Below are 56979 nucleotides of genomic sequence, written 5' to 3' on the forward strand. Positions count from 1 at the left end.
CACTTTGCCTCGACGAACGCTCCGATCGCGAATTAAAGTCCCAAGGCGATGGGAAGGGAGCCTCAAGCGACTGGGCCGAACGCGTTTTGACTTGGTCGTCCGTCACACTGTCCAGGGGTTTGTCCATCCCAAGGTCGGCCGTCTCCTTGCCAGTGGCAGTGCTGGCGCAGATCCGTCCTGCCCGAAGACAGACGTCACCCATGAACCGCGTGACGCCGCATCTCCGGCGTCCACCGCATCCTGCCCCGCGAACGTGACGATCGCGATCGCCCCTCTCGGTGGGGCAGGACATAGGGGAATATAAACCTGGTAGGGATATTGTCAACGGAGGATAGGAAAAAATGTTTGGATGGCCAAAACTGTCATTCCGGGGCGTGGCCGGCCCTTGCCGGACGCGAACCCGGAATCCCGGCGTGTTTTGCGCTGAACATATCTAGATTCCGGGTTCGCGCTCTGCCGGCTCCGCCGGCGACGCACGCCCCGGAATGACGAGCCCAGGCGTGCGCCCCGGAATGACGAGTATGGGGTGGAATGACGAGCGAGCCCTGCCCTACAGCAGCCCCAGTTCCCGCAGCTCGCGCCGCATCGGCTCTGGCATCGCTTCGATACTCGCTGCAGCCTTGCCGAGATCCGGCGGGGCGTCCTTGTCGGCGAGGTAGCGCCAGCCCTGGAACGGACGCAGCGGACGCGGCGCGACGGTGACGGGCTTGGGCTGCATCACCAGCCGGCAGCGGTTGATGCCGTCGCTATCGCGGAACGGTTCGATCGCAAGAATCTTTTCGCGCAAGGCGATCTCGCCCTTGATCACCCAGTAGAGCGAACCGCCATCGAGCAGTTCGACATCGCGTTTCGGCACCATGCGGGTGATGTGGATGTGATGCTGGGGCGCGCCGCGCGCTTTTGCTGCGCGCATCCGTTCAGCGAGATAGCTCTTGAAATCCGCGATGGATTCGCAGCCGACGGCGAGCTTGATGAGATGCAGGGGCATGGGTCAGAAATCAGCAGTGCGACGCGGTTTTACAAGGCGTTATCCACCGCTCAGTTATCGGCCGGCGGAGCCTCCGGTGCAAGCTGCACGGGCGCTGGGGCGGCAGGCGCCTGTGGACGAGCGGCGGTCTTCGGTGCGGGCTGCTTCTTCGCGGCCGCAGGTGGCGGCGTTGTCGACGCCGCGCGCGGCGGAGGCGCCTGCGCATTGGCGGCGGCCGGCGGCTTCACGGGCGTTTCCGTCATGATCGAGATGGGCGGAATCGAGGACGAGGACGGAAAATCGGCCGTGGTCGGCTTGCCGGTCGGAACCGACGCCGGCAATCCGGCCAGCGCGCCCGTCGCAGCGGCTGCAGCCGCAGGCGGCGCATTCCAGCCGGGCGCATAGCGCGTCACGAGACCCTCATAGGTGCGCTCTTCCATATTCGCGGCAATCCGCTTGTGATCGGTCAACGCGGCATAGGCAGCGCAGCTCTCCGGCATGCAGCGATCGCGCGATTGCAGCACATAGGCAATCAGGCCGTAGCGATCGCGCTCGACCGCGCGGCGCAGCCCCGCCAGTTCGGGCGTCATGGATTTATTCGCTGCGGCGACATCGCCATACGACGTCAAACGACTGATCTGCGCAGCCGAGGCCGATACGGCAGCCGCCACCGAATCCGCCGAGCCGAACAGCACCTTCTCGCAGCCCGCGAGCACCATATCGCCGGCGAGATCGTCGAGGCAGGACAGCGCCGGCAGCGAGGCATTCACCTGAGGCACTGCAACGGCGGCGTGCGATGCATCCTGCCCGGCGGTTTCGGATTTGCGCAGCGTCGCCGCAGCAGCAACACCGATCGCCAGCAGCGTGATCACGGTCAGCGCACCATTGGCGACGGACTTCTCGGCGCGCAGCAGCGTTGCCAGCACGATCAGGGCGAAGAAGATGGAGGCAGCCAGCGCGAGCCACATCGGAAGCGTCGGCGCGCGCCAGATTTGATCGAGCGAATTCGCCCATACCCCGTTCATCGAGTCGTCCCCGCATATGTGGAAGCCATATTTCCGAAGAAAATGCTTCCAAAGAAAGTCCGGCTGCCATGAACCCGCAATATGCGGTTGTTATGGCACGGCCCCGGTCATGACGAAATCGTGGCGGCGCGGGCCTGGATTCTGATGAAATCAGAACCTTGGCCCTATCCTTTTATTTTGACGCGTTTTCTGGACGCGAACCGCTGCCCACTTCGCTCGAAAACGCTTTAGTCATCCTCGAAGCGCGGAATGACGATGGTCTCGGCGAGGCCCTCGTCGGTCCATTGCCGAAACGCCGGCAGCGCCTGCATCGTATCCATATACGCACGGGCTTCCGGCGTGACATCGATGTCGTAGGTCAGAAAACGGTGCACCACCGGCGCATACATGGCATCCGCGCCGCTGAAGGCGCCGAACAGATACGGTCCATATTTGCCGTAGCGTGCGCGGCAATCGGCCCAGATCTGCTGGATACGCCGGATATTGGCCTTGGCATCGTCGGACAGCGCCTTCGCGCGGACCGGCCGGTGCAGGTTCATACCGCATTCGTTGCGCAGCGGCATGAAACCGGAATGCATCTCGGCGGATACCGAACGCGCATGAGCGCGCGCGGCCCGGTCCTCCGGCCACAGCTTTGCATCCGGAAAACGCTCGGCGGCATATTCGATGATAGCCAGCGAATCCCACACCGTGATCTCGCCATCGACGAGCGCTGGCACCTTGCCGGACGGGGTCACATCGAGAATGCGCTGCTTGTCGGCGGCATCCGTGTACAGCGGGACAAACACCTCCGCGAAGGGGATGCCGCAGGCCTTCAGCGCAACCCATGGCCGCATCGACCACGACGAATAATTCTTGTTACCGATCACCAGCGACAGCGACATCAACCACTCCTTGCGACACCGGTAAATTGCCACGCATACGCCTCTGCAAGCAAGCCGCGTGCACAGGCTTGTTGCTGCATCACGGCATGCGTGGCAGAAGTGCCAACTGATACAATAGGTGCTTCATGATCAACTATTCCTGGGTCGACGTCTTCGCGCTCGGCTTCTTCATCCTGGAGTGGACGACCTATGCGATCACGCTGGAGCACACCAAATACGGCCGCGACAGCCTGTCGGCGCGCATGCACGCCTATCGTGAGGTCTGGATGCGCCGCCTGCTGGAGCGCGAGGCGCGCATCGTCGATACCCATATCATGACATCGCTGCAGAACGGCACGGCCTGGTTCGCATCGACCACGCTGATCGCCATCGGCGGCTCGCTGGCGCTGCTGCGCGCCACCAATGAAGTGATGCCGATGATGCAGAACCTGCCGCTCGGCTTCAACACGACGCCCGGCATGTGGGAAATCAAGTGCTTCGGGCTGATTTTGATTTTCGTCTATGCGTTCTTCAAATTCGCCTGGTCGTACCGGCTGTTCAACTACGTCGCGATCCTGATCGGTGCGATGCCGCTGGCCTCGAAGCGCGACACACCGGAGGCCGAAGCGCATGTGGTGCGCACCACGCGGATGTTTGGCGCGGCGGCCCGGCACTTCAACCGCGGGCAGCGCGCCTTCTTCTTCGCGCTCGGCTATCTCGGCTGGTTCGTCAGCCCCTGGGTGTTTCTGGTCTCGACGGCTGCCGTGGTGATCGTGACCTGGCGCCGGCAGTTCGCCTCCAATGCCTGGCAGGCCATGGCGCCTGACGCCGAAATAAGGGTTACCCCGCGAAATCCTGCGGCGTAAAATCGAGATCGAGCACTTTCCACTCGTCGTATTTGTCGGCGGGCAGCATCGCATAAGGCTGGCAGGCTTCCAGCGCCTGCTTGGCCGCCTGCATCAAGAGCGCGGCCTTCGCCGGCCGCCGGACCTCGATCACCGTGGGCTCGGCAACCAGCCGGCCATCCGGCGAGAACACGGCGCGCAGCTTGACCTTGGCGTCATCGCCGCGCGCGACGGTGGCAGGCAATTTCGAACAGCTCCGCAGATGACGCCGAAAAGCGGCGATGTCGAGCTTGGACAGGTCCGCCTGCTCCGATGCGCCGCCGCCGAAGCCTTCAGGCAAGCCCAGCATGACGCCGTATTTCACGGTGATATCGGCCTCGGGCTGCGGCGGCACCTGCTGTGGGCCCGGTTGCGGCGCCGGCGGCTGAGCCTGCAGCGCAGCCTGCTGCTGCGTAGCGGGAGGCGCTGACGGAGGCGGCGTTGCGGGAGTGGCCTGCGGCTGTTGCTGGGCTTGCTGCTGAGGTGGCGGCGGTTGCTGGGCGGCCTGCTGCTGCGGTGACGGCGCGGGTTGCTGCGGCGATGTCTTGTGCGGCTGCGGCGGGGTGTTCTGCGCCGATGACTGCGGTTTGGCCGCGACGGCCTGGGTCTTCTGCTCTTCGAGGGTGGGCTTGTTGGTCAAATCAGGCAGCCGAAATTCCGGCTCCGGCTTCTTCTCTGGCTTTTTCTCGGGCTCCGGCGGCGTCTCCTCAGCCTTCTTCTCCGCCTCTGCGAGCTGCTGCGGCGTTACCAGATCGACGGCAACGCTCTCCTCATGCTGCTCCATCGGACGTGCATCGGCGAAATAGACCCCGGCCGCCAAAGCGAGGTGGCCGACCACCGAGACGGCGATCGCTGCGCGGATGAGGTGCCTTGGTTCCATGGGGCTATTGAGACTTCTATACGCCGACTGGCCCGATCATAGCGTCGTGCCCTCGCCCGCGCCATGTCCGCCATGCCACAGCTTGCGTCGTGCTGCCTGATCGGTCATGGCAGTGCATGGCCAAATCCCCTCCGAAGACCCCGAAGCCGTCAGCCGCCAAGCTGGCCCCGAAACCCAAGCCCCTGCCGCTCGACGAGGCGATCCTTGACGCGCTCACCCGCAACGGCGCGGGCACGCTGAGCCCGCCTGAGATTGCGCATGTGATCGAGCCGGAGGGCGACTGGCACGCGCTCTTGATGCCGATCCGCCGCGCCGCCGTGACGCTAGCGCTCGCCGACCGCCTCGTGATCTATCGCAAAGGCAAGCCGGTCGAAGATCCCAACGACTTCCGCGGCGTGTATCGGCTGGGGTTGCCGAAGGCGGAGTGACGCATCACCGCTTCTTCGGCCCCGGCAGCAACTCGCTGCTGCGGCCGGCGAGCCAGTAGGTGATCAGCCCGACCCATTCGTGAACCGCGATATCGCTCCGGCCGAGGCCGGCGCTGGCGGAATCGAAGGTCTCGGTGGCATCGATCCAGCCGCGCGTGCGCCAGTCCACCGGATAGGCTTCGACATCGAAGCCGACCCTGCGGAACGCGCCGATCGCGCGCGGCATATGCCAGGCGGACGTCACCAGCAGCCAGCGCTCGCCGGGCTTCGGCGACACCAGGCCTGCGGTGAAGGCGGCATTTTCGTCGGTGGTGCGGGAAGCGGTTTCGAGCGTGACGCGTTCGGGGGCCACGCCGAAACGCTGCAGCAGCTCGCCGGCAACGGGCGCTTCGGACAGCGACTTTTCAATCAGGCTGCCGGCGCCGCCGGTGAAGACGATACGCGCCTGCGGATAGCGGCGCGCCAGCTCCAGCATCACCGTTATCCGCTCGCCGGCCGAATTGATCTCCAGCGAGCCGCGTGCCGCGGACGAATCCGAATCGATAGCGCCACCGAGCACGATGATGCCATCGGGTGCACGGCCATCGTCCTGCCATTTCGGAAAACGCTCGGTCAGCGACAGCATCAGCACATTGCCAACAGGCGAATAGCCGAACAGCAGCAGCAACAGGATGCCAAAGGTCACCAGCAATGTTCCGACACGCTGGCGCTGCAACAGCACCAGCACAATGCCGATCACGCAGATGATGGCGATCGCATTGGACGGCTCCGTGAAGAAGCCGAGCATCTTGGAGAACGTGAAGAACATGAGGCCCTTGGCTTGCCGGACGGTGTCACTGCATGAGCCATCCTGCCCACAAGATCAATGCGGCAAATGCCGGCCGGCTTGATGGATCAATCCCATTTCGGCGCGAAGCCGTAGTCGGTCAGCCGCCCCTTCGGATGCGCCAGATGCGAAATCCGGGACATCTCGTTTTCGGACAGCATGAAATCGAACACATCGATATTCTCCGACAGACGCTCGACCTTGGAGGTGCGCGGGATCGCCACCGCGCCCTGCTGGACCAGCCAGCGCAGGCAAACCTGTGCTGCACTCTTGCCATGTGCCCTGCCGATCTCGGCAAGCGTTTCATCGCCGCGGACATTGCCTTGGGCGATCGGGCTATAGGCGACCATGGCCAGACCATTCTGCCGGCAGGCGCCCTGCACCTTCGCCTGGTCGAGATAGGGATGGTATTCGACCTGATCGCAGACCAGAGGCGCGGGGCATGCGGCCACAGCCTGTTCGATCAGCGCAACGGTGAAATTCGACAGGCCGATATGTCTGGTCAGGCCCATCTGCCTGGCATGCGCCAGTGCGCCAAGCGTTTCCTCCAGCGGCACCTGCGGGTTCGGCCAGTGCAGCAACAGCAGATCGACCTCGGTCATGCGCAGCCGCGTCAGGCTCTCCTTCACGGAGCGTTCGAGATTGTGAGGCGCGAAATGTGTGGTCCAGACCTTGGTCGTCACGAACATCTCGTCACGGCGAATATGCGACGCGTGGATGCCCTCGCCGACATCGCGCTCATTCTCATAGACCTGTGCGGTGTCGATGTGGCGATAGCCGAGCCGGATCGCCTGCTCGACGACGCGTGCACAAATGCGGCCACGCAACTCCCATGTCCCGAGGCCAATGGCCGGGATGCGGGCGCCGTTTGCTTCCACGAACTGCATCATCTTCTCCTCGGACGGAGCAACGATACGAACGCCGACAAGCTTTTCCAGGACATGGCCGGCGCGTCAGCGCAGGCGATGATCCACAGTGATCGTTCAGGCGTCCGCGGCAACCGGCGCGAGCGCCGCGAACACCGTGTCCGGTGCATGTGCGATCACCGCCAGCAAGGCACGGGCCGGACCGCGCGGCATGCGCTTGCCCTGCTCCCAATTGCGGATCGTCTCGACGGGAACGCCAAGACGCGCGGCAAATTCCATCTGGGTCAGCTGCGCACGGCGGCGCAGATCGCGCACTTCGGCTTCGCCGGGTCGCACCGCGACCGGCTCCGGCACGACAGGCATATCGGGAACCAGCGGCACCTCGTGCCCGTCCCGCAATTCGACGATCCGTCCGTCAGCCTTCAACCGCAAGCGCATGTTCGACCTCATTGCGCGTGATGGTCGTCGATTACCGTTAAGGAGCCGTGAAGACAAGTGAGCCGGCGACCCCGGTGTTGGCGATCGTCGGCCCCAAGAGATGCGGGATGGCCGGGCCCCCTTGTTGCTGAAACCGCGTGAAACATGCTTCGGCGAGCGAGGCCGCTTTGAACCATGAGCCGCCATCCGGGCATCGATAGGCATTCGGCTCGGATATGTGATGCAGGTCGTGCGGGAGCGGGCATGGCTCGCTCCCATCCGTCGCAAAGCGCGAACGCTGCTCGCAGCCACTTCAATTCGTTGTGGTCTTGCCGCCGCGCATGGACACAAGCTTGTTTTCACGAAATCGGAGAATGAGCCAAGCGGTCTCATCGAAACCGTCTGCGAGCTTTCCCTCGTGCGAATACACGATCTGAGCAGCTTCCGACTTCGACGGCGGTCCCAACGCCGTGATTACCTCCTGACGCGACATACCTAAATGCAGCTTGCCGTCGAAGATGACGGGCGAGAATTTTTCCGGGATAATGCCGCAATCGGTCGAAGCCCCGGCGTCTTTCTCGGTGAGCTCTTCAACGATTTCCGTGACGAGATGATCCGGGCCGCCTATCTCCCCGCCGGACACGACCCACAATCGATGCTGCGCGCGCCGATAACACAGCCAATAGATACTATCTCCAGCGTCGCCTCGGTGTTGGATGGTCCCTTCGCCCAGGGCTTCGCGAACCGCGTCGAGCCGCGTCTCCTCGAAGCGGCCCGCAAATGAGCCTAGCGAAAAGCGGGTCGCCAACCTCGTTACGACTGTCGGCGGCACGCGCTCGAACGCACGTTCGTTGATTGGGGGCGGCGGTGTCTGCGCGGAGCAGTCATCCGAGGGGATCGCAAATAAAAGCAGGAGCAAGAAGAGCGACTTTCGACCATCAACTCCGTATTGGCTTACATTAAAAATTGAGCGCATCTGCAATAGCTTCTCTCGTTTAACAACGATGGTCGAACCAAATAAAATCGTGACGAAAGAGGGATACTTCAGGTTTTGTTCGAAGGGCTGGCACGTCGTTTGCAAAAACAGCGGAAAGCTCTCGCGCTCTGCCCCCACATCGACGATACGCCGATGCGAGAGACAATCGAGAGTGGGACTAAGAGGTCTCAGTGCTCGTTGACCGCAGCGCCGAGCTTGATCAAGCTCAGCGCGCGGTTCGCGGTCTCGCGCAGGCGGCAGTAGTTCGCGTCGCCCCGGTACATGCCGGGCTCGACTTTGTCGAAGACCGCGCAGAAGCGATCACGCGACGCGGCGAAGGTTGTCTGCGAGTCCTTGACCGCCTTGATCTTGTCGGCGAACCCGCCGGCCTCAACCTTCTTTAGCGCCTCATTGGTTTTCTGCGTCCAAATGGCGAGTTCGCGCGCCGCGCAGGCTTTCCATTTGGCGACATCGTCATTCACGCCCTCCGCCTTTTTGATGCAGGGGTCGGCGACGAGCCCGACACACGCGCCGCCGAAACCGCCGGTTTCCTCCGCGGTCTTCAGGCAAGCATTGATCACTGCAACGTCGGCGGGCGCGGTGCCCTGGGCGAAAGCTATCGATGAGAGCGGGAGGCTTGCGGCGAGCAGCGCGGCGGAAAATTTGAGCTTCATTTGAGATCTCCGTTCGGCGCATCGAAAATGTGGAACGCAATACCACTGTGAGCAAATGAAGCCCCGCGAGCCGGTACACCGGCGGGTGTGGCGGAAGGGCCGGACGTCGAGTGGGAAAGCGAAACGAGCGGGTACGCGGCTTTCGCTACGCTCTCTTCAATCAATGCCTTTGAATATGCCTTGACCTGGCTCACGAGATTTTCAGACAATAAGTGACGCATGCAACTTTGGTCATCGAAGGCCCAGCATTGGTTCATCTGAATGTGGAATAGGAGCGCCGACGTGGCGACTCTGAAGATCGCAATTCAAGTTGCATGGACGATATCCGTAGTTGGAGCGGCCACATTTTCAGTGCTCCTTATGGCTGGCAGCAACACGGATTTGTTGGCGCTCTCACCCTAGGCTCTGTCGGCTTCGCTTTGAGTTCCGTTGTCGCCGCAAGCCCGGCCTTGGTGCTGCAATTGTTGCGTTGAGCACGCTGCTACGTTGACGGATAACGACGGCAGGACCGGTTTGGGGCACCCACCGGCTACGCCGCTGGCAACACTATGAGACTTCAAAATTGAACAAGATCGCCACGAAGACTGACGAAGGTGGCATGAAACGCTTTCTGATTTTCCCGGCTCTCTTTCCGCCTCTTGCGTTGGTCGTATTCACGGCGCCTGATGGGTTTAAGAATCTTCTCGATTGGATGGTTGAGCCCTACGCAATCGCGGTTATCCCGGCCTTGCTGCTGGCTTGGGTCGATTGGATGCTTTCTGCAAAGCCACTCCGAGTTATGGGAACGGCGGTGACGGCAGCCCTCCCTGCAGTCTTGATCATGCTTTTCATGTGGGGAGGATCAAACGACTTATGGCCAATCTTGATGGTTGGGCTCGTCGGAGGACTACCAGCCGCGGTGTGTTCGTGGCTATCCGATGGCCGAACGTTAAGCATGAATGCGCGAGCGAACAGCTAAAGTTTAATTGGCTCTCCGACCGACTTGCGGTCGGTCGGAGATGAGAGCGAATACAGGTGTGACGCCATCGATCGCCTGCCCCGACCGGCCTAGACGATGCCCTTCGTCCTCAGCGCGGCGATCCGTTCGCCGTCGTAGCCGATGGTGGACAGGATTTCGTCCGTGTTGGAGCCGAGAAGTGGCGGCGCGTGATATTCGGTGATCGGCGTGCCCGAAAACATCAGCGGATTTCGTACGAGCGAAAGCGCCGGCTCGAAGGGATGGTTCGAGCTCACGCGCATACCGCGGGACTTCACATGAGGGTCCGCGAAAACCTGATCGAAGTCGTTGATCGGGCCGGACGGTACGCCGACCGCCTCCAGACGCTCCAGCCAGTAGGCGACGGGCTGCTTCAGGAAAAGACCGGCGAAGATGGCCATGATCTCCTTCCCATGAACGACACGGTCGTTGTTCTTCAAGAAGCGCAGATCCTTGGCCAGGTCCGGCTCTCCGAGCACTTCGCATGTCCGCTGGAACTGGCCGTCGTTGCCATTCACGAGCATCAACTCGCCATCGGTGCAACGGAAGACACCGGCAGGCATGCCGCCATTGCCCCAGGTTCCGCGCCGCGGCGGGACTTTTCCGCTGATGAGATAGGGTTGGAGCCAATGTGAAAGGGAGGCGATCACCGTATCGAACAGACAGGCATCGATTTGCTGTCCCTCGCCGCCGCCGGCATCGCGATGATAGAGCGCCGACATCACGCCGATGGTGGCATTCAAGCCGGTCATATAGTCCACGATCGAGGGACCGACCTTCATGGGGCCCTCGCCCGGCTCGCCATCGAGATGGCCCGTCACGCTCATGAGACCACCCATCGCCTGCAGGATCGCATCATAGCCGGCGCGTGTGGCGTAGGGACCGGTTTGTCCGAAGCCCGTCACCGAGCAGTAAACGATGCGCGGGTTGATGGCTTTGATCGCGTCGTAGTCGAGACCATAACGCTTGAGGTCGCCGACCTTGTAGTTTTCCAGCAACACGTCGGCCGTCTTGACGAGTTCGCGAATGATCTCCTGGCCTTCAGGCTTGGCCACATTGACGGTGACCGATTTCTTGTTGCGATTGGCGCAAAGATAGAAGGAGTTGTCTCGCCTGCTGCCGTCCGGGTCGTTCAGATAAGGAGGGCCGAACGCGCGGGAATCGTCGCCGGTTCCAGGGCGTTCGATCTTGATGACTTCGGCGCCGAAATCGCCAAGCATCTGACCCGCGATCGGGCCGGCAAGTACCCGCGTCATATCGATAACCTTGATGCCCGAGAGCGGCAGAGCCGGCATGTATTCCTCCTGTTATGTTCATTCGTCACGTCGGCCACGGAGAACGTGTGAAGCGAGCGCTTACAGGAAAATCACCCCGAGTGCACCGCTTTGTGAGCATGAGGGCTATCCCATTCAAGAGGGTACAGCTCGTGAAGCAGATAGAGGCTTATCTGGACATCGGGCTTGCGCAGCCCGATGTCACGGCAGTCGCAAAGGGCAATTGAGCATAAGATGGATCAAGACGGCTGAAACGTCGCGAATGATCCCTACTTCAGCCCGAACCACAGCGTCGCGATCCCCAGGAAAGCGAAGAAGCCGACCACGTCGGTCACCGTGGTCACGAATGTACCGGAGGCCACGGCCGGGTCGGCCTTGACGCGTTCGAGCACCATCGGGATCAGGATGCCACCGAGTGCGCCGGCGATCAGATTGCAGATCATTGCAAGGCCGATGACGATGCCGAGACCGGGCGTCCTGAACCAGGCATAGGCGGCGATGCCGGTGATCACGGCAAAGGCCAGACCATTGATCAGGCCGACAAGGCCTTCGCGGATCACGATGCGCATGGCGTTGTTGGGGTTGAGCTGCCGCGTCGCCAATGCGCGCACCGCAACCGTCATGGTCTGGGTTGCGGCATTGCCGCCCTGACTGGCGACAATGGGCGCCAGCACAGCCAGCGCCACCATCTGCTGCAGCTGGTCCTCGAACAGGCCCAGCACCGACGACGCGATGAAGGCGGTGGCGAGATTGATCAGCAGCCAGGTAAAGCGGCCCTTGGCGATGGTCCAGAAATTGTCCGACAGTTCTTCGTCTGACGTGACGCCGCCGAGCGCCTTGAGGTCCTCGTCGGCCTCCTCCTCGATGACGTCGACGACGTCGTCGATGGTGATGACGCCGACCAGCCGGTCATCAGTATCGACCACAGGCGCGGCGACAAGATTGTACTTGCCGAACATCCGCGCCACTTCCTCCTGATCGTCCAACACCGAGACGCGGCGGCGGTCCTCATCGATCAGATCAGCCAGCAGCACCGGACGGCGCGCGCGCAGCAGCGCGTCCAGCGACACTGCGCCCTGCCAGCGCTGATCGGCGCCGACGGAATAGATCTCGTAGAACCGATCCGGCAGGTCCGGCGTTTCGCGCATATAGTCGATGACCTGACCGACATTCCAGTCCGGCGGGACTGCAATGAACTCGGTCTGCATCCGCCGGCCGGCGGAGTTTTCCGGGTAAGTGAGGCTGCGCTCCAGCGCCACGCGCTCGGACAGCGGCAACTTCTCGAGGATCTCGTCCTGGACCTCTTCGTCGACGCCTTCGAGCAGTTCGACGGCATCGTCGGAATCGAGTTCGCGAACGCCCTCGGCCACGGTCTCGGGCTCGAGTTCCTCGAGCAGTTCCTCGCGGACGGCGTCGTCGACTTCGTTGAGCGCCGAGAAGTCGAAATCGGCGCCGGTCAGTTCGATCAGGGGCGCGCGCTCGTCGGCATCGAGGGCTTCGATCAGGTCGCCGAGATCGGCCTCGTGGAGTTCGCCGACGATCTCCTTGAGAAATGCGGTATCGGCGACCTGAACCGCGTGCGAGATCGCCTCGACAAATTCGGGGCGGATGTCGCCTTCGGCATCGCGCATCGGCATCTTGTCGAGCGCCGACAATTCCTCGGGAGCGACCGATTGGGCGAGATCGACGTCATCGGCCATGCCGCACCTCGCCTGCTTGTTTGGGGGGTGACGGAGCTAGCGCTATCCTGTCGGAAATGCGCTAATCCATCTGTGAACGGAAGCTCGCCTCAGGCATTACCCAATGCGCAATGCCTGATGCAATCGGAAAAATGCGGTGCGCGAAATCAGCGGCCGGGAAAGTGTCGTGATCGTGTTGAAGGCCGCCATCTTTGCCTTGATTGCATCGACCGTTGTCGCACATGCCGAAGACTGCCCGCGCAAAGATACGCTCGGTACCGCACGCATTCTCACGGTGGATCCCAAGACCACTCCGCGGGTCGGAACGCAGAGTTTTCCGGACACGCTGCCGCTGGAAGACCGCGAGGTCGTGCTGACCTTCGACGATGGCCCGAATGCGCCGACCACGACGAAAATTCTCACGGCGCTGTCGCGCGAATGTGTTCGCGCGACCTTTTTCCTGATCGGCAACAGCGCGACGGCCAATGCGTCACTGGTGAAGCGCATGGCCGCCGAGGGCCACACCATCGGCCATCACACCCTCGCCCATGCCGACCTCAAGAAGATCAGCAATGCGGCTGCCGTCGAACAGATCGACCGCGGCATCAGCGCCGACGAAATGGCGCTGAATGGCAAGGCCACCACCGTGCCGACCACGCCCTTCTTCCGGTTTCCCTATTTCGAGTCGACGCCAGCCCTGCTGGACATGCTGCAATCCCGCCGGATCGCAGTGTTCGGCGCGGATTTCTGGGCCAGCGACTGGAATCCCATGACCCCGCAGCAGCAACTGGAGCTGATTACCGGCCGGCTCAAGGCCGCCGGGCGGGGAATCATCCTGTTTCACGACACCAAGGCGCAGACTGCCGCGATGCTGCCCGATTTCCTGCGCTATCTCCGGGAGAACCGCTACCGGGTCGTGCATATCGTGCCGCCGGCCGCAGGGTCCGCCCGCTCCAGTTCCCAGTAGAACGCGCGATCATCAGGATGCGGAAAATACCGTCGGCGGGCCGACATGATTAACATTGCGTTCACAGCCGCCCCGGTAACTTCACAGCCGACATCAAAGCGAGTGACGGATCGACCAATGAACAAGGCGACGACTGACCGGGCACGACGCCTTCTGTGCCTGAGCCTGCTCACCGGCCTGACCCTGTTCACCGCCGCCGCAGCCTCCGCCACCAGCGCTCTGTCGGCCGAGGCGTGCCCGGGCAATCCCGGCGCACTCGGCACCTCGCGCACCATCGTGGTCGATCCCCGTGAACATCCCAAGATCGGCACCATGCAATATGCCGAGACGCTGCCGCTCCAGGACAAGGAGGTCGTGCTGACCTTCGACGACGGTCCGATCCCGAAACACTCGAACGCGATCCTCGATATCCTGGCCTCCGAATGCGTGAAGGCGACGTTCTTCATCATCGGCCGGATGGCGAAGGAGCATCCCGAAGGCGTACGCAAGTTGATCGCGCTCGGCCACACCGTCGGCACCCACAGCCAGAACCATCCGCTCAGCATGAACCGCATGCCGATCGAGAAGGCGCAGCAGGAGATCGAGGACGGCATCGCCAACACCACGGCGGCGCTCGGCGATCCCGCGCTGCTGTCGCCGTTCTTCCGGATTCCCGGCCTGCTGCGCGCCAGCGTCGTCGAGGATTATCTCGCGTCACGCGGCATCCAGACCTGGAGCGCGGATTTCCCGGCCGACGACTGGCGCCATGTATCGTCGCAGAAGGTCCATGACCTCGCGATCTCGCGCATCGCCGCCAAGGGCAAAGGCATCCTGTTGCTGCACGATATCCAGCCGCGCACCGTGGCCGCGCTGCCCGGCATCCTGCGCGACCTCAAGGCCGGCGGCTATCGCATCGTCCATGTCGAGGCGGCAACGCCGGACAAGCCGAAGACGCCCACCGAGCCGCAGCAGTGGCAGTTGCATCCGGTGTCGGAGACCGTAGCCGTCACGCGCTGGCACAAGGTGCCGACATTCGCCTTCGCCCATGATGACATGCTGCCCGCGCCGGCAATCTCGGCCTCCGACCAGATGCTGTCGCTAACCGAGAATTTCGATCGCATGCGCCGACCACGCAATGCCGTGCCATTGCCGGAACAGGCTCCGTGGCCGCGCGCCGCGACGCTGCATGCGATGACCAGCAGTGCCTCGCTGCCGGTGCCGGCACAGGACCTATTCGAGCTCGCCGAACGTCACGGCAAGCCGATCAAGGCACTCGTGCAGCTACCACATCACGCACAACAGAGCGCGCCTGCCCGCGGCAGCGATTCAGATGCGATTGCGAAACTGATCTCGCTCGATGCCAGTGCTGCCAAACGCACCATCCCCGGCGCCATTCCGCCGGGCCTGCATCCGACGGCAGTTGCCGCCCCGCACTGAGCGCGACGATATGGTCTCACGTTCCGATTACGATGCGCTGATCGGCCAATCGATATATCCCTTCGCACCGCCACCATAATATGCGTCTCGCGGCGCTTGAGCGAGCGCCACATCATATTGCAGCCGCGCAACCAGATCGGGATTGGCGATGAAGGGACGGCCGAAGGCGACTGCGTCGACCTTGCCCGCCCTGCGGCGATCGATCGCGAGATCGAGATCGTAGCCGTTGTTACCGATATACGGCCCTTCGAACTGAGCCCGCAACGCATCGAGATCGATGCCCGCCGGAATTTCGCGCGTACCGCCGGTCGCGCCTTCGACGAAGTGAAGATAAGCGAGATTGAAGCGATTGAGCGAGCGGATCAAATGGCCGTAGGTCGCCATCACATCGCTATCCATCGGCGTGTTGCCGGCGTCTGGTGTGGTCGGTGACAGGCGTATCCCGACGCGGCCCGCGCCCCATGCGGGCAGCACGGCCTCCACCACCTCCTGTGTCAGGCGTGTCCGGTTCTCGATCGAGCCGCCATAGCGATCGGTCCGCTTGTTGGTGCTGTCGCGGATAAACTGATCCATTAGATAACTGTTGGCCGAATGGACTTCGATCCCGTCGAATCCGGCGCGCTTGGCGTTATCTGCAGCACGAACATAGTCGGCGATCAGGCCGGGGATCTCGTCAGTCTCCAGCGCGCGCGGCATCGACACATCGACCATGCCGTCATTCGTGTAGGTCTGCCCCTCCGCCTTCACCGCGGAAGGCGCGACAGGCGCCTGTCCGTCCGGCTGGAGATCGACATGGCTGAAGCGGCCGACATGCCAGAGCTGCGAGACGATCTTGCCGCCGGCAGCATGGACGGCATCGGTCACCTTCTTCCAGCCCGCGACCTGTTCGTCGCTCCAGATGCCGGGCATCATTGCATAGCCGCGCCCCTGCGGCGAGATGTTCGTCGCCTCGGCAATGATGAGGCCAGCGGTGGCGCGTTGCGCATAATAGGTGGCGTGCAGTTCGGTCGGTACGCCATCGTCACCCGCGCGGCTGCGGGTCAGCGGCGCCATGACGATGCGATTGGCAAGGTTGATGTCGCCCAGACTGACGGGCGAAAAAAGGTCGGTGCAGGTCGAATTGTCGGTCATCGGTTTCATTTTCAAAATCTGGTTCAAGCTGTTCGGCGGGTCAGGACATCAGTCAGCGTATGCGGCCACCGGCCGCGAATGATCTCAAGCTGTTCAGATCAATCGTGGCCAAGCCGGACGTCGAACGTGCAGTTCAGCGGATCAAGCTTCGCGGTGCGCCGGTGATCGGCACGAGGCTCACGGTGGGGTGACAATCGTCGATCGGCAGCGACGCCGCATCGATGATCAGCCCTCGTACTGGTGATAGACCTTCGCGACGATCTTCCAGCCGCCTGCATCCTTCAGCAGTGTATGGAAGTCGGTATAGTCGGCGCCGATCGCGTCCTTCTCCATGTCGACCCGGACGACCGCCGTAGTGGGCGTGATCGCCAGCACGTCGATCCGCGTCTTGATGTCTGGTGCTTTGCCGCTCTTGTCCACGAACTCGTAGAGATTGCGGATCGTGCCGGCCATCGGCGAACCATTGGTGAAGCCGTACATCACGGCATCCTCGTGAAACGCGCCACCGACATCCTTGGCGCTGCCGACGCGAAGACCGTCCACATAACTTTGCGCGACCGCAACAACGGCGTCGAAGTCGGCGGTTGGGACGGTCTTGATATTCCTGGTCATGACTGATCTCCTTTGAAAGCATTGATCTGCCGCGTAAAAATCACGTGACACTCACGGTAGATATATTGTAGTGATCGATACAAAAACATATATGTAGCGATCGCTACGGAAAGTCAACCCGGATTCCGAAAAGATGCCTGCTTCCGATCCAGCTCCGAAAATCTCGCCGCACCGTACCAAGGGACGGCCGCGCAGCTTCGATCGCGAAGCCGCCCTGGAACAAGCGTTGAAAGTGTTCTGGGAAAAGGGTTTCGCACCAGCGTCGATCGCTGAGCTTTGTACGGCAATGGGGATCAACCCTCCCAGTCTGTACGCCGCTTTCGGTAACAAGGCCCAGCTCTTCCTGGAAGCTGTCGGCCATTACGAGCGGGTGTTCTGGGACGAGACGTGGGACGCGATGGACGGCGAACCCGACGTACGCCGGGCGATTACCACCTTCTTCGCAGAGGCCACCGCCATTCTAACCAAACCCGAGGCGCCGTGTGGCTGCATCGTGGTGCTGGGTGCAATCAACGTGCCGGCCGAGGCGCGTGACGTGGCCGACGCACTGAAGGCATTGCGGGATGAAGGGCGCCGGCTGTTCCTCGAGCGCCTGCGCCGCGGCGTCGTTGATGGTCAGTTGCCGGCAGACACCAACGTCGAAGCGGTTGCCAACACGCTCAACACGCTGTTGCAGGGCATGTCGATCGAGGCCAGCGACGGTGCTTCACGCGCGCAGCTCGATCAGGTAGCGGACTGCGCTACGGCCCTGCTGGCGAAGCGTTAGGTCGCCGTCACGGAAAAAGATCGCGTTAGTTCGCCACGATCTTGGCGATGCACAGCACCACGATGATGCCGAGGAACAGCAGGTCGATATAGGACTTCATCTCGCCGGCCTGGCGCTGCTCGACCACGTCCTTCACGACAGCCTTGCGCGACGACACGGCAGAAGGGCCTTCACCGGCCAATCCACCAAGCCGGCGTGCTTCGAGTTCGAGCTTCTCGATCGCCTTGAAGAAGACGAAGGAGCGCAGCGCCGAGATCGCCCGCATGCCGGCATAGGCCAGCACCAGCGCCGCCACGATGGCGCGCTGCTGATAGGCGCCGACGAAGTTCAGGCTGAAATAGACCAGCGCCAGAAAGGCAAAGTTGGAGATGAAACGATAGGCATAGCTCAGATATTTCATGTCCGCTCCGGAAGATCGACGCTACCGGCCATGTCTAGCTGCCGGACGGCGGCGTTGCTACTGGCAAGTCGTTACCCGAGCGCTAAAGGATGATGACAACTGCAATGCATCTGGAGATTTATCCGCAACGCGCCAACGGACTTTTGTCAAACGACGGCGCGTGTCAGTCAGCGCGCTACGGCCGGCCGAGGAGCGACTGGCATGCTCGGCCCGGCGCGATGATGTCTGCGGCGGCTCCGGTAGCAAGATCACGACGTCATGTTCGGGCACCGTGCCATAAGCGCGACCGTGCGGCAGCGCTTCCCGCCCTATACAACCTTGACAGAGGAACCTGCTTCGCCGTAACCAGCCGTCATTGCAGGGTGCCTCCCCGCCGTAAGCGTTAACGTCACTCAACGTGCTCAGCTCCGGACAGCCCCAATGTGGCTGGCCGCCTCGAAAGCACGTCGACATGAATCAGAACGCTCCTCCAAAATTCAAAGCTGCGTCCAAGCCTGCACCGCTCAGCCGTGACGACCGCAAGAGCCTGATCAAGCAGGTGCTGATCGTCTTTTTCGGCTTCCTCTCGGTCGGCCTGCCGCTGCCGCCGATCTCGCTCTACATACACGACCAGCTCGGCTTCTCGGCCGGCGTGATCGGCTTCGCCATCGGCATCCAATCGGTGGTGACCGTGCTCACCCGCCACCGCGCCGGCACGCTGAGCGACCATCACGGCGCGCGCTACGCGATCCGGCTCGGCCTGCCGCTCTCGGCGCTGGCCGGCCTGTTCTATCTGCTGGCTGCCACCCTGCCGCTGCCGGCCGAAGGCAAGCTCACGCTGCTGCTGATCGGCCGCGTCGCGCTCGGCTTCGGCGAAAGCCTGTTCATCACCGGCGCCATGAGCTGGTGCATCGGACGGCTCGGCCCGCACCGCACCGGTCTCGTGATGTCGTGGCAGGGCATCGCCATGTATTCGGCGATTGGATTGGGCGCACCGATCGGCCTCGCGGTCTATGCATCGATCGGCTTTGCCGGCGTCGGCGTGCTTGCGGCCATCTCGCCACTGATCGCGCTTGGAATCGCCTACGCCATCCCCGACGTGCCTGTGTCAGGCAGCACCGAACGCACGCCGTTCTACAAGGTCATCGGACTGATCTGGCGTTCCGGCACGGTCTTGTTTCTGGCCACCATCCCCTTCGCGGGCATCACCGGCTTTCTCGCGCTGACCTATGTCGAACGCGGCTGGTCCGGCGCAGGCATCGCGCTCGCCGCCTTCTCGACCGGATTCATCTTCGTGCGCCTGGTCGGCAGTCATTTGCCCGACCAGTTCGGCGGCGCGCGCGTGGCCATGGTGTCGCTGGCGATCGAGGCGCTCGGCCAGGCGCTGATCTGGCTGTCCACGAGTCCGATGCTCGCACTGCTCGGCGCGCTGGTCACCGGCATCGGATTCTCGCTGATCTTCCCGTCGATGGGTGTCGAGGCCACGCGCCGCGTGCCCATCGAACAGCGCGGCCGCGCGGTGGCGAATTTTATCGCCTTCTTCGATCTGGCGATCGGTCTGACGGCACCGGTGGTGGGATATGTGGCTGGCGTGTTCGGTTATGGCGCGACATTCGTGATCGGCGCTGTCGCAGCGATCTGCGCGCTGATGCTGGCGGCGAGCGGGTGAAACCAGACGCATCTCCGGCTCGCTTCAACTGCGACTGCGCCGCTGCAGGTTCAGGCGCCATCAACTTCATCAAATTGAAGCTAATTTTCTCGCTCATTTGAAACCCTGAGGGGCAAAAGGCGAACTGCGCCGCGCAAAATAATACCACCTATGGGCGAGCGGCTGTTACTTCGAATGTTCAGTTGTTGCTGACTGTTTCGGAGAAAGATGCGGTGAACGCACGCGTTGCCCATAGCCTTAACTCGTCGCTTCGCTTCCTGGTGACCATCACCGCTCACGTCGCGCTCCTGGCGCGAGGCGGAGCAACGGCCAGACGCCTCATGAAGCTGGCGTGGTCCGTCATCATCGGTCTGGCGATCGTCGACCTGGTGTGGCTGGCCATGACAGACCTTCAGTTGGCGCCGTCCAGTTGGATAGCAATCGTGCGGGTGATCTCGTTCAGCCTGTTTGCTGTACTCTTATGCGAACTGATTTCCCAAAGGCTCCAAGGCAAAAGCGATCCGATCGGGCGACTGCTCAAGCTTGTCGCAGATTACCTGGGGACGGTCACCGTCGCGATGGTCGCCTTCGCATTGTTGGCTGCCGTCGTCATTATCTTTTGCTGCCTCGCAGCCAACGCTTCGTTACCACTACAAGATCTGCGGCTCGCCGCTCTGGATGCCAGCCTCGGCTTTGATTGGAAGTCATTCGTCGCTTCGGCCAACAGCAACAACTTGATCAGTCGCGCGCTCCTCCGCGCCTATCAAAACACTGGACATGTGTTGCTCTTCACGATGCTCTGGCTGTGTCTTTCAAATCGTCTGGAACGATTAGCGGAGTTCATGGCTCTGCTGTGCCTGACTTCCATCGGCATCGCTGCGGGGATGCTGATCCTGCCGGGTGCCGGTGCTTATGCTCTACATCAACCGGCTCTGAACACATTCAGCAATTTCGGCGCCGATGCCGGCACTTGGTGGTACCAACTGCTCATGCAATTCCGATCCGCGCAGCCACCTCTGATCGATTTCGACACCCCTAACATCAACTGCCTGGTGACCTTCCCTTCCGGTCACACGATTCTCGGTCTGATCACGACTTACGCCTTGCGAGATCGACTCTATACTTTTCTGCCCGCCCTGCTGCTCAACGGCGTCATGATCATTTCGACATTGCCAGTCGGAGGACACTATCTGGCAGATCTGATCGGAAGCGGTGCCGTGAGCGCCGTGTCGATAGCATTCATCCATTCGATGAAGAGGGTTCATTCCAGGACGTCTCGATCTGGCGACAATGCGCTAGCTGGTGCGATCTAGCGTCTAGCCAGCCAACACTCCACCTCGCGGCGCGATCAGGACGGTCCGAAAATGACCCACAACACGAGTGTCACGAATCCAGAAAGCGCCACTGCGACAATGGCCGCCAGCAACTCATTGTCGAACGCGTTCTGATTCCATTTTGGCATGCACATGCGCGCGGCGTTTTCTGTTTATGCGGATCAAACGCGAGTCCGGTGCCTCGGGCCGTCGGAAAGGTTTGCTCACGATCCCCTCGACAGCATCCACGCGCGATACCGTTAAGAGAGGCTGGATGTTCCCGGGTCACGCCGATCAACGGGACTACCGAGTCGAACCGGCTTGACGAATGCGGGCGTAATGCCGGCGATCATCGTCTGTTCCTCACAGCACCAGCGTGAGGAAAACCGCGAATAATCCAACAATTTCAAGGATGAGGTGTGGTGCGCTCGGAGGGACTCGAACCCCCACCCTGTTACGGACTGCCACCTCAAGGCAGCGCGTCTACCAATTCCGCCACGAGCGCTAAAGAAATCCGGCGAGGGCAAATCGCCCGGCCGGATCAACCGGCGCCGATGTAACAAACCAATGATGGGGAGACAAGGCCTCTTGGCCTCTCCGGGCTACCTATCTGTGGTCAGGCGACCGTGGCAGCATCTGCTTGACCTCGACCGCAATCCGGTTGCGATCGACCATCACCACGCCTGACGCAACGGGCAGGTTATTGGCAAGAATTTTGACCTCGTCCTGCTCTGTGGCATCCAGTTCGATGATGGCGCCGCGGCTCAGCCGCATCACCTGATGAACGGGCATCGACGTGGTGCCGAGGACCACCATGATATCGACGGTAATTTTATCGAGGGTTGGCACGTCGGCCTCAAATTCCCAGATGCAGGATCGCACAGATGCAAGATTGCGGTGCCTGCGAGATCAACATGTTATGGTTAGCCAATGGTTAATGATCGCCAAACCCTCGATTTAACAGTGTTTTCTCGCGGCCTCCCCGGCCGGCCGGTGGAATGGCGGGTATCCGATGGTCCGATTCCCTATCCGGACGCCGTGGCCGAGATGGAAGCCCGGGCGGCGGCCATTGCCGACGGCACCGCGCCGGAACTGGTCTGGCTGCTGGAACACCCCCCGCTCTATACGTCCGGCACGTCAGGCAAGTCTGACGACCTGCTGGATGCCCGGTATCCGGTGTTCGAGACCGGCCGCGGCGGCCAGGTGACCTATCACGGCCCCGGCCAGCGGGTGGCCTATGTGCTGCTCGACCTGAAGGCGCGCCGGCCGGACGTTCGGGCCTATGTGGCGGCGCTGGAAGACCTGATCATCCGGACGCTGGACGCCTTCAACGTGAAGGGCGAACGGCGCGAGGACCGGGTCGGCGTCTGGGTCGCCCGGCCCGACAAGGGCGCAGGATATGAGGACAAGATCGCCGCCATCGGCGTGCGGCTGCGGCGCTGGGTCTCGTTCCATGGCATCGCCATCAATGTGGAACCGGACCTCGCGCATTTCGACGCCATCGTGCCCTGCGGCGTGGTCGATCCGCGCTACGGCGTCACCAGCCTAGTCGATCTCGGCCTGCCGGTAGCCATGACGGATGTGGACGTGGCACTGCGGCATGCGTTTGGGGAAGTGTTCGGCGAGAGCGAGCAGTTCGCGGCAGAAGCGGCGGTCTGAGCGACGCAATCCGAATTACAGCGTCGGCAATTGCGAGAACACCTCGCCGTTGACGCGTAGGGCAAGCATGTCTGGCGTGGCATCGCTCGTCACGACGCTATCGACGCGGGCGGCCGTTGGACCACGGCGACACGCCTCGATCATGTCAGTGACAATATCGGCGGGTCCCGCAAACACCGCTTCCACGCTGCCATCACGGCGGTTGCGCACCCAGCCTTCGAGGCCGAGCAACGAGGCTTGTTGGCCGGCCCAGTAGCGATAGCCAACGCCCTGCACGCGGCCGAGGATCATCACGTGACGGATCACGCCACACATCTATTTCTTGAGTCCCAGGAAATCGATGCCGCGCTGTTTCACGACGGCACCGCGGGTGACGCTCTCCATCAACTCGCTTGAGGCAAGATTCTTCAGCTCCTTCGGCCCCGCACCTTCGCGTACTGCTTTAAGAGTCGCATGGACGGCAGCGGTCGCCGCGGAGATCGGCGCATGGCCCTGAATGGCGATGCGGACGCGCTGGGCGCTGAGGAAATCCCAATCCATGTCGTCAGTGGGACTGCCGAGCACGATCGGCAGCGTGGTCGCAGCGCTTGCCGCTTGCAGTTCGGCGCGGCTCTTGAGGCCGGTGAACATCACTGCATCGACGCCGGCGGCTTCATAGGATTTGGCACGCGCAATCGCGTCATCCACGGATGTGATGGAGGCGGCGCCGGTGCGGCCCACAATCACCAGCGCCGGATCCTGTCGCGCATTCAGTGCAGCCTTGACCTTGCCGAGCCCCTCTTCCGGAGAGATCAGCTGCGCCTTCGCTTCGCCAAAGGCGGCGGGCAGCAGCGTGTCCTCGATGGTCAGGCCGGCGGCGCCGGCGGCTTCCAGCTCTTCCACCGTGCGGCGGACATTAAGCGCGTTGCCATAACCGTGATCGGCATCGACCAGCACCGGCAGCGAGCCGGCGCGCGACATCCGCCGCATCTGCTCGGTGAGTTCGGACAGCGTGATCAGCGCGATGTCGGGATCGCCGAGAATGGCGAGCGACGCCGCCGAGCCCCCGAACATGCCGACCTCGAAACCGAGGTCTTCGGCGATGCGCACCGATATCGCGTCGTAGACCGATCCCGGACGCATGCAGCGATCGCCGGACAGGATCGCCCGCAATCCGTAACGGCGTTGCCGGAAGGTCGTCACGCGAATTCAAGAATGAGCGCATCCACCGCCAGCGTTGCGCCAGCAGCGGCATGGATTTTCTTGACGGTGCCGTCGCGTTCGGCGCGGAGCACGTTCTGCATCTTCATCGCCTCCACAACGGCGAGGGTCTCGCCGGCCTTGACGTCCTGACCTTCGGTCACGGCAATCGAGACGACGAGGCCCGGCATCGGGCACAGCAGCTTCTTGCCGGTGTCGGCCTTGACGCCTACCGGCATCAGGCGCGCAGCGGTAGCCTCCGCCTCGGTGAAGACATTGACCGCGACTTCATAACCCTGATGCGCGATGCGGATGCCCGACGTCTGAGGGCGCACCTGCATGGCGACGTTATGGCCATCGATGGTGCCTTCCCAGACCGGCACGCCCGGCTTCCAGGACGACGAGAGCTTATGCGGCGCACCCGTCTTGCCGTCAGCACCGACGAAGGCCACCGTCACGACATCGCCGTCACGGGCCACGTCGAGCGCGATCTCCTCGCGCTCCAGCCACACGGCGCGGCGACCCGCACGGGTCACCGGACGGCCGATCAACTGGCCGGAAATCTGCCGCTTGCGTTCGCCGTAGATGGAGTCGACGGCCGCGGCCACCGCGGCGATACGGCGGGCGACTTCGCCCTCCGGCGCCCTGGCGGCGAAGCCCTTGGGGAACTCCTCGGCGATGAAGCCGGTGGAGAGATTGCCCTCCCGCCAGCGCGGATGGCTCATCAGCGCCGACAGGAACGGAATATTGTGTCTGATACCGTCGATATAAAACGCGTCGAGCGCATGAGATTGCGCCTCGATGGCGGCGGCGCGCGACGGGGCGTGGGTGACAAGCTTGGCGATCATCGGATCGTAATAGATCGAGATCTCGCCGCCCTCCTGCACACCGGTGTCGTTGCGCACGGTGATGTTGTCGGACTTGCTCTCGGCCGGCGGACGATACTTCACGAGGCGGCCGATGGACGGCAGAAAGTTGCGGAACGGATCTTCCGCATAGACGCGGGACTCCACAGCCCAGCCGGTCAGGGTGACGTCCTTCTGCGCAAGCTGCAGCTTCTCGCCGGCAGCGACACGGATCATCTGCTCGACGAGGTCGACGCCGGTAACGAGTTCAGTCACGGGATGTTCGACCTGCAGGCGGGTGTTCATTTCGAGGAAGTAGAAGCTCTTGTCCTGGCCGGCGACGAATTCCACCGTGCCGGCGCTGTCGTAATTCACGGCCTTGGCGAGAGCCACGGCCTGCTCGCCCATCTTGCGGCGGGTGGTCTCGTCGAGCAGCGGCGACGGCGCCTCCTCGATGACCTTCTGGTTGCGGCGCTGGATCGAGCATTCGCGCTCGCCGAGATAGATCACGTTGCCGTGCTTGTCGCCGAGCACCTGGATTTCGATGTGGCGGGGATCGACGATGAACTTCTCGATGAAGACACGGTCGTCGCCGAACGACGACTTCGCCTCGGCCTTGGCGAGGTTGAAACCCTCGACCACTTCCGAAGTCGAATGCGCGATGCGCATGCCCTTGCCGCCGCCGCCAGCGGACGCCTTGATCATCACGGGATAGCCGATCTCGTCGGCGATCTTCACGGCATGCTTGTCATCCTCGATAACACCGAGATAGCCCGGCACGGTGGAGACGTTGGCCTTTGCGGCAGCTTTCTTGGACTCGATCTTGTCGCCCATGGCGGCGATGGCGCCGGGATTGGGGCCGATGAACACGATACCGGCGGCCTCCAGCGCGCGTGGGAAAGCCTCGCGCTCGGACAGGAAGCCGTAGCCGGGATGCACCGCTTCGGCGCCGGTCTTCTTGCAGGCCTCGACGATTTTCTCGATCAGGAGATAGCTCTCGGCCGCGGCCGGAGGTCCGATGAACACGGCCTCGTCGGCCATCTCGACATGCAGCGCATCGCGATCGGCTTCGGAATAGACGGCGACGGTCTTGATACCCATCTTGCGGGCGGACTTGATGACCCGGCAGGCGATCTCGCCGCGATTGGCGATCAGAATTTTTTTGAACATGAGCTGTCTTACTTGCAACCTTGAGGCGGGATCGGAAAGATGGGGTCGACGGTACAATGTGGCATGGCGCCGCAGTCGTAACAATTCTGTCGCGGACAAAAACTAGAGAAGACGTCTGGACCGGATCGGCCGAGTTCTTTCGAAGCGAGGTTTTTCATGCGCTGCGCCACCATCCTCTCCCTCAGTCTTACTCTTATATCCGCAACAACGGCTTTCGCCCAAAACAGCCCTCCCCGCAACCTCATTTTGTTCGTACCTGATGGGCTTCGGGCGCTGAAAGTGACGCCGGAAACGGCCCCCGCGATGTCCGCAGTGCGGGATAAGGGCGTCAATTTCCGGAACTCGCATTCGCTGTTTCCGACCTTCACCATGGCCAATGCGTCGGGCATGGCGTCCGGCCATTATCTCGGCGATACCGGCGTATTCTCGAACTCGATCTATACCGGCCACCCCACCCCGGTGCAGAACAACAGCCCGATCCCCTTCATCGAACATGATCAGGTGCTCGGCGATCTCGACGAGCAATTCAACGGCGATTACCTCAATGAGGAAACGCTGCTGAAGGCCGCGCGCAAGGCCGGCTATTCCACCGCAGCGATCGGCAAGGTCGGCCCGACCCTGATGTTCGATCACACCGAACGCACCGGCAAGGAGACGATCACCATCGACGACCAGACCGGCGGCATCGACAAAGCAGGCAAGCTGCTCGGCATCCCCCTGTCGGATGAGATGAAGGACGCTCTCGCGAAGGCTGGCCTCGCGGTGGAAACACCCGGCCGCGGTGACAATGGCAAGGCGGGCGACGCCAAGACGCCCGGCACCACGGAAGCCAATATCAAGCAGCAAGCCTATATGGCCGATGTCGCCAGCAAAGTGGTGCTGCCGATGTTCAAGGCACGCAACAAGCCGTTCGTGCTGATCTTCTGGTCGCGCGATCCCGACGGCACGCAGCACAATCAGGGCGACAGCCTCAACAAGGTGACGCCCGGCATCAACGGCCCGTCTTCGCTGGCCTCGATCAAGAATGCCGACGACAATCTTGCGCAGCTGCGCAAGACGCTCGACGATCTCGGCCTCGCCGCCAATACCAACATCATGATCTCGGCGGATCACGGCTTCTCGACGATCTCCAAGGAGAGCAAGACCTCGGCGACCATCAAGGGCACCTATGCGGATACGCCGGAAGGCTTCCTGCCGCTGGGCTTCCTGGCCATCGATCTCGCCAAGTCGCTCGACCTGCCGCTGTTCGACCCCAACGACAAATTCGCCGCCGTTGCCGACAATGCGTATCCGAAGGCCGGCAACGCCTATATTGGCAAGGATAAGGATAAGCCCGAGCTGATCATCGCCACCAATGGCGGCTCCGACCTGATCTATCTGCCGACCGGCGACAAGGACCTCGCCGACCGCACCGTAAAGGCGCTGCTGAAACAGGATTACATCAGCGGCATCTTCGTTGAGGACTCGCTGGGCTCCTTCCCCGGCGCGCTGCCACTGTCGTCGATCAACCTGTCCGGCAAGGCTGTCACGCCGCATCCCGCGATCGTCGTCTCATTCCGCTCCTATTCGGAGGGCTGCGAAGAGCCGGCGGCGTGCCAGGTCGAGATCGCAGACACCGTGCTGCGTCAGGGTCAGGGCATGCATGGTTCGTTCGGGCGCGGCGATACCCACAACTTCATGGCGGCGATCGGTCCGGACTTCAAAGCCGGCTTCGTCGATCCCCTGCCGGTCAGCAATGCCGATACCGGCATGACTGCCGCGCATCTGCTCGGCCTCAAGCGCGAGTCCAAAGGCAGCCTGATCGGCCGCGTGATGAGTGAAGCGACGGTGACTGGCGAAACGCCGACGGCAACGACCGACGTGATGCGTTCGGCGCCTGACGATCAGGGTCTGGTCACGGTGCTGCAATTGCAGAAGGTCGGCGAGCACAAATATTTCGATGTCGCCGGTTTCCCGGGCCGGACTGTCGGCCTCGACGCGAAGTAAGCGACAGCCCAAACAAAAAACGGCGGAGCCACGCTCCGCCGTTTTCGTATTCTGACGATCTTCGACCGGCTTACATGCCGATGTCGAACACATTCGGCAGTTGCAGCGTCGCGGCGCCGACCACAGTCGTGACCAGCGTCATGATGGCGGCATTGCTGACGCGCTTGGCGCGCATCTGCGACGCGATCCATTCGAGCACTTCGATATTCACGCCAACGGCCTTGGTCGGCGCCCAGGTCTCGATGGCCACATCGGGCGACAGCGCCACCGCACGCGGCGGCACCGGCAGGCCCGACGCGGACGCAGCGTGATGGACGACAGCCTTGGCGAACAGGTCGTCGAAACGTCCGTCATCGCTGCGCTCGGCCGCCGCTTCGTTGATCGCAAACAGTGCCTCGGCCTCGTCGCGGCTGACCGGCTGACTGGCCAGTGCCGACGCACCCAGGATGCGCTCACACCAGGCGGCGTCATCGGCATCAAGCGCACGGGAGAAATGGATACGGCCACGGGTGGTCGGGCCTTCGCCGGTGATAACGCCGTCGCGCACGATGGCGAGGGCGTGCGCCGCAGCGCGATGATCGTTGATGGAGGACGTTTCGATGGCGCCGAATACGTCGGCAGCGGCAGCGGATGACATTTCAAGCTCTTCTGTTTGCAGCATATTTCTCAACATAACCCAGCAATTCCATGGGCGACTTAACGCTCGGTTAAGAGATGGACAGGAGTTCTTCTTATCCCTAACCGTTGCAATTCAGTCGCGCCGGGGCACCGTCTGGTTCGATCAGGTGTGGCGACCCGGTCAGGCGGGATTGCGCCGGGCGGGAGGCAACATCACGGCACCCGATAACATCATGTTGCGTGGGTGTTTTGCCGCAGCCCCCTTGCGTGAAACTGGATGCCAGCGCGCACCTAATTTGAAGAAAGTTCTTGTCCTTTTTGCCGGACAGTTCCATTTACTATTGCGCGCCTCTATAGTCTGCTTACAAAATTCATCTGTAACTAGAATGACATGAGGTCCAGCCATGACACTCCAGATCAACGCAGTCGCGCCCGATTTCGAGGCCGAGACCACTGCCGGCCGCATCAAATTCCATGACTGGATCGGCGATAGCTGGGCTCTTTTGTTCTCGCATCCGAAGGACTTCACCCCGGTCTGCACCACCGAGCTCGGCGCCCTCGCCAAGCTGCAGCCGGAGTTCGACAAGCGCGGCGTCAAGCTGATCGGCCTCAGTGTCGATCCCGTGCACAAGCACGCGCTGTGGGTCGACGATATTAACGAAACCCAGGGCGCCCGCCCGACCTTCCCGATGATCGGCGACACCGACCTCAAGGTCTCGAAGCTCTACAACATGCTTCCCGCCGACGTGGCGGGCGATGCCGACAGCCGCACCGCCGCGGACAACGCCACCGTGCGCAACGTCTTCATCATCGGGCCGGACAAGAAGATCAAACTGGTGCTGGTCTATCCGATGACCACCGGCCGCAACTTCCAGGAAATCCTGCGCGTGATCGATTCACTGCAGATGACCGCCAAGCATCGCGTCGCCACACCGGCAGACTGGAAGCATGGCGAGGACGTCATCATCGCCGGCTCCGTCACCAACGACGAGGCCAAGACGATCTATCCGAATGGCTGGAAAGAACCGAAGCCCTATATCCGCATCGTGCCGCAGCCGAAGTAACGCTGCGACTGATTTGCAAGAACGAAAGAGGCGCCGCGAGAGATCGCGGCGCCTCTTTTCTTTGCCCCGTCGAATCGATTCTGCAGTCATGGGGTCGCCTTCTCCACGTCCTTGCGGAGAGCTCTCGCGACGAAGCCGAGGAAGAGCAGATCCAGCGGCGGCATGACGGATCGACCTCGTCACCCAGAGAACGGCGTATCGGTTCGAAATAACTTCGAGTACCAATTCGGTAATAAATATCCTGATACTAGGCGCCCATGAGCGCAGGGTTGCAAAGACTCTCGCGGTATTCGCGGCCGGATCAATCACCCGACATCCGCGTTGGATGAGTGATGACCGATCAATCTTCGACCTCAACACCGACGCAAGCACCTATCGTCGTCTGGTTTCGCGACGACCTTCGTCTGTCCGATCACCCTGCCCTTCATGCCGCAGCCAGGCGCAATGCGCCGGTGATCTGTCTGTACATTCTCGATGAACAGAGCAAAGCATTGAAGCCACCGCAGGCGCGGCCGATGGGCGGCGCGACGAGGTGGTGGCTAGCGCAGTCGCTGCGCGCGCTCAGCGCAAGCCTTGACGCCATCGGCGGCACGCTGGTGCTGCGCAAGGGCGCTGCGGCCGACGTCATTGTCGATGTGGCGCGCGCAGTCGATGCCAGCCACGTCTTCTGGAACGAGATCGCGCAGGCGCCGCATCTCGCGGTCGCCGATGGCGTTACCGAAGCGCTTGCCGACCTCGATGTCGGCACGCAGAGCTTTCCGGGTGACCTGCTGGCGCATCCTGCGACAATCCGCGCCAAGGAGACCGGCACGAAGGAGAGCCGCGGCCTGCGCGTGTTCACACCGTTCTGGCGGCGCGTTCAGACGATGGGCGAACCGGCGAAGCCGCTTCCGGCGCCGAAGAAACTAATGCCCGCGCCGAAGGTGAAGAGCGACAGGCTCGCCGACTGGGCGCTAGAGCCATCGAAGCCCGACTGGGCCGGCGGTCTGCGCGAGATGTGGACGCCAGGCGAAGCGGCTGCGCAGAAACATCTGAAGCGCTTCCTGAAGGAGATCGCGGGGTATAGCAGCGACCGCGATCGACCTGACCGCGAGATCACGTCGCGCCTGTCGCCGCATCTTCGCTTCGGCGAGATCAGTCCGCGTCAGATCTGGACCGCTGCGCATTTCGCAGCTGCAGAACATCCGAAGCACAGCAGCGACATCGCAAAGTTCATGAGCGAAGTCGGCTGGCGCGAGTTCTGCCGCCATCTGCTGTTCGATGTTCCTGATTTGGCCACGCGCAATCTGCAATCATCCTTCGATGAGTTCCCATGGAAGACCGATCGCAAGGCGCTGCGCGCGTGGCAACGCGGTCTGACCGGCTATCCGATCGTCGATGCGGGCATGCGCGAGCTCTGGCACACCGGTGTGATGCACAATCGCGTACGCATGGTGGTCGCATCTTTCCTCGTCAAACATCTGCTCATCGACTGGCGCGAGGGCGAGAAGTGGTTCTGGGATACGCTTGTCGACGCGGATGCGGGCAGCAATCCCGCCAACTGGCAGTGGGTCGCAGGCTCCGGCGCGGATGCAGCACCCTACTTCCGCGTCTTCAATCCGATCCTGCAGGGTGAGAAGTTCGATCCCGGTGGTGTCTATGTCAGGCGCTGGATACCCGAACTGACAGAACTATCCACAAAACATATTCATCAGCCTTGGACAGCTTCACCGCTCGAACTCAAAAACGCGGGAATCACTTTAGGCAAAGACTATCCGTCGCCGATCGTCGATCACACAGTCGGTCGCGAGCGCGCATTAAAGGCGTACACAACGATACGAAATAGTTGACTGTCGATAACACACTCTTCAACACGCGCCCGAATCGGACTAACGTGAAAAAGTCGACAATGTTGGGGGATGCTATGAACGACGACACTCCAGTCCTGGAGCAAGTGACGGACGCGCTTAGCAGCGCAGCCGACGCGACTAAGGAAGTCGCCACCTCGGTGGCGAAGAAGGTCAAGAAGGCCGCAAAGAAAGTCGCAAAGAAAGTGACCCCGGCTAAGAAGACGAAGAAGTCCACCAAGAAAACTTCTGCGAAGAAATCTTCAAAGAAGAAAACCCAGAAAGCGAGACCAATGGCTAAGAAAGCAGTGAAGAAGACCGTCAAGAAGGCCGCCAAGAAGACCGTGAAGAAGGCTGCCAAGAAGACCGTGAAGAAGGCCGCCAAGAAGGCCGCTCCGAAGAAGGCCAAGAAGGCCAAGAAGGCTGCCAAGAAGAAGTAAGCTTCTTCGCAGATGTGAAAGCCTCCGGGTCCAAGCCCGGAGGCTTTTTCATGTCCGGGGTCTGGATTGACGCAGGATGGCGTCAGGCCCTGGCGCGGTTGACCAGCAATACCGCAGCGCCGCAGGCAATCATGCCGATGATGGCAACGGCATCGAGCTTTTCACCAAACAGAACGAACGCCATCAGCGCGGTCACGGCCGGCACCAGATAGAACAGGCTCGCCACTTGGCTCGAGGCCTGGCGCCGCAGCAGCCAGTAGAGCAGCCCGACGGTGCCGATCGACAGCACCACCGCGAGCCACACCACCGACAGCACGAACTCCGCCGACCAGTGGATCACATTGGTCTCAAGGGCCAGCGCGCCGATGCCGAGCATGACCATTGCTGCGAGTTGCTGAATGAAGCTGCCGGTGCGCCAGTCGATGCCGCCGCAATAGCGCTTCTGATAGAGCGTGCCGACGGTGATCGTGATCAGCGAAATGCCGGACGCAAACCATCCCCAGCCCGCCTCGCCCGTCATCGGCCGACCATGCAGGATCAGCAACACACCGGCGAGACCGAGCGCCACCCCGCCCCATTGCAGCGGCGTGACGCGCTCGCCGAGAAACCGACTGGCGAGGATCGAGGTGAGGATCGGCTGCAGACCCGGGATCAGCGCCGACAGACCGACCGGGACCTTGTGCGCGACCGCAAACACGGTGCCGGCGAGATAAAGCCCCTGCACCAGCAGCCCGGCGACGATGCTGTGGCCGATGACCGCGCGATCCGGCCACGCCGGACGCACCCATGCGACGATCACCGCCATGATCGCGACCACCAGCATCATGCGCACGGAGAGATAGGTCAGCGGTTCAGCGCCGTTCAGCACATACTTGGTGCCGATGAAGCCGGTGCTCCACAGCAGCACGAAGACGATGGGTGCGGCGCGTCCGATCAGGATTTCAAGATCGCTTTTCTGAACCTGTTTCATGGGCTGCTCACTGCCCCATCATGTGCTAAGCGGCAATGGCTGTTTGCGCGGACCTGCCGCCTGACATCACGACACCGAGACCATTATCGAAGGAATTTGCCATGGACGTTCGCGCCGCCGTCGCCATCAGTGCCGGAAAGCCGCTGGAGATCACCACCGTTCAGCTCGAAGGCCCGCGCGACGGCGAAGTGCTGATCGAGATCAAGGCCACCGGCATCTGCCACACCGACGAGTTCACGCTGTCCGGCGCCGATCCCGAAGGTCTGTTTCCGGCGATCCTCGGCCATGAAGGCGCCGGCGTCGTCGTCGATGTCGGCCGCGGCGTCACATCCGTGAAGAAGGGTGACCATGTCATCCCGCTCTACACGCCGGAATGCCGCCAGTGCCCGTCATGCCTGTCGCGCAAGACCAATCTCTGCACGTCCATTCGCGCGACGCAGGGTCAAGGCCTGATGCCAGACGGCACCTCGCGCTTCTCGCTCGAGGGCAAGCCTGTTCACCACTATATGGGTACCTCGACCTTCGCCAATTACACCGTGCTGCCTGAGATCGCGGTGGCGAAAATCCGCGAGGACGCTCCGTTCGACAAGGTCTGCTATATCGGCTGCGGCGTCACCACCGGCATCGGCGCGGTGTTCAACACCGCCAAGGTCGAGCAAGGCGCCAAGGCGATCGTGTTCGGTCTCGGCGGCATCGGCCTCAACGTGCTGCAGGGTCTTCGTCTCGCCGGCGCTGACATGATCATCGGCGTCGACATCAACAACGACCGCAAGGCGTGGGGCGAGCGCTTCGGCATGACCCACTTCGTCAACCCCAAAGAGCTGGGCAAGGATCTGGTCCCGCATCTCATCGACATGACCAAACGCGGCGCCGACCAGATCGGCGGTGCCGATTACACCTTCGACTGCACCGGCAATGTCACTGTCATGCGTCAGGCGCTGGAAGCCTGCCACCGCGGCTGGGGCGAATCCATCGTGATCGGCGTGGCGCCCGCCGGCGCGGAAATCTCGACACGCCCGTTCCAGCTGGTGACCGGCCGCGTCTGGCGCGGCTCGGCCTTCGGCGGCGCCCGCGGCCGCACCGATGTGCCGAAGATCGTCGACTGGTACATGCAGGGCAAGATCCAGATCGACCCGATGATCACCCACGTGATGCCGCTCAGTGACATCAACAAGGGGTTTGATCTGATGAAGCGCGGGGAGAGTATCCGCGGTGTGGTGACGTTTTAAGCGCATCTGCCGCTCTGAATAAGGATGGCGCACGCAGCCAACGAGCTTCGCGCGCCATCATCAACCCAGCGAGCGACGCCTCACGTCGGCAGCATCGCGGCTTCGCCTTCGATACCCTGCTCAGCCCGGCGCCTCGCATAGCGCCGTGCAAGGATCGCACAGACGAACAATTGAGCCTGATGAAACAGCATGATCGGCAGCACGATCAGGCCGAGGGCGTGACCCGGAAACAGGATCGCAGCCATCGGAATGCCACTGGCCATGCTCTTCTTTGATCCGCAGAAGACAATGGCGATCTCGTCCTCAGTCGAGAAGCCCATCCAGCGGCTAGCAAGCATGGTCGAGACGATGACGACTGCCAGCACCGCCAGATCGATGGCGAGAACCGCTGCGAGAGTGCCGACCGAGAGCTGGCTCCAGATTCCCTCGACCATGCCGGCGCTGAAGGCGGCATAGACGATGAGCAGCACGGAGCCGCGATCGACCGTCGAGGTGAGACGCGAATGGGAGAGCAACCACGCACCGACCCAGGGGCGGATCAACTGCCCGACCACGAAGGGCGCGACGATCTGCGCGGCAATCTCTTCGAAGGCAACGATGGAGAATCCGCTGCCTGCCGAGGACAGCAACAGCGCAACCAGGATCGGCGTGAGCACGACGCCAAGCAGATTGGACACCGATGCGCTGCACAGCGCCGCCGGGACATTCCCGCGCGCGATCGCGGTGAAGGCGATAGATGATTGTACGGTGGACGGCAGCAGACACATGAAGAGAAGACCGGTGGCGAGGTCGGCTGGCAAATACGGACGCAGCGCGAGACTCGCCGCGACGCCGACGAGTGGAAACAGAAGATAGGTACTGGAGAACACCATCGACTGCAGCCGCCAATGCAGCAGGCCCTCCTTCACGGCGGTCGGCGACAGGCGCGCGCCATAGAGCAGGAAGAGGAGCGCGACCGCAGCGGTGACGGTGTGATCGACATAGACAGCGGCATCGCCGCGCGCGGGCAGGACAGCAGCCAGCGCGACTGTTGCTGTCAGCCACAACAGGAATTGATCGATCGGTAATTTGATATGGCGGCGTGCTGGAATGATCATAGCCATGAGCCTCTGTTTGATGGCCCAGATCTAATTTCTTCCGCCTTGATGCAAAATCCCCATAACAACGATATCAGTCATCATGTATTGTGATGACCATGGATTACGTGCCCGTCGATCTGCTGCAAACCTTCGTGGCGGTTACCGATGCCGGAAGCTTCACCGGTGCGGCCCGTTTGCTGGGCCTGCAGCAATCGACCGTCAGCCAGCACATTCGCCGTCTTGAAGAGCAGACCGGCCGCCGCCTGTTCGACCGCAGCACCCACCGGGTGGGCCTCACTCCGGATGGCGATGTTCTGCTCGATCATGCGCGCTCGATCCTGGAACGCTATGCCCATCTGCAGCAGTACCTGTCGGCTGCGCCGCTGCGCGGCCGGTTGCGGTTCGGCGCATCGGAAGATTTCGTGTTGTCGGCGTTGCCGAACGTGCTAGCCGCTTTCGCGCGCCGGCATCCGGAGCTTGATATCGAACTGCATTCGGGACTGAGCGAGGATCTGCGCACGTCATTCGATGCGGGTCGACTGGATCTCGCACTGGTGAAGCGGCGAGACGGCGACAGCCGGGGCAGGATTGCCTGGAAAGAGCCGATCGAATGGATGGCACATCCCGAATTCCGGCTCGATCCCGACAGTCCCTTGCCGCTCATCCTCTACCCGCCGCCCAGCATCACGCGCGTCGGCGTGCTGGAAACTCTCGAAGCGGCGGGGCGACGATGGCGCATCGCATTCACGAGCGCCAACGTCTCCGGCCTGAGCGCTGCGGCGCGTGCCGGCATCGGCCTGTTGCCGCATTCAGTCCGGTTAATGCCGCCCGGTTTGACGATCCTGCCGTCTCGCGAAGGCCTTCCGAAACTGCCCGACATTCAGTTCGCGGTGATCTTACCGGACCACCCGCCACCTGCCGTCGAAGCGCTCGCTGCGACCATCATGAACTGGGCCGGTCCGCGCGATCGGCAGAGCTAACGGGACGGCCAAGACGTGGATGGCCGGGACAAGCCCGGCCATGACGGCGCTCTTGTTACTCCCCCTTGAACACCACCGCGTCCACCACGACACAGCCATCAGTAATCTACATCCATCGGCGGCTCACCGCGGACGCCTTCGAACAGCGGCGCGATGCGCAGCTTCGCCAGCGCACGCTTGGCATCGTCCCTGGTGAATGGCGGCAGCAACAGTGTGGTGTCCTTGAACACTTCGACATATTTGCCGCCGTCGCCCACCATCACCACCGGGCCGAAGACGGGATCGCGATGCGCGCCGATCACGATCTCGCGGCGACCGCCGGTCATGGCGGCGACGATGACGCCGTCGAAGCGCGAGCCGTGCTTGCGGATGATCTTTTCCATCTCGGCATAGACCTCACCAACCGCCTCGCGCGAGGCGACGCCGAGCTTGACCAGTCCAAGTTCCGACTTGTGGGCGATGTCGGCCGAGCAGCCCTTCACCACCACTTTGCCGCCGATGGCATCGAATGCCGCCTCGGCCTCGGCGCGAGAATGCACGAGCCGATACGGCACCACCGGGATGCCGCGCGATGCCAGCAGAGCGAGGCTGTCGGCTTCATTCAGCATCACGGTCTTGTCGGCCGAGATCAGCGACGATGATGGACCACACTTGCGCGCCTTCACGCGCGCCATCAGCTCATGATGCGACACATATTGATTCAGCGCGGTGACCGCCTCGACCTCCGTCGGGAACACCGAGACACCCTGGGCCTGGAACTCCTTGGCGACGCTCGGCTGCGTCGCGGCGACTACCAGCGGCTTGCCGGTCTGCTGTGCGAAGGCGGCACTGTCGCGCGCGAAGGCCGGAACGTCGTAGCCCGGGCCCGCCACGGGCACGCCTATGACAAAAGCATCGGCCGCAGGATCTTCGGCGATGACAGGCAGGATGTCGCCGAACAGACGGCTGTTCGACAACAATGCCGCGGTGAGATCGATCGGGTTGGTCGTGGTGGCGAAGCTCGGCAGAATGCCCTTCAGCTTCGTGTCGGTCTCGGGTGCCAGCTTGGCCATCGGCATGCCGACAGTCGAGGCCGCATCCGCGGTCATCACGCAGACCGCGCCGGAATTGCTGATCGCGACCAGGCGACGGCCCTGCGGCTTCCAGCCCTTGAGATAAAGCTCGGTGGCCTCGACGAGACCGCGCATATCCGGCGCACGCCAGATGCCGTGATGTTCGAGGAAGGCATCGACGACGCGATCTTCATTGGCAAGCGCGCCGGTATGCGACTGCGCCGCCGCCTTGCCGGCATCGGTGCGGCCGGATTTCAGCGCGATGATCGGCAGGGTGCGATGGAGCGCGACTTCGGAGAGTTCCTCCAGATACTTCTTCTCCGGAATGCTCTCGAGGTAGAGCAGCATCAGCTTCACTTCCGGATCCTCGGCGACCGCGATGGCGAGTTCGCCGACGGTGATGTCGCTATCATTGCCGGTGGCATGGCTATGGCGGACGCCGATGCCGCGCGGATTGAGGAAGCCCACCGGCACCGTGGACAGCGCGCCGCTCTGGCTGAGCATGGCGACATGGCCTTCAACGCGCTCGAATTCCATGAACATGGTGGAGAACGATGCGATGGCGCCGGTGCCGAAATTGGCGAGGCCCTGTGTATTCGGGCCAACGATGCGCATGCCGTGCTTATGCGCGATCTCGACCATGCGGCGCTCTTTCGCCTTGCCGGCGATCGCGTCGACTTCGCCAAAGCCCGAGGCCATCACCAGTGCGATCTTGACGCCGGCCTTGGCGCAATCCTCGACGGCGCCAATTGCATTGTCGCCGCCGACGGCGACGATCACCATTTCCGGCGCTTCCGGCAGATCGGCGAGGCTCTTGTAGCACTTCTCGCCCTGGATTTCTGTGCGCGACGGATTGATCGGGTAGATCTTGCCCTTGAAGCCGAACTTCTGGAGATAGTGGACCGGACGGCCGCCGACCTTGTTGGGATTCTCCGAGGCGCCGATGATGGCCACGGATTTCGGATCGAGGGCGAAGCGCAGACGGCTCATTGAGGAGTCTTTTCGAAGAACGGTACGAGGCGGCCGGTGAATTGCCGGTAGACGGCTTTCACTCTGTCGCCGATGACGAGATCGTTGGCGCCGTGGGCCATCATACGAAAGCCTTCGGCGGTGTCGATGAGCAGAATATTATAGGGCACATGCTCGCGCGCTTCCGGCGTCCCGGCGCGCAGTACGAGCGATGTCGCATAGACGGTGCCCTCGCCGCTCGCTTGCTTGTCGTCGAGATCGGGCGACCCGCAGGCCGCGCAAAAACTGCGACGGAAATACTGGATCGACTGGCAGGCGCAGCAGGACTGATAGCCGATAGCTTCAGTCCCGGTGGTCCAGTCGGCGGCAGGCTTGAGCTCGCTCATGATACGCGCTCCAGGAACATGCTGACATGGGACGACAGCACACCGCCGTCACCGTGCAGCAGCGCGACGGAAGCATCCCTGACCTGACGGTTCTCGGCCCTGCCTGTCATCTGCAGATGTGTTTCGACGAGATGCGCCATGGCGCCACCGACGCCGCAATGGCCGTAGCTCAGAAGACCGCCATGCGTGTTGAGCGGCATCGCGCCGTGCTGGCTGAAATGACCGGCGCGTACCCGTGCCGCCGCCTCGCCGCGGCCGGCGAGACCGAGATCTTCCAGCAGCATCGCCAGTGTGATGGTGAAGCTGTCATAGACCGCGGCATAGCGCACGTCGGAGATTTCGATGCCCGTCGCCTTCTTCGCGCGCGCGATGGCAATCTCGGCGCCGAGTTCGGACAGCGCCGGCGCGGCGGTGATGTGCTGGTGGGTATGCGCCTGCGCAGCGCCGCGGACGCGGATTTTGGTTGAACTGGTCGGCTCATAGCTGACGACGAAGGCCGCGCCGCCATCGGACACCGGACAGCAGTCGAGCAGTTTGAGCGGCGTGGCAATGGTCTTCGAGGCCATCACGTCGGCGACGGTGATCGGTTCGTGAAACTGCGCACCGGGATGAGTCAGCGCACGCTTGCGCATCAGCACGGCGAATTCGGCGAGGTCTTCCTGCGTCACGCCGTATTCGTGCATGTATCTGTTAGCAACGAGGCCGTAATAGGCCGGGATGGTCGGGCCGAGCGGAACTTCGTAGATGGGGTGCCCCACCTGCGCCAGCGCCTGAATCGAAGCGTCACGGCTCTGGCCGGTCAGCCGGTTCTCGCCCCCGACCACCAGCACATGTTTGGCAACGCCGCCCTCGACCAGCTGATGCGCCAGCATCGCCATCGCCATCCCGGTGGCGCCGCCGACCTGGATCGCATGGGCATAGGATGGCGTGATGCCGAAGTGCTCGGCGAACACGGTCGCCAGCATGATATGCGGCATGGTGGTGGAATAGCCGCACAGGAAGCCGTCGATATCGCCGCGTTTGAGGCCAGCATCGGCGAGCGCGAGCTCAGCGGCGCGGCTCATCAGGTCGATGGTCGATGAGCCCTCGTGCTTGCCGTAAGGGAGGAGACCGACGCCGGTGATGTAGCTCATGACAAACACTCCGGCAGCAGTGCTCCCCTCCCCCCAAGCGAAGCGAAGCTTCGCCGGGCGCGGAGGGGTCGGGGGCGGGGGTAGCCGCGGATGACGTCGCCTGTGGTTCCCCCCCTCCCTGACCCTCCCCCGCAAGGGGGGAGGGAATCGAGAGGCCGGTGTTGCGACGCGACCACTATCGTCATCATCAATACGACTTCGGCAAACCGAGCGCCTTCTCGGCGATGAAGCTCAGGATCAGTTCGCGGCTGATCGGGGCGATGCGCGGGATCAGCGACTCCCTGAGATAACGCTCGACATGATATTCCTTGGCGTAACCAAAGCCGCCATGGGTCATGACCGCCTGCTCACAGGCGTGATAGCCGGCTTCGCCCGCCAGATACTTCGCCGAATTTGCCGCAGGACCGCACGGCAGTCCCTGGTCATATTGCCAGCCGGCCGATAGCACCATCAGCCAGGCGGCTTCCAGTTCCATCCAGTTCTTGGCGAGCGGATGCTGGATCGCCTGGTTCTGGCCGATCGGGCGGTTGAACACGTTGCGCACCTTGGCGTAGTCGGCCGCCTTCCTCAGTGCAGCCTTGCCGAGACCGACGGCTTCCGCGGCGATCAGGATGCGCTCGGGGTTCATGCCGTGCAGGATATATTCGAAGCCGTGGCCCTCTTCGCCGATGCGATCCTCGACCGGAATTTCAAAATCGGCAATGAACAGCTCGTTGGAGTCGACGGCCTTGCGGCCGAGCTTCTCAATCTCGTGCACGGCGATCTTGGAGCGATCGAGATCCGTGTAGAACAGACTGAGGCCGTGGGTCGGGCTCTTGACGTCTTCCAGCGGCGTGGTGCGCGCCAGCAACAGGATCTTCTCGGCGACCTGTGCGGTGGAGATCCAGACCTTCTGGCCATTGACGATGTAGCGATCGCCCTTGCGCACGGCACGGGTCTTGAGCTGCGTGGTGTTGAGACCGGTATTGGGCTCGGTCACCGCGAAGCAGGACTTCTCGGTGCCGTCCACGATCGGCGGCAGCATACGCGCGCACTGTTCGGGCGTGCCAAACACCACCACCGGATTGAGGCCGAACACATTCATATGGACGGCAGACGCGCCCGACATGCCGGCACCGGATTCCGAAATCGCGCGCATCATGATCGCGGCCTCGGTGATCCCCAATCCCGAGCCACCATATTCCTCGGGGATGCAGATGCCGAGCCAGCCGGCATCGGCCATCGCCTTGTGGAAGTCGATGGGGAAACCGCCCTCCTTGTCCTTCTTCAGCCAGTAGGCATCGTCGAAACGCGCGCAGATCTTCTCGATGGCGTCGCGGATGGATTCCTGGTTGGCGTCGAGGGCGAAATCCATGCGTTACAGCTCCGACGTATCTGGGATAGCGGCCTGTCGGAGCACGCCATCCTTGTGCATTTTCTCGATCTGCTCGGCCGTATAGCCGACCTCGGCCAGCACCTCGGCATTCTGCTCGCCGAGATGCGAGGCAAGGCGCGTCGGATTGACCGGGGTCTTCGACCAGGTCGCCGACACCTTCATGCTGCGGATCGCACCTTCGGTCGGATGCTCGACCTGCTGGAAGAAGTCGGTCGCCAGCATATGCGGATCCTGCATCATGCTTTCCAGCGTGTGCATCGGGGTTGACGGCACGTCGGCGTCATCGAGCAGCTTGGCCCATTCCGCCGTCGTCCTGGTCTTGAAGATGCGCGACAGTTCGGCATTCACCGTATCGATATGCTGGATGCGCTGCGGGAAGGTCGCAAAGCGCGGATCGTCAAACAGCTCCTCGCGGCCGACATGCTTGAGGAAGCTCTTCCACTGCTTGTCGTTATAGACCATCGCGCAGATATAGCCGTCCGAAGTCTGGTACGGCCGGCGGTCCGGCGACAGGTGACGGCCGTAGCCGCCCTTGTCGAGCGGCGGATCGTAAGTGAGGCCGCCCATGTGGTCGCCCATCATGAAGCTCGCCATGGTCTCGAACATCGGGATGTCGACGCGCTGGCCCTCGCCGGTCTTGTCGCGATGCACGACGCTGGCGAGAATGGCGCCCAGTGCAGTGAGACCGACGATACGGTCGACCAACGCATTCGGCACATAGCGCGGCACACCGTCACTGCTGATGCGCGCATTCAACGCGGGCAGCGCGGTGGCGCCCTGGATCAGGTCGTCATAAGCGGGCTTGGCGGCATAGGGGCCGGCCTGGCTGAAGCCGAACACGCCCGCATAAATCAGCCGTGGATTGACCTTGACCATGACGTCATAGCCGAGATTGAGCCGCGCCATTGCCGCCGGGCGGACATTGTAAACCAGCACGTCGGCGGTCTCGACCAATTTCAGGAGCGCCCCGCGCCCCTCTTCCTTCTTGAGGTCGATGCAGACGCAGCGCTTGCTGCGATTGGTATTCAGGAAAATAGGGCCCATGCCGGGATTGCGCATTGGCCCGATTGACCGAACCACATCGCCATCGGGAGACTCCACCTTGATCACATCGGCGCCGTAGTCACCCAGCGTCTGGGTGCAGTAAGGCCCCATCATCACCGAAGTCATGTCGATGATCCTGATCCCGTGAAGTGGTCCCGTCAAAGTCGTTTGCTCCCGAAAAGCGTGTGGTCAGGCGCCAGTGCGCCCCTGTTGCCTTCGTCTTAGCGGGAGCGGCTTTGCGGACGCAAGGGCGCCAGACGCGGAGCCGTATGCGTGGGATGCTGGTACGCGTCAAAGTGGTAACGACTAGCCGGCCCCCGCCGGTGCCGAGGCGCGCATCATCTCCCGCAGCTCGGTCTTGAGCACCTTGCCGTAATTGTTCTTCGGCAGCGCATCCAGATAGACGTAGCGCTTGGGCCGCTTGAAACGAGCGATATTGGCGAGGCAATGCGCGTCGAGCGCAGCATCGTCGGCGGATGCGCCGGGCTCCAGCACCACACAGGCGACCACGACCTCGCCCCAGTCCGGCTCGGGCACCCCGATCGCCGAGACTTCCCGCACGCCGGGATGCGTCAGCAGCGCCTCCTCGACTTCGCGCGGATAGATATTGGTACCGCCCGAGATGATGACGTCCTTGGAGCGGTCGGACAAAGTGAGGAAGCCATCTTCGTCGAGCCGCCCGACATCGCCGGTGCGCAGCCATCCGTCCTTCAGCGTCTCGGCATTGGCCTTGTCGTTGTTCCAGTAGCCGAGCATGACCGCCGGTCCCTTGGCCTCGACCTCGCCAGTCTCGCCGATGGAAAGCGGCTTGCCATCGGCGCCGGTGATCCTCACCGACATCACGCTCTGCGCCGGACCGACCGAAGCAAGGCGTTCGAGATAGCGCGGGTGTTCGGTATCGGCGTGGAAGGCCCGCGGCAGCGAGGTGATCGTCATCGGCGATTCACCTTGGCCGTAAATCTGCACGAAGCGCTGCCCCATGGTGGCGATGGCGTCGCGGATATCGGCCAGATACATCGGCCCTCCGCCATAGACGATGGTGCGCAACCCCTCGCCGGTCTCGCCGCGCTTCTTCGCCGCATCGACCAGCCGGCGCACCATGGTGGGTGCGGCGAACATCGCGACATCGCCAAGCGCACCGCCGAGATCGAGCACTTCGTCCGGCTCGAAGCCCTGACTCTCCGGCACGACGTGGCGGGCGGCCATGCGGATATGGATGAAATTATAGAGGCCGGCGCCATGCGAGATCGGCGCGGCATAGAGGATGGCGTCGCGCTGATGTACTTGATCGACATCGGCGAGATAGCACAGCGACATCGCCACCAGATTGCCATGGCTGAGCATCACACCTTTGGGCCGGCCGGTAGTGCCGGAGGTGTAGAACAGCCAGGCGAGATCGTTGTCTTCGCGGGACAGCGGCACCGCGGACACCGGCTCGCCATGCTGCAATTCATGAAACGTTGCGCTGTCGATGGACAGCATCTGCATGCCGGTCGGCAGGTCTTCCTCGACCTGAACGAGCGCGCCACGGCTGTCGTCGTCGACAAAGGCCAGCCTCGCGCCAGCATTGTCGCAGATCCATGCCGCTTCGCGGCCATGCAGCTTGGCATTGATCGGGATCACCACCGCGCCGATCCACCACACCGCATACAGACATTCGAGATATTGCGTGGCGTTCGACATGAACAGCGCGACGCGGTCGCTAGGCTGAATACCGTAATCGCGCACGAGGCCAGCGCCGATGGCCGCGGCACGATGCGCAAAGGTTTTGTAGTCAGCCTGGACCGTGGTGCCGGTCAGCAGCGCCGGCGCCTGCGGATGCAAACGCGCCGACGATGCCAGCCATTGTGCGACATTCATTGTACGATCTTCTTGGCGTCGCCCGCGCGTTACTTCGCGGGCTCGAGGATCGAGACGTAGTTCGCCACTGCGGCGCCGCCCATATTGAAGATGCCGGCCAGCTTGGCATTCTTGATCTGCATGCCCTCGGGCGCCTGACCCAGCAATTGCATCGCGCTCAGCACATGCATTGACACACCGGTGGCGCCGATCGGGTGACCCTTGGCCTTGAGGCCTCCGGACGGATTGATCGGCAGCTTGCCGTCCTTCTGGGTCCAGCCTTCCTTGATGGCGCGTGCACCCTGCCCGCGCGGCGTCAGACCCATCGCTTCATATTCGATCAGCTCGGCGACCGTGAAGCAGTCATGGGTTTCGACGAAAGAGAGATCGCCGATCTCGACGCCGGCGGTCTTCAGCGCCTTCTGCCAGGCCACGGTGCAGCCCTCGAATTGAAGGATGTCGCGCTTCGACATCGGCAGGAAATCCTGCGCATGGCCAGTGGCCTTGATGTTGACCGCCTTGCCCATGGTCTTCGCGGTCTCGGAATCCGTGAGCACCAGTGCCGCGGCGCCGTCGGACACCAGCGAGCAGTCTGTGCGCTTCAAGGGGCCGGCGACGAACGGGTTCTTGTCGCTTTCGGAGCGACAAAATTCGAAGCCGACATCCTTGCGCATCTGCGCATAGGGATTGTGGACACCGTTGGCGTGGTTCTTGGCGGCAATCATCGCCAGCGCATCGGACTGGTCGCCATATTTCTGGAAGTATTTTTGCGCGATGCCGCCGAACACGCCGGCGAAGCCCGCAGGTGTCTCGCCGTCTTCCGGCAGATAGGACGCGCGAAGCAGGTTCTTGCCGATTTCAGGTCCGGGCGTGCGGGTCATCTGTTCGACACCGACCACGAGCACGATCTTGGCAGCGCCGGCGGCGATGGACTTGATGCCCTGATGTACGGCGGCCGAACCGGTGGCGCAGGCATTCTCGACGCGCGTGGCGGGCTTGAAGCGCAGTGCGGGATCGGCCTGCAACACCAGCGACGCGGTAAAATCCTGCGGCGAGAAGCCGGCGTTGAAATGACCGAGCACAATTTCATCGACGTCAGATGCGGAGATTCCGGCATCGGCCATGGCTTCGGTCGCGACGCGGACCACCATGCTCTCGACGGTCTCGGCGTCGAATTTTCCGAAAGGCATATGCGCCCAACCAACGATGCTGGCAGTCATGGTCGTCTCCCTGATCGATTTCAAATATTGCGCCCGTTATAGCCCGGCTTCATGGCGCTTGCAGGCTTTTCATGGTCCGCGCGCACATGGCCGTTATGCCTGCCCAATCGCCAGAACGTATCATTGACGACGGACAGATCCAGGACCCGCCCACCGCCAGAACCATCGGCTCGCTGAGCCAGCTCGCCGCATTGGCCTCGCCGATTCCGCCCGTGGGGCAAAACCTGACATCCGGAAACGGTCCCGCCCAGGCGCGGAGCATCGCGATGCCACCGGCCTGTTCCGCGGGGAAGAACTTGAGCACATCAAAACCGCGTTCGAGCGCCTGCATCAGTTCCGAGGCCGAGGCGACGCCCGGCAGGAATGGCAGATCGCTGGACGCTGCGATGTCCAGCAATTCGCGCGTCGCGCCGGGACTGACCGTGAAGCGCGCCCCGATGGCATAGGCCTTCTGGAAATCCGCCGACGTGAGCACCGTGCCGATGCCAACGATGGCCTCCGGCACTTCGGCGATGACGGCCTTCGCCGCTTCAACGGCAGCATCGGTGCGCAAGGTGATTTCCAGCGTGCGGATACCACCGGCGACCAGTGCCCGCGCCAGCGGTACGGCGTCGGCAACACGTTCGATCGTGAGCACGGGAACGACGAATGCTGCCTTCAGCAGCTTTCGCAGATGGTCCTGACGTTGACCGATATCGAGAGGCTTGTTCATGCGGATGGTCCTCTCATGAGGGTGTGTCGAACGCGATCATATCGGGCATCGCCTCGCGCGGGATGATCGCGCCGGGATGGCAGACGACCGTGCCGGCGAGATAGTGACCTGCCTGTGCTGCGGCGACAGGCTGAACGCCGCTCAGACGTGCATGCAGATAGGCAGCAGCGAAACTGTCGCCGGCCGCGGTGGTATCGACCACCGCGCCACTGACAGGGCTGGCCTCGACACGCTGCGGCTGGCCGTGATCCCGTATGATGCTCGCGGGGGTATCGAGCTTGAGCACCACTTCATCTGCTCCAACGCGCGACAGTAGCCTTTCCTCGATCTCGCCGGGATAGAGCGGCAACAAGTCCTCGACCGAGGCCAGCACGATGTCGGAGACCGCAAAAGCATCCTGAAACGCGGCGTGCGCCAGATCGAGATCGGGCCACCCCCTCGCGCGGAAATTGGTATCGAAGGCGACGCGGACGCCTGTGCCGCGCGCATGTTGAAGCGCCGCAATCAGGCGGTCACGGCCGGCGATGTCGAACAGCGACAGCGTGATGGCCGAGAGATAGATCAGATCATAGTCCGCAAGTGCTGCCAGAAGCGCATCGGTTTCCGGCAGGCTCATCAAGCCTCGCACAGCCGAGGCATCGCGCCAGTGATAGAAGCGGCGCTCGCCGGCCTCATTGGTCTCGATCATATACAAACCGGGCAGCTTGCCCTTGAGGCGCATCACCCGCTCAGTGCCGATGCCCTCGGCCTGCCAGCCAGCAATCATCTCGTCGCTGAGCGGATCGTCACCGAGCGCGGTGACGTAATCGACCTCCGCGCCAAGCCGGGCGAGGTAGACCGCAGTGTTCAGCGTATCGCCGCCAAAGGACCGCGTCAGGTGCCCACCCGGCATCTGACGCAGCTCGATCATGCATTCGCCGATGCTGGCGATCCGCATGGTGGCCTCAATCGACGAACTTGCCGCCGATTTCATCCTCGATATGGATGCGGATGATGTCGTCGAAGGTTTTCTCGGCCGTGGTGAAGCCGAGCTTCAGCGCGCGTGCGGTGTCGAAATCGCGCGGCCAGCCCGACACGATGCCAGTGATGACCGGATCGGTCTCGCGCTTGATGCGGGCGACGACGTTCTTGCCGGCCACGCGCTCCAGCGCGGCGAGCTGCTCGCCGACGGTGACCGACATGCCGGGCATGCTGAGATTACGCCGCGGGCCCATGGCCTGAAGATCCATCGTGCCGGCGTGAACGAGGAAGCCCACGGCAGAGCGCGGCGATGCGTGCCAGTGGCGGACATCCTCGGACACCGGCAGGATGGCTTCCTTGCCGGCCAGCGGCTCGCGGATGATGTTGGAGAAGAAACCGGAGGCGGCCTTGTTCGGTGCGCCCGGACGGACGCAGATCGTCGGCAGGCGGATGCCGATGCCGTCCAGGAAGCCCTTGCGGGTGTAGTCGGCGATCAGCATTTCGCAGATCGACTTTTGCGTGCCGTAAGAGGTCAGCGGCGTGTGAATGAATTCGTCGCCGATCTTGTCGGGGAACGGCGCGCCGAACACTGCGATGGACGAGGTGAAGACCAGCCGCGGCTTGTAACCGCCGCCGATGGCGCGAATAGCGTCGATCAGGTAGCGGGTGCCATCGAGATTGATGCGATACCCCTTGTCGAAATCGGCCTCCGCCTCCCCCGACACGATGGCGGCGAGATGGAAGATCACCTCCGGCTTGTGGGCGACCAGCGGCGCAGCCGTCTTGGGGTCGGCGAAGTCCGACGTCACCAGTTCGATCGGAATCGACGCACCCGCAGGCTTTGCCGGCGCCACCACATCCTGCAGGGTCATGCGGGTGATGTCACGATTGCCGAGACGACCGTCGCGAACCAGTTTCTCTGTGAGCTTGCGGCCAACCATGCCGGCGGCGCCGAGGATGAGGATGTGCAAGGGAAAACTCCTTCTTGTTGTTCTTGGGTTCAACTCTGGCCCTCATGGTGAGGAGGCACCTCTTTGGCGCCGTCTCGAACCATGAATGAGACTACGGCCATCCTTCGAGACGCGGTCGAAGACGACCGCTCCTCAGGATGAGGGCGGTACATTAGGTAAGCCGCCTACTCCTTCACCGCGCCTGTCATCGCCGACACGTAATGCTCGACGAAGAACGCATACAGGATCACCAGCGGCAATGACCCGACCAACGCGCCGGCCATCAGCGAACCCCATTTATAGATGTCGCCGTCGACGAATTCGTTGACGATGGCCACCGGCACGGTCTTGTTCTGCGTCGATTGCAGGAAGGTCAGCGCATAGATGAACTCGTTCCAGCACAAAGTGAACGAGAAGATGAAGGCCGAGATCAGGCCGGGCACCGCGAGCGGGATGATGATCTTGACCAGTATCTGCCAGCGCGAGGCGCCGTCGATCAGCGCGCACTCTTCGAGCTCGAACGGGATGGTCTTGAAATAGCCCATCAGCAGCCAGGTCGAGAACGGGATCAGCAGCGTCGGATAGACCAGGATCAGCGACAGCGGCGAGTCGAACAGGCCGTAGGCCTGGATGACCGACGCCAGCGGAATGAACAAGATCGACGGCGGTACGAGATAGGCCATGAAGATCAACGCGCCGACCGTCTCAGCCCCCCGGAAGCGCAGCCGCACGATGGCATAGGCTGCGAGCACACTGGCGACGATCGACAAAAATGTCGAAGCCGCCGCCACATACATCGTATTCCACAGCCACTGCGGATAGTTGGTTTCGAACAGCAGCTTTTGAATGTGCTTGAAGGTCGGCTTGATCACCCAGAACGGATTGAACCGCTCCATGTCTATCAGCTGCTCGTCGGGTTTGATCGAGGTCAGCGCCATCCAGTAGAACGGGAACAGCAGGATCACCACGATGATGAACAGCGGGATGTAGAGCGTGACGATGCGCCTCGGCAGCGACTCCAGATAGGCCATGCCCTCGCTGTGATCGTCTTTCTCGACGGTCGGCGCGACGGCTGTGCGGTGATCGACGGCGTGATCAGTCATTGTCAGTGCCTTGCTGCCACTTGCGGCGTTGCATGCCGAACCAGGAAATGGCGATGGCTGCCAGAAGGAACGGGATCATGGCGGTGGCGATGGCTGCGCCCTCGCCCAGACGCCCGGAAAGGATGCCGCGCTGATAGCTCAGCGTCGCCATCAGATGCGTCGCATTCACCGGACCGCCGCGGGTCAGCGCCCAGATCAGCTGGAAGTCGGTAAACGTAAACAACACCGAGAAGGTCATGACCACTGCGATGATCGGCGTCAGCAGCGGATAGGTGATGAAGCGGAAGCGCTGCCACGAGGTTGCACCATCCAGTGTCGCCGCTTCATAGAGCGACGGTGACACCGTCTGCAGGCCCGCCAGCAATGTAATCGCCACGAACGGCACGCCGCGCCAGATATTGGCGAAGATCACGCTGGCGCGCGCCCAATTGCTGTCGCCCAGAAAGTTGATGTTGTGGTCGATCAGGCCCATTTTGATCAGCGACCACGAGATGATCGAGAACTGCGAGTCGTAAATCCACCAGAACGCGATGGCCGACAACACGGTCGGCACGATGAACGGGATCAGCACTGCGGCGCGGATCAGCGCCTTGAAAGGCATATGCCGGTTCAGTAGCAGCGCCAGATAGAGGCCAACGGCGAATTTGATGGCGCTGGCGACGATCGTATAGAGCAGCGTATTAAACACCGAGAGCCAGAAGATGCTGTCGTCCTTCAGCCACTCGTAGTTCTCTAGTCCGACAAACACGCCGCCGCGACCGATACGGTCATCAGTGAAGCTCATCCAGACGCCGAGGAATAGCGGGTAAGCGAGAAACAGCAGCAGGAATGCCGCGGCCGGCAGCATGAACCACAGTGCAAGCCAGTTGCGGTTGATCCGCAGCCGGTCCCAGGCCGAGGATCTGGGGATCACTTTTCCTGCCCCCGGCATCGATGTCTGGATCGTGGTCATTGCAAAATAGCTCCAGTCGGATGTCGGCTTCGGTCTGATGTCGTGCAGTCAGTCATGCGTCATGATCCGGTTACGGCAGGATCGCTTCGCCCTCGATCTCGACACGTGCGTGCGGATCGATCAGAGCGGAAACCTGAACCAGTGTCATTGCAGGAAAATGCTTGCCGAGCGTCGCGCCCCAGGCTTCGCCAATGGCGGCGCCGGACGTCTTGAATGCGTTGATGTCGGTCACATAAGCGCGCAGCATCACGATTTGCTTGGGTTCGCCGCCCGCTGCCTTCAGCACGGTGACGAGATTCTCCATCGCGTAGCGCCACTGCGTCCCGAAGTCAGATCCCGCGGCAACTTCGCCCTGCCCGTTCTGCTTGCCGAGTTGACCGGAGATGCGGACGCTCCGCGTACCGCCTGCCACCACCGCATGCGCAAAACCGCGGGGCCGCGTCCAGCCTTCCGGGAGAACTGTCTTGTAGTCGGTCTCTGGCATTCCCATTCCCATCGTTCAGGCAGCCTTTTGTGACACGAGATTCACGGCTGCTCCGGAGAGTTGCCGGCGCGGGTCGCTCCGCGCCGGCAAGGTCGTCCTCAGGCGCGGAAGATGCGCTTCGCCGCGCGCTCGGCAGACGACATCGCGGTCTTCACGTCCTCGCGGCCCGTGCAGTAATTGGCGTACATGTCGACGACCACGAAGTCGGCGATCGCCGCCGCTGCATTCTCGCTCATCTGCGCTTCGCCCGCCGGGGTCGTTGCCGTCGAAGCCACGTCGCGATATGGCGTGTTCTTCGGATCGGCGGTCCAGATCGGGTTCTTCTCGAAAGCAAGCTGGAACGGCGACAGATAGCCCTGGGCTGACTCGACCCACGGATTGAACTGCTCGGGCTCCATCATGAAGGCGGTGAACGCCTTGCAGGCCTGCGGGAACTTGGTGAAGGAGAAGATCAGGATCGGGAAACCGAGATGAAGCTCACGCCGCTTGCCGTCCAGACCGACGGGCAAATGCGCGTGGTTCATGTCTTCGGCAATCGCCGGGGCTTCCTTCTTCGCGGTCACATAGACAGAGATGCCGTTGGTCGTCAGATGCAGCTGGCCGGCCAGGAATGCCTTGTTGTTCGACGAGTCGTTCCAGGACGCGGTGCCGGGAATGAAGTTATCGTAGAGCGACTTGACGTATTCCAGTGACTTCGCGGTCTCCGGAGAATTGATCGTGACCTTGTTGTCCTTGTCGATCAGCTTGCCGCCATGGGCCCACAGCGCCCAGTGCACCCAGCCATTGGCATCGCCCGAAGCGTGGCCCAGCGCCATGCCGCCGGGGGTGCCGTTCTTGTTCATGCCCTTGAACAGATCCTGGAAGCCACCGAGATCGTTCGGGAACGTCTTGTGGCCGGCCTTTTCAGCGGCGGCGACGCGATAATTCACCAGACCGCCGGTCGCAGCGACCGGAACGCCGATCCACTTGCCGTTATGCATGCCGTACTGCTTGCCGGACTCGGCCCAGCCGCCGTTCTTCTTGCCGAGATAGTCGGCGACGTCGGAGACGTCCATGCACTTGGTCGGGAACAGGAACGGCAGGGAGTACAGGCCCCAGACCATGTCGAGGCCCTGTCCGGTATTCGCCGCGACCGAAGCCTTCGGCTGAATGTCGTCATAGGATTCGTTGGAGACGGTGATGGTGACGCCGGTCGCCTTCTGGAAGGCGTCGACGATCTTCATGAAAGCCACGTCTTCGGCTTCGACGAAGCGCTTCCAGCGCAGCAGGTTGATCTTGGCGCCGGCTTCCGGCTTCCACTGTGAGGCCTGCGCCCAGGCTTTTGCGTAGCCCAGCAATTGATCCGCGGACATGGTCGCCGCAGCAGCAAGCGTGATCGCGCCGCCCTTGAGCAGAGATCGGCGATCCGGTGTAAATCCAGTCATCTTTCGTCTTCTCCCTGTAATATTGGTTCGTTGATCGACCAATGTTTTGAAATTGATTTGGCGGAAAAGCGCGTCAGTTGACGCGCTTGCCGGTCTCCTTGTCGAACAGATGCGCCGAATTCGCGCGCGGCCTGAGATGAATCTTGTCGCCCGGCGCGACCGGACGTCGATCACGGAAGATCGCGATGATGTCCTGGGTGCCGATGCGTGCGACGACCTGAGTCTCCGAGCCCATCGGCTCGACCACCACGACCTCGGCCTCGATGCCGTCATCGGCGAATTCGAGATGCTCGGGACGAATGCCGTAAGTGACAGCCTTGTCGTTCCCTGCCGCAGGCGCTGCCGTGATCGGCAGCTTCGCACCGTTTGCGGTCTCCACCCATGGCTGTCCGCCATTCACCTTCAGCGTGCCTTCGAGAAAATTCATCGCAGGCGATCCGATGAAGCCGGCAACGAACTTGTTCTCGGGGCGATCGTAGAGTTCCAATGGTGCGCCCATCTGCTCGACGATGCCGTCTTGCATCACCACGATCTTGTCGGCCATGGTCATGGCTTCGATCTGGTCATGGGTCACATAAACCGTCGTCGTCTTCAGGCGCTGATGCAGTTCCTTGATCTCGGCGCGCATGGCGACGCGCAGCTTGGCATCGAGATTCGACAGCGGCTCGTCGAACAAAAACACCTGCGGGTCACGCACAATGGCGCGGCCCATGGCGACGCGCTGACGCTGACCACCCGACAACTGCCGGGGGAAACGCTCAAGCAATCGCCTCAAATCGAGAATATCGGCGGCGCGATTGACCTTCTGATCGATCTCGCTTTTGTCGGCGCCGCGCAGCTTGAGCGAAAAGCCCATATTCTGGGCAACCGTCATATGCGGATACAGCGCGTAATTCTGGAACACCATGGCGATGTCGCGCTCTTTCGGCTGGACATCATTGACCACGCGATCGCCGATCGAAATCGTTCCGGACGTGATCTTCTCCAGGCCAGCCAACATGCGCAGCAATGTGGATTTTCCGCAGCCGGATGGCCCAACCAGAACCACGAATTGGCCATCCTCGATGGGGACCGACACGCCGTGGAGAACCTCAAAACCGCCAAAAGACTTACGAACGTCGTGAATCTGCACGGACGCCATACATTTCCCTCCCAAATGTCCCATTTTAGAGACTGCGTCCTCCGATTGCCGGAGCCGCCTGTTCTTACTTGTCTGACATCCTACCAGATTTTCTGGCGGCGTGTCGTTGGATCATAGTCGTAGAAAAACTTCGCAGATGCAAACGTTGCGAAGCAGCCAGTGGCGTGCAAACATTCGTGACCAATCAAAAGAGACGACGCACCAGAATATAAAGTGTGCGCTGCGGGAGAAATGATGACCAAGTCGACTTCGTCCACGCCGACTGCGGGGACCTCGCCTGCAAAGGCAACCAAGCGCAAACTTCGTTCGAGCGAATGGTTCAACGATCCCCACAATCCCGGAATGACTGCACTCTATCTTGAGCGCTATCTGAACTACGGCCTGACGCGTCACGAATTGCAGTCCGGCAAGCCGATCATCGGCATTGCGCAGACCGGCAATGACCTGTCGCCCTGCAATCGCCATCATCTCGAACTCGCCAAGCGCGTTCGCGAAGGCATTACCGCTGCCGGCGGTCTTGTGATGGAATTCCCGGTACATCCGATTCAGGAGACCGGTAAGCGGCCGACTGCGGCGCTTGATCGCAACCTTGCTTATCTCGGCCTTGTGGAAATCCTGTTCGGTTATCCGCTCGATGGCGTCGTGCTGACAACCGGCTGCGACAAAACCACGCCGGCCTGTTTGATGGCAGCAGCGACAGTCAATCTCCCCGCAATCGTGTTGTCCGGCGGTCCGATGTTGAACGGCTGGCACGAAGGCCAGCGTACCGGCTCCGGCACCGTGGTGTGGAAATCGCGTGAACGCCTTGCCGCCGGCGAGATCGGCTACGAAGAATTCATGACGCTGGTCGCGTCCTCGGCGCCGTCGGTCGGCCATTGCAACACCATGGGTACCGCGTCGACGATGAACTCGCTGGCCGAAGCTTTGGGCATGTCACTGCCCGGCTGCGCTGCCATCCCCGCGCCCTATCGCGAGCGCGGCCAGATTGCCTATGAGACGGGCAGCCGTATCGTCGACATGGTGTGGGAGGACCTCAAGCCGTCCGACATCCTGACGCGCAAGGCGTTCGAGAACTGCATCGTGGTCAACTCCGCCATTGGGGGTTCGACCAACGCGCCCATTCATATCAACGCGCTGGCGCGTCATATCGGTGTCGAACTCGATATCGACGACTGGCAGAAATTCGGCCATGACGTACCGCTGCTGGTCAATATGCAGCCGGCCGGCTTCTATCTCGGCGAGGAATATCACCGCGCCGGTGGTGTGCCCTCGGTGGTGCGCGAACTGATGAAGCACAAGCGCATCCATGAGGACGTGATCACCGTGAACGGCAAGACCATGGGCGAGAACTGCGCCGCCTCGCCCAAGCCGGACAACGACGTCATCTGGTCCTATGACAAACCGCTGGTGGCCGATGCCGGCTTCCTCGTCCTGCGCGGCAACCTGTTTGATTCCGCAATCATGAAGACCTCGGTAATCTCCAAGGAATTCCGCGATCGCTATCTGATCAATCCGAAGGATCCGAACGCATTTGAAGGCCGCGCCATCGTGTTCGAGGGGCCGGAGGATTACCACGACCGCATCGACGACGCCTCGCTCGATATTGACGAGCATTGCATCCTGTTCGTGCGCGGCACCGGCCCGATCGGCTATCCCGGCGGCGCGGAAGTCGTGAACATGCAGCCGCCGGCAGCGCTGATCAAACGCGGCATTCTATCGCTGCCCTGCATCGGCGATGGCCGGCAGTCGGGCACATCCGGCTCGCCGTCGATCCTCAACGCGACACCTGAAGCGGCAGCCAATGGGGGCCTCGCAATCCTGAAAACGGGCGACAAGGTGCGCATCGATCTCAACAAGGGCTCGGCGAATATCCTGATCTCCGACGAGGAGCTGAAGCGCCGTCGCGCCGAACTGATGGCCAATGGCGGATTCAAATATCCGGCCAACCAGACGCCGTGGCAGGAGCTCTATCGCAACACCGTCGGCCAGCAGGCCACTGGTGCCTGTCTCGAACTTGCAACGCGCTATCGCGATATCGCCGGTACGGTCGGGACGGCGCGGCATAATCACTAATCCCTCGGTCGTCATTGCGAGCGCAGCGAAGCAATCCAGTCTTTCTTCTTGGCTTCTGGATTGCTTCGTCGCTTCGCTCCTCGCAATGACGGCGGAGAGTGAATGAAAAATTTCAGGGAGGCTTCACATGTCTGAGCGCTTGAAAGGCAAACGCGCCTTCGTCACCGCGGGCGCCGTCGGTATCGGCCGCGCCTGTGCACTGGCCTTTGCGCGCGAAGGCGCAACGGTGTTCGCCACCGATATCGACGACAAGGGCGTAGCGCTGCTGACCAAGGATGGTATCGCCGAGACTGCACGGCTCGACGTGCGCGACACGGCTGCCGTCGAAGCGATGGCGAAGGAGGTCGGCGATATCGACATCCTGCTCAACGCCGCCGGCTTCGTGCATCACGGCGCAGCACTGGAATGCTCCGATTCCGACTGGGACTTCTCGTTCGACCTCAACGTCAAATCGATGCACCGGACCATCCGTGCGTTCCTGCCCGGCATGCTTGCGCGCGGCAATGGTGCGATCGTCAACATTTCCTCCGCCGCCGGTGTCTTCAAGGCAGCGCCCAACCGCTACGTCTATGGCGCAACCAAAGCCGCCGTCGCCGCCCTCACCCGTGCTGTGGCTGTCGACTACATCACCAAAGGCATTCGCTGCAATGCGATCTGCCCCGGCACGATTGAAACGCCCTCGATGCTCGATCGCGCCGCAGCCGCAGGCCCGAATGGCCGCGAGCTGTTCGTGAGCCGGCAGCCGATGGGTCGTCTCGGGACCGCCGAGGAAATCGCATCCCTCGCCGTCTATCTCGCCAGCGACGAGAGCGCCTTCACCACCGGCGTCGCGCACATCATCGACGGCGGCTGGACGCTGTAACCGAGGACATCGCATCATGAACAAGATCGATTTGAACGGCCGCTGCGCCGTGGTCACGGGCGGCGCCCAGGGCTTTGGCCGCGCGATCACTGAACGCTTCGTGGCTTCCGGCGCCAAGGTGGCGATCTGGGATCAGGATATCGACCTGGCCGTAAAAACGGCGAGCGAGATCGGCGACGACGTGATTGCCCTCAAAGTCGACGTCACCGACGTGGCTTCAATTGATGAAGCTCGCTCTGCGACGCTTCAAGAGTTCGGCAAGATCGATATCCTGGTCAACAATGCCGGCATCACTGGATTCAACAAGCCGGTGTGGGAGATCGATTACGACGACTGGCGCAAGGTGATGCGCATCAATCTCGACGGCCCGTTCCTGTGCTGCAAGGCCGTCGTGCCAGTGATGCTGAAGCAGAATTACGGCCGCATCGTCAACATCGCCTCGATCGCCGGCAAGGAAGGCAATCCGAATGCCTCGCACTATTCGGCGTCGAAGGCCGGCCTGATCGCGCTGACCAAGTCGCTCGGCAAGGAACTGGCCGGCCACGAGATCAACGTCAACGCCATCACGCCTGCGGCCGCGAAGACGGCGATCTTCGACCAGATGACCGAACAGCATATCAACTTCATGCTGTCGAAGATTCCGAAAGGACGTTTCGTACTGGTGCAGGAACTGGCCGCCATGGCTGCCTGGCTGGCCTCGGAAGACTGCGCCTTTTCGACCGGCGCGGTGTTCGATATTTCGGGCGGACGGGCGACCTATTGAACATCGCGGCACAAGGATCCGCTCTTCTGCTCTGCTCAACACGGAAGAGCGACCGGCCTTCGGACGACTACTTTTTGCCCTTGGTAAAATTTATATCTACAGTAAAGCTGAGCCCATCATCGGCCACTTCCGGAGGCGGTTTTGGCAGATACTTGGCTCGATGCAGGATCGAAATCGCCGCTTCGTCGAAAGCCGCGTCGCCAGAACCTTCTGTCACGCTGGACGATATTACTTTTCCAAGCCGATCGAGGGTGAAGGTGATTTTGACGACAGCATCCCTGCTCTTTTCGACGTCGGGATATCGCTTATTGCTCTGGAGATAGGCTGTAAGCTGCTTGTTCCACTTTTGAGTGAGTCTTTTCTTATCGCGAAGTAAGCCGGGATTCTGCACGACCGGCTTGTCACCGGCTTTTGTGTCTTCGATTCGCTGATAAGCTGCGGCATCTGAAGCATCCGCCGCATCTTGCGCCTCCTGCTTCTTCACCGCCTTCTCCGGCTCGACCTCCTCAGGCTTTTTCGACTCGG

At 62.1% G+C, this 56979-nt stretch carries 55 protein-coding genes and 1 tRNA gene (1 of these 56 only partly in view); 18 read left to right on the forward strand and 38 right to left on the reverse strand.

Annotation, left to right across the window (positions count from 1 at the left end):
- Positions 1 to 550: 550 nt before the first annotated feature.
- The 3 genes from HP556_RS13170 to HP556_RS13180 all read right to left on the reverse strand — a co-directional run bounded on the left by HP556_RS13170 (position 551) and on the right by HP556_RS13180 (position 2876).
- Entirely contained in the window at positions 551 to 988 is a 438-nt protein-coding gene (locus HP556_RS13170) for a DUF1489 family protein (RefSeq protein ID WP_175367308.1), read from the reverse strand.
- Positions 989 to 1038: 50 nt separating this feature from the next.
- The gene (locus HP556_RS13175) at positions 1039 to 1992 is read right to left on the reverse strand and encodes a hypothetical protein (protein WP_175367309.1); all 954 of its coding nucleotides are present in this window, start codon (positions 1990 to 1992) and stop codon (positions 1039 to 1041) included.
- A gap of 227 nt (positions 1993 to 2219) precedes the next feature.
- The gene (locus HP556_RS13180; RefSeq protein ID WP_120290250.1) at positions 2220 to 2876 is read right to left on the reverse strand and encodes a glutathione S-transferase family protein; all 657 of its coding nucleotides are present in this window, start codon (positions 2874 to 2876) and stop codon (positions 2220 to 2222) included.
- A gap of 128 nt (positions 2877 to 3004) precedes the next feature.
- On the opposite strand from HP556_RS13180, the gene HP556_RS13185 reads away from it, so the two are divergent.
- The gene (locus tag HP556_RS13185; RefSeq protein ID WP_081421764.1) at positions 3005 to 3721 is read left to right on the forward strand and encodes a DUF599 domain-containing protein; all 717 of its coding nucleotides are present in this window, start codon (positions 3005 to 3007) and stop codon (positions 3719 to 3721) included.
- Here HP556_RS13185 and HP556_RS13190 read toward each other — a convergent pair.
- Positions 3696 to 4619 (reverse strand): hypothetical protein, encoded by a 924-nt coding sequence (locus HP556_RS13190; RefSeq protein WP_175367310.1) that lies wholly within the window; start codon positions 4617 to 4619, stop codon positions 3696 to 3698. The genes HP556_RS13185 and HP556_RS13190 overlap by 26 nt on opposite strands.
- Positions 4620 to 4735: 116 nt before the next feature.
- On the opposite strand from HP556_RS13190, the gene HP556_RS13195 reads away from it, so the two are divergent.
- The gene (locus HP556_RS13195) at positions 4736 to 5047 is read left to right on the forward strand and encodes a DUF3253 domain-containing protein (protein ID WP_175367311.1); all 312 of its coding nucleotides are present in this window, start codon (positions 4736 to 4738) and stop codon (positions 5045 to 5047) included.
- A 4-nt stretch (positions 5048 to 5051) separates the two neighbouring features.
- Here HP556_RS13195 and HP556_RS13200 read toward each other — a convergent pair whose 3' ends face one another.
- The 5 genes from HP556_RS13200 to HP556_RS13220 form a co-directional block, all read right to left on the reverse strand.
- A complete protein-coding gene (locus HP556_RS13200; RefSeq protein WP_175367312.1) occupies positions 5052 to 5855 on the reverse strand; it encodes a YdcF family protein in 804 nt (267 codons plus the stop codon).
- An 86-nt stretch (positions 5856 to 5941) separates the two neighbouring features.
- Positions 5942 to 6760 carry an aldo/keto reductase gene (locus tag HP556_RS13205; protein WP_175367313.1) on the reverse strand — a complete coding sequence of 273 codons (819 nt, stop codon included), beginning with the start codon at positions 6758 to 6760 and terminating at the stop codon, positions 5942 to 5944.
- Positions 6761 to 6856: 96 nt separating this feature from the next.
- Complete coding sequence (locus HP556_RS13210; protein ID WP_089267244.1) at positions 6857 to 7189, reverse strand: helix-turn-helix domain-containing protein; 333 nt, start codon at positions 7187 to 7189, stop codon at positions 6857 to 6859.
- A gap of 280 nt (positions 7190 to 7469) precedes the next feature.
- The gene (locus HP556_RS13215; protein ID WP_175367315.1) at positions 7470 to 8270 is read right to left on the reverse strand and encodes a hypothetical protein; all 801 of its coding nucleotides are present in this window, start codon (positions 8268 to 8270) and stop codon (positions 7470 to 7472) included.
- Positions 8271 to 8320: 50 nt separating this feature from the next.
- Entirely contained in the window at positions 8321 to 8806 is a 486-nt protein-coding gene (locus HP556_RS13220) for a lysozyme inhibitor LprI family protein (protein WP_175367316.1), read from the reverse strand.
- A gap of 562 nt (positions 8807 to 9368) precedes the next feature.
- Here HP556_RS13220 and HP556_RS13225 point away from each other — a divergent pair.
- The gene (locus tag HP556_RS13225) at positions 9369 to 9764 is read left to right on the forward strand and encodes a hypothetical protein (protein WP_175367317.1); all 396 of its coding nucleotides are present in this window, start codon (positions 9369 to 9371) and stop codon (positions 9762 to 9764) included.
- Between the two features lie 89 nt (positions 9765 to 9853).
- Here the strand turns inward: HP556_RS13225 and HP556_RS13230 are convergent, their stop codons facing one another.
- Positions 9854 to 11077 (reverse strand): CaiB/BaiF CoA transferase family protein, encoded by a 1224-nt coding sequence (locus HP556_RS13230; protein ID WP_175367318.1) that lies wholly within the window; start codon positions 11075 to 11077, stop codon positions 9854 to 9856.
- Between the two features lie 248 nt (positions 11078 to 11325).
- Positions 11326 to 12756, reverse strand: coding sequence for a magnesium transporter (mgtE, locus tag HP556_RS13235; protein WP_175367319.1), 1431 nt, complete (start codon positions 12754 to 12756; stop codon positions 11326 to 11328).
- A 172-nt stretch (positions 12757 to 12928) separates the two neighbouring features.
- On the opposite strand from mgtE, the gene HP556_RS13240 reads away from it, so the two are divergent.
- Together HP556_RS13240 and HP556_RS13245 are read left to right on the forward strand one after the other, a co-directional pair.
- Positions 12929 to 13702 carry a polysaccharide deacetylase family protein gene (locus HP556_RS13240; protein ID WP_175367513.1) on the forward strand — a complete coding sequence of 258 codons (774 nt, stop codon included), beginning with the start codon at positions 12929 to 12931 and terminating at the stop codon, positions 13700 to 13702.
- Positions 13703 to 13819: 117 nt separating this feature from the next.
- Positions 13820 to 15118 (forward strand): polysaccharide deacetylase family protein, encoded by a 1299-nt coding sequence (locus HP556_RS13245; protein ID WP_175367320.1) that lies wholly within the window; start codon positions 13820 to 13822, stop codon positions 15116 to 15118.
- Positions 15119 to 15145: 27 nt separating this feature from the next.
- Here HP556_RS13245 and HP556_RS13250 read toward each other — a convergent pair whose 3' ends face one another.
- Together HP556_RS13250 and HP556_RS13255 are read right to left on the reverse strand one after the other, a co-directional pair.
- A complete protein-coding gene (locus HP556_RS13250) occupies positions 15146 to 16258 on the reverse strand; it encodes an alkene reductase (RefSeq protein ID WP_420878664.1) in 1113 nt (370 codons plus the stop codon).
- Between the two features lie 216 nt (positions 16259 to 16474).
- Positions 16475 to 16861, reverse strand: a complete 387-nt coding sequence (locus tag HP556_RS13255) for a nuclear transport factor 2 family protein (RefSeq protein ID WP_175367321.1) — start codon at positions 16859 to 16861, stop codon at positions 16475 to 16477.
- 133 nt (positions 16862 to 16994) lie between these two features.
- Between HP556_RS13255 and HP556_RS13260 the strand changes: the two genes are divergently transcribed.
- The gene (locus tag HP556_RS13260) at positions 16995 to 17627 is read left to right on the forward strand and encodes a TetR/AcrR family transcriptional regulator (protein ID WP_175367322.1); all 633 of its coding nucleotides are present in this window, start codon (positions 16995 to 16997) and stop codon (positions 17625 to 17627) included.
- 25 nt (positions 17628 to 17652) lie between these two features.
- Here HP556_RS13260 and HP556_RS13265 read toward each other — a convergent pair whose 3' ends face one another.
- Entirely contained in the window at positions 17653 to 18027 is a 375-nt protein-coding gene (locus HP556_RS13265) for a hypothetical protein (RefSeq protein ID WP_175367323.1), read from the reverse strand.
- Positions 18028 to 18478: 451 nt separating this feature from the next.
- Here HP556_RS13265 and HP556_RS13270 point away from each other — a divergent pair, with 451 nt between their 5' ends.
- Entirely contained in the window at positions 18479 to 19675 is a 1197-nt protein-coding gene (locus tag HP556_RS13270) for an MFS transporter (RefSeq protein ID WP_175367324.1), read from the forward strand.
- 182 nt (positions 19676 to 19857) lie between these two features.
- Positions 19858 to 20967 (forward strand): phosphatase PAP2 family protein, encoded by a 1110-nt coding sequence (locus tag HP556_RS13275; protein ID WP_175367325.1) that lies wholly within the window; start codon positions 19858 to 19860, stop codon positions 20965 to 20967.
- Between the two features lie 420 nt (positions 20968 to 21387).
- On the opposite strand, the gene HP556_RS13280 is transcribed toward HP556_RS13275, so the two are convergent.
- Together HP556_RS13280 and HP556_RS13285 are read right to left on the reverse strand one after the other, a co-directional pair.
- Positions 21388 to 21472: transfer RNA gene (locus tag HP556_RS13280), tRNA-Leu, on the reverse strand.
- A gap of 101 nt (positions 21473 to 21573) precedes the next feature.
- Positions 21574 to 21816 carry a FliM/FliN family flagellar motor switch protein gene (locus HP556_RS13285; RefSeq protein WP_068730739.1) on the reverse strand — a complete coding sequence of 81 codons (243 nt, stop codon included), beginning with the start codon at positions 21814 to 21816 and terminating at the stop codon, positions 21574 to 21576.
- An 81-nt stretch (positions 21817 to 21897) separates the two neighbouring features.
- On the opposite strand from HP556_RS13285, the gene lipB reads away from it, so the two are divergent.
- A complete protein-coding gene (lipB, locus tag HP556_RS13290) occupies positions 21898 to 22626 on the forward strand; it encodes a lipoyl(octanoyl) transferase LipB (protein WP_175367326.1) in 729 nt (242 codons plus the stop codon).
- A 15-nt stretch (positions 22627 to 22641) separates the two neighbouring features.
- Here lipB and HP556_RS13295 read toward each other — a convergent pair whose 3' ends face one another.
- Genes HP556_RS13295 through HP556_RS13305 form a run of 3 tightly spaced genes read right to left on the reverse strand, consistent with a single transcriptional unit; the run spans position 22642 to position 25820 of the window.
- Positions 22642 to 22941: an acylphosphatase gene (locus HP556_RS13295; RefSeq protein WP_175367327.1), complete on the reverse strand. Its 300-nt coding sequence runs from the start codon at positions 22939 to 22941 to the stop codon at positions 22642 to 22644.
- On the reverse strand, positions 22942 to 23748 hold the full coding sequence (locus HP556_RS13300) for an isocitrate lyase/PEP mutase family protein (protein WP_175367515.1): 807 nt from the start codon (positions 23746 to 23748) through the stop codon (positions 22942 to 22944).
- A gap of 56 nt (positions 23749 to 23804) precedes the next feature.
- The gene (locus tag HP556_RS13305; RefSeq protein WP_175367328.1) at positions 23805 to 25820 is read right to left on the reverse strand and encodes an acetyl-CoA carboxylase biotin carboxylase subunit; all 2016 of its coding nucleotides are present in this window, start codon (positions 25818 to 25820) and stop codon (positions 23805 to 23807) included.
- Positions 25821 to 25976: 156 nt separating this feature from the next.
- Here HP556_RS13305 and HP556_RS13310 point away from each other — a divergent pair, with 156 nt between their 5' ends.
- A complete protein-coding gene (locus tag HP556_RS13310; protein ID WP_175367329.1) occupies positions 25977 to 27806 on the forward strand; it encodes an alkaline phosphatase family protein in 1830 nt (609 codons plus the stop codon).
- A gap of 70 nt (positions 27807 to 27876) precedes the next feature.
- On the opposite strand, the gene HP556_RS13315 is transcribed toward HP556_RS13310, so the two are convergent.
- Positions 27877 to 28443, reverse strand: coding sequence for a hypothetical protein (locus HP556_RS13315; protein WP_175367330.1), 567 nt, complete (start codon positions 28441 to 28443; stop codon positions 27877 to 27879).
- 385 nt (positions 28444 to 28828) lie between these two features.
- Here HP556_RS13315 and HP556_RS13320 point away from each other — a divergent pair, with 385 nt between their 5' ends.
- The 3 genes from HP556_RS13320 (at position 28829) to HP556_RS13330 (ending at position 31754) form a co-directional block, all read left to right on the forward strand.
- Positions 28829 to 29488, forward strand: a complete 660-nt coding sequence (locus HP556_RS13320) for a peroxiredoxin (protein WP_089267220.1) — start codon at positions 28829 to 28831, stop codon at positions 29486 to 29488.
- 332 nt (positions 29489 to 29820) lie between these two features.
- The gene (locus HP556_RS13325; RefSeq protein ID WP_175367331.1) at positions 29821 to 31317 is read left to right on the forward strand and encodes a cryptochrome/photolyase family protein; all 1497 of its coding nucleotides are present in this window, start codon (positions 29821 to 29823) and stop codon (positions 31315 to 31317) included.
- A 74-nt stretch (positions 31318 to 31391) separates the two neighbouring features.
- Positions 31392 to 31754, forward strand: coding sequence for a hypothetical protein (locus HP556_RS13330; protein ID WP_068730647.1), 363 nt, complete (start codon positions 31392 to 31394; stop codon positions 31752 to 31754).
- An 82-nt stretch (positions 31755 to 31836) separates the two neighbouring features.
- Here HP556_RS13330 and HP556_RS13335 read toward each other — a convergent pair whose 3' ends face one another.
- Positions 31837 to 32724: a DMT family transporter gene (locus tag HP556_RS13335; RefSeq protein ID WP_175367332.1), complete on the reverse strand. Its 888-nt coding sequence runs from the start codon at positions 32722 to 32724 to the stop codon at positions 31837 to 31839.
- Positions 32725 to 32825: 101 nt separating this feature from the next.
- Between HP556_RS13335 and HP556_RS13340 the strand changes: the two genes are divergently transcribed.
- The gene (locus tag HP556_RS13340; protein ID WP_120291114.1) at positions 32826 to 33953 is read left to right on the forward strand and encodes an S-(hydroxymethyl)glutathione dehydrogenase/class III alcohol dehydrogenase; all 1128 of its coding nucleotides are present in this window, start codon (positions 32826 to 32828) and stop codon (positions 33951 to 33953) included.
- 80 nt (positions 33954 to 34033) lie between these two features.
- Here the strand turns inward: HP556_RS13340 and HP556_RS13345 are convergent, their stop codons facing one another.
- A complete protein-coding gene (locus HP556_RS13345; RefSeq protein WP_175367333.1) occupies positions 34034 to 35056 on the reverse strand; it encodes a bile acid:sodium symporter in 1023 nt (340 codons plus the stop codon).
- A 92-nt stretch (positions 35057 to 35148) separates the two neighbouring features.
- Here HP556_RS13345 and HP556_RS13350 point away from each other — a divergent pair, with 92 nt between their 5' ends.
- Complete coding sequence (locus HP556_RS13350; protein WP_210269177.1) at positions 35149 to 36012, forward strand: LysR substrate-binding domain-containing protein; 864 nt, start codon at positions 35149 to 35151, stop codon at positions 36010 to 36012.
- 98 nt (positions 36013 to 36110) lie between these two features.
- Here the strand turns inward: HP556_RS13350 and HP556_RS13355 are convergent, their stop codons facing one another.
- From HP556_RS13355 to HP556_RS13425, 15 genes are all read right to left on the reverse strand, one after another.
- Positions 36111 to 38054: an acetate--CoA ligase family protein gene (locus tag HP556_RS13355; protein ID WP_175367335.1), complete on the reverse strand. Its 1944-nt coding sequence runs from the start codon at positions 38052 to 38054 to the stop codon at positions 36111 to 36113.
- Positions 38051 to 38419, reverse strand: coding sequence for a Zn-ribbon domain-containing OB-fold protein (locus HP556_RS13360; RefSeq protein WP_175367336.1), 369 nt, complete (start codon positions 38417 to 38419; stop codon positions 38051 to 38053). Before HP556_RS13360 ends, HP556_RS13355 begins: the two co-directional genes overlap by 4 nt.
- Entirely contained in the window at positions 38416 to 39552 is a 1137-nt protein-coding gene (locus HP556_RS13365) for a thiolase family protein (RefSeq protein ID WP_175367337.1), read from the reverse strand. The genes HP556_RS13360 and HP556_RS13365 overlap by 4 nt, the downstream gene beginning before the upstream one ends.
- Before the next feature lie 187 nt (positions 39553 to 39739).
- Positions 39740 to 40906, reverse strand: coding sequence for an acyl-CoA dehydrogenase family protein (locus tag HP556_RS13370; RefSeq protein WP_175367338.1), 1167 nt, complete (start codon positions 40904 to 40906; stop codon positions 39740 to 39742).
- Positions 40907 to 40909: 3 nt separating this feature from the next.
- Positions 40910 to 42133 carry a CaiB/BaiF CoA transferase family protein gene (locus HP556_RS13375; protein ID WP_175367339.1) on the reverse strand — a complete coding sequence of 408 codons (1224 nt, stop codon included), beginning with the start codon at positions 42131 to 42133 and terminating at the stop codon, positions 40910 to 40912.
- A gap of 144 nt (positions 42134 to 42277) precedes the next feature.
- Positions 42278 to 43831 carry a class I adenylate-forming enzyme family protein gene (locus HP556_RS13380; RefSeq protein ID WP_175367340.1) on the reverse strand — a complete coding sequence of 518 codons (1554 nt, stop codon included), beginning with the start codon at positions 43829 to 43831 and terminating at the stop codon, positions 42278 to 42280.
- A gap of 29 nt (positions 43832 to 43860) precedes the next feature.
- Positions 43861 to 45030: an acetyl-CoA acetyltransferase gene (locus HP556_RS13385; RefSeq protein ID WP_175367341.1), complete on the reverse strand. Its 1170-nt coding sequence runs from the start codon at positions 45028 to 45030 to the stop codon at positions 43861 to 43863.
- Positions 45031 to 45079: 49 nt separating this feature from the next.
- Complete coding sequence (eda, locus tag HP556_RS13390) at positions 45080 to 45742, reverse strand: bifunctional 4-hydroxy-2-oxoglutarate aldolase/2-dehydro-3-deoxy-phosphogluconate aldolase (RefSeq protein ID WP_175367342.1); 663 nt, start codon at positions 45740 to 45742, stop codon at positions 45080 to 45082.
- Between the two features lie 13 nt (positions 45743 to 45755).
- The gene (locus HP556_RS13395; RefSeq protein ID WP_175367343.1) at positions 45756 to 46679 is read right to left on the reverse strand and encodes a sugar kinase; all 924 of its coding nucleotides are present in this window, start codon (positions 46677 to 46679) and stop codon (positions 45756 to 45758) included.
- A gap of 7 nt (positions 46680 to 46686) precedes the next feature.
- A complete protein-coding gene (gene denD / locus HP556_RS13400) occupies positions 46687 to 47673 on the reverse strand; it encodes a D-erythronate dehydrogenase (RefSeq protein WP_175367344.1) in 987 nt (328 codons plus the stop codon).
- 164 nt (positions 47674 to 47837) lie between these two features.
- Positions 47838 to 48755: a carbohydrate ABC transporter permease gene (locus HP556_RS13405; protein ID WP_089267203.1), complete on the reverse strand. Its 918-nt coding sequence runs from the start codon at positions 48753 to 48755 to the stop codon at positions 47838 to 47840.
- Positions 48748 to 49707: a carbohydrate ABC transporter permease gene (locus tag HP556_RS13410; RefSeq protein WP_089267202.1), complete on the reverse strand. Its 960-nt coding sequence runs from the start codon at positions 49705 to 49707 to the stop codon at positions 48748 to 48750. Before HP556_RS13410 ends, HP556_RS13405 begins: the two co-directional genes overlap by 8 nt.
- 70 nt (positions 49708 to 49777) lie before the next feature.
- A complete protein-coding gene (locus HP556_RS13415; protein ID WP_158596833.1) occupies positions 49778 to 50191 on the reverse strand; it encodes a RidA family protein in 414 nt (137 codons plus the stop codon).
- Positions 50192 to 50289: 98 nt separating this feature from the next.
- Complete coding sequence (locus HP556_RS13420) at positions 50290 to 51615, reverse strand: ABC transporter substrate-binding protein (RefSeq protein WP_175367345.1); 1326 nt, start codon at positions 51613 to 51615, stop codon at positions 50290 to 50292.
- A 73-nt stretch (positions 51616 to 51688) separates the two neighbouring features.
- Positions 51689 to 52756: an ABC transporter ATP-binding protein gene (locus HP556_RS13425; protein WP_089267200.1), complete on the reverse strand. Its 1068-nt coding sequence runs from the start codon at positions 52754 to 52756 to the stop codon at positions 51689 to 51691.
- A gap of 234 nt (positions 52757 to 52990) precedes the next feature.
- Here HP556_RS13425 and HP556_RS13430 point away from each other — a divergent pair, with 234 nt between their 5' ends.
- The 3 genes from HP556_RS13430 to HP556_RS13440 all read left to right on the forward strand — a co-directional run bounded on the left by HP556_RS13430 (position 52991) and on the right by HP556_RS13440 (position 56454).
- Positions 52991 to 54829 (forward strand): IlvD/Edd family dehydratase, encoded by a 1839-nt coding sequence (locus HP556_RS13430; protein WP_089267199.1) that lies wholly within the window; start codon positions 52991 to 52993, stop codon positions 54827 to 54829.
- Between the two features lie 127 nt (positions 54830 to 54956).
- Positions 54957 to 55691 carry an SDR family oxidoreductase gene (locus HP556_RS13435; protein ID WP_175367346.1) on the forward strand — a complete coding sequence of 245 codons (735 nt, stop codon included), beginning with the start codon at positions 54957 to 54959 and terminating at the stop codon, positions 55689 to 55691.
- 16 nt (positions 55692 to 55707) lie between these two features.
- Positions 55708 to 56454 (forward strand): SDR family NAD(P)-dependent oxidoreductase, encoded by a 747-nt coding sequence (locus HP556_RS13440; RefSeq protein ID WP_175367347.1) that lies wholly within the window; start codon positions 55708 to 55710, stop codon positions 56452 to 56454.
- Between the two features lie 67 nt (positions 56455 to 56521).
- Here the strand turns inward: HP556_RS13440 and HP556_RS13445 are convergent, their stop codons facing one another.
- Positions 56522 to 56979: the 3' portion of a TonB family protein gene (locus HP556_RS13445; protein WP_175367348.1), read on the reverse strand. Its footprint extends 331 nt past the window's final position; the window shows 458 of its 789 coding nt (coding positions 332–789); its start codon lies beyond the right edge, outside the window — the gene reads right to left on this strand; the stop codon is at positions 56522 to 56524.

Origin of the sequence: Tardiphaga robiniae (genome assembly GCF_013359755.1) — a bacterium.
Classification (GTDB): domain Bacteria; phylum Pseudomonadota; class Alphaproteobacteria; order Rhizobiales; family Xanthobacteraceae; genus Tardiphaga; species Tardiphaga robiniae.

Bases quoted from the DNA above. Each gene is read 5' to 3' on its own strand.
- HP556_RS13405 (WP_089267203.1), bottom strand. From the start codon at position 48,755: ATGACTGATCACGCCGTCGATCACCGCACAGCCGTCGCGCCGACCGTC.
- HP556_RS13170 (WP_175367308.1), bottom strand. From the start codon at position 988: ATGCCCCTGCATCTCATCAAGCTCGCCGTCGGCTGCGAATCCATCGCG.
- HP556_RS13305 (WP_175367328.1), bottom strand. From the start codon at position 25,820: ATGTTCAAAAAAATTCTGATCGCCAATCGCGGCGAGATCGCCTGCCGG.
- HP556_RS13315 (WP_175367330.1), bottom strand. From the start codon at position 28,443: ATGTCATCCGCTGCCGCTGCCGACGTATTCGGCGCCATCGAAACGTCC.
- HP556_RS13180 (WP_120290250.1), bottom strand. From the start codon at position 2,876: ATGTCGCTGTCGCTGGTGATCGGTAACAAGAATTATTCGTCGTGGTCG.
- HP556_RS13410 (WP_089267202.1), bottom strand. From the start codon at position 49,707: ATGACCACGATCCAGACATCGATGCCGGGGGCAGGAAAAGTGATCCCC.
- HP556_RS13370 (WP_175367338.1), bottom strand. From the start codon at position 40,906: ATGGATTTCGCCCTCGACGCCAACCAGGAATCCATCCGCGACGCCATC.
- HP556_RS13230 (WP_175367318.1), bottom strand. From the start codon at position 11,077: ATGCCGGCTCTGCCGCTCTCGGGCATCAAGGTTATCGATATGACGCGG.
- HP556_RS13250 (WP_420878664.1), bottom strand. From the start codon at position 16,258: ATGAAACCGATGACCGACAATTCGACCTGCACCGACCTTTTTTCGCCC.
- HP556_RS13330 (WP_068730647.1), top strand. From the start codon at position 31,392: ATGAACGACGACACTCCAGTCCTGGAGCAAGTGACGGACGCGCTTAGC.
- HP556_RS13350 (WP_210269177.1), top strand. From the start codon at position 35,149: ATGGATTACGTGCCCGTCGATCTGCTGCAAACCTTCGTGGCGGTTACC.
- HP556_RS13340 (WP_120291114.1), top strand. From the start codon at position 32,826: ATGGACGTTCGCGCCGCCGTCGCCATCAGTGCCGGAAAGCCGCTGGAG.
- HP556_RS13365 (WP_175367337.1), bottom strand. From the start codon at position 39,552: ATGAGCTACATCACCGGCGTCGGTCTCCTCCCTTACGGCAAGCACGAG.
- HP556_RS13255 (WP_175367321.1), bottom strand. From the start codon at position 16,861: ATGACCAGGAATATCAAGACCGTCCCAACCGCCGACTTCGACGCCGTT.
- HP556_RS13425 (WP_089267200.1), bottom strand. From the start codon at position 52,756: ATGGCGTCCGTGCAGATTCACGACGTTCGTAAGTCTTTTGGCGGTTTT.
- eda (WP_175367342.1), bottom strand. From the start codon at position 45,742: ATGAACAAGCCTCTCGATATCGGTCAACGTCAGGACCATCTGCGAAAG.
- HP556_RS13265 (WP_175367323.1), bottom strand. From the start codon at position 18,027: ATGAAATATCTGAGCTATGCCTATCGTTTCATCTCCAACTTTGCCTTT.
- HP556_RS13175 (WP_175367309.1), bottom strand. From the start codon at position 1,992: ATGAACGGGGTATGGGCGAATTCGCTCGATCAAATCTGGCGCGCGCCG.
- lipB (WP_175367326.1), top strand. From the start codon at position 21,898: ATGGTTAATGATCGCCAAACCCTCGATTTAACAGTGTTTTCTCGCGGC.
- HP556_RS13320 (WP_089267220.1), top strand. From the start codon at position 28,829: ATGACACTCCAGATCAACGCAGTCGCGCCCGATTTCGAGGCCGAGACC.
- HP556_RS13310 (WP_175367329.1), top strand. From the start codon at position 25,977: ATGCGCTGCGCCACCATCCTCTCCCTCAGTCTTACTCTTATATCCGCA.
- HP556_RS13430 (WP_089267199.1), top strand. From the start codon at position 52,991: ATGACCAAGTCGACTTCGTCCACGCCGACTGCGGGGACCTCGCCTGCA.
- HP556_RS13415 (WP_158596833.1), bottom strand. From the start codon at position 50,191: ATGCCAGAGACCGACTACAAGACAGTTCTCCCGGAAGGCTGGACGCGG.
- HP556_RS13325 (WP_175367331.1), top strand. From the start codon at position 29,821: ATGACCGATCAATCTTCGACCTCAACACCGACGCAAGCACCTATCGTC.
- HP556_RS13300 (WP_175367515.1), bottom strand. From the start codon at position 23,748: ATGCGTCCGGGATCGGTCTACGACGCGATATCGGTGCGCATCGCCGAA.
- HP556_RS13245 (WP_175367320.1), top strand. From the start codon at position 13,820: ATGAACAAGGCGACGACTGACCGGGCACGACGCCTTCTGTGCCTGAGC.
- HP556_RS13395 (WP_175367343.1), bottom strand. From the start codon at position 46,679: ATGCGGATCGCCAGCATCGGCGAATGCATGATCGAGCTGCGTCAGATG.
- HP556_RS13435 (WP_175367346.1), top strand. From the start codon at position 54,957: ATGTCTGAGCGCTTGAAAGGCAAACGCGCCTTCGTCACCGCGGGCGCC.
- HP556_RS13345 (WP_175367333.1), bottom strand. From the start codon at position 35,056: ATGGCTATGATCATTCCAGCACGCCGCCATATCAAATTACCGATCGAT.
- HP556_RS13200 (WP_175367312.1), bottom strand. From the start codon at position 5,855: ATGTTCTTCACGTTCTCCAAGATGCTCGGCTTCTTCACGGAGCCGTCC.
- HP556_RS13355 (WP_175367335.1), bottom strand. From the start codon at position 38,054: ATGAGCCGTCTGCGCTTCGCCCTCGATCCGAAATCCGTGGCCATCATC.
- HP556_RS13220 (WP_175367316.1), bottom strand. From the start codon at position 8,806: ATGAAGCTCAAATTTTCCGCCGCGCTGCTCGCCGCAAGCCTCCCGCTC.
- HP556_RS13270 (WP_175367324.1), top strand. From the start codon at position 18,479: ATGAATCAGAACGCTCCTCCAAAATTCAAAGCTGCGTCCAAGCCTGCA.
- HP556_RS13420 (WP_175367345.1), bottom strand. From the start codon at position 51,615: ATGACTGGATTTACACCGGATCGCCGATCTCTGCTCAAGGGCGGCGCG.
- HP556_RS13190 (WP_175367310.1), bottom strand. From the start codon at position 4,619: ATGGAACCAAGGCACCTCATCCGCGCAGCGATCGCCGTCTCGGTGGTC.
- HP556_RS13205 (WP_175367313.1), bottom strand. From the start codon at position 6,760: ATGCAGTTCGTGGAAGCAAACGGCGCCCGCATCCCGGCCATTGGCCTC.
- HP556_RS13260 (WP_175367322.1), top strand. From the start codon at position 16,995: ATGCCTGCTTCCGATCCAGCTCCGAAAATCTCGCCGCACCGTACCAAG.
- mgtE (WP_175367319.1), bottom strand. From the start codon at position 12,756: ATGGCCGATGACGTCGATCTCGCCCAATCGGTCGCTCCCGAGGAATTG.
- HP556_RS13360 (WP_175367336.1), bottom strand. From the start codon at position 38,419: ATGAGCGAGCTCAAGCCTGCCGCCGACTGGACCACCGGGACTGAAGCT.
- HP556_RS13440 (WP_175367347.1), top strand. From the start codon at position 55,708: ATGAACAAGATCGATTTGAACGGCCGCTGCGCCGTGGTCACGGGCGGC.
- HP556_RS13385 (WP_175367341.1), bottom strand. From the start codon at position 45,030: ATGACTGCCAGCATCGTTGGTTGGGCGCATATGCCTTTCGGAAAATTC.
- HP556_RS13295 (WP_175367327.1), bottom strand. From the start codon at position 22,941: ATGTGTGGCGTGATCCGTCACGTGATGATCCTCGGCCGCGTGCAGGGC.
- HP556_RS13210 (WP_089267244.1), bottom strand. From the start codon at position 7,189: ATGAGGTCGAACATGCGCTTGCGGTTGAAGGCTGACGGACGGATCGTC.
- HP556_RS13335 (WP_175367332.1), bottom strand. From the start codon at position 32,724: ATGAAACAGGTTCAGAAAAGCGATCTTGAAATCCTGATCGGACGCGCC.
- HP556_RS13195 (WP_175367311.1), top strand. From the start codon at position 4,736: ATGGCCAAATCCCCTCCGAAGACCCCGAAGCCGTCAGCCGCCAAGCTG.
- HP556_RS13380 (WP_175367340.1), bottom strand. From the start codon at position 43,831: ATGAATGTCGCACAATGGCTGGCATCGTCGGCGCGTTTGCATCCGCAG.